This window comes from Pseudomonas sp. E1BtOHC1 (genome assembly GCF_058744285.1).
The window spans coordinates 2,434,606-2,491,189 of record NZ_CP196023.1 but is presented as its reverse complement, the minus strand read 5'-3'; the positions used below and the strand labels follow the sequence as shown (position 1 = coordinate 2,491,189).

Genomic DNA, 56,584 nt, shown 5'->3' with positions numbered 1-56,584 from the left:
TCGACCTGGTGCTGCAGACCGACCTGCTGCGCCAGGAAAGCATCCGCAGCCTGGAGCTGGCCAGCCACCCGGTGGGCTGGATTGCCGCCAGCAATTCGATCTACAACCGCGACTACGCCAATCTCGCCGAGCTGGCCCGAGAGCGGATCATCACCTATTCGAAGAACTCCCTGCCCCACCAGCAGGTGCTGAGCCTGATGCAGGCCAACGGGGTGCTGGCGCCACGGCTCAATTGCGTCAACTCGGTGTCAGCCATCACCCGCCTGCTCAGGGACGGCTTCGGGATTGGCGCCCTGCCGCCGGTGCTGGTACGCGAGGAACTGGCCCGTGGCGAACTGACCTTGCTGGCCATCGACCAGCGCCCGCCCAACCTGCAGGTGGTGGTGTCGTGGCGCGTAGGCGTGGAGCTGGTGGAGGATATCGTGGAGCTGTGCCAGCGCGTGGTGCAGCGCTATGGGCAGAAAGTGGGCCAGGAGCACATCATCCTGATTGAGCCCGCATAGGCGTCGGCTTGCCAGCGAATGCACTCTTCAGCCTTGTGCCTGTCTTGCGGGCCTCTTCGCCGGCAAGCCGGCTCCTACACAGGCCCCGCTGGCGAGTCGACATCCGTAGGAGCTGGCTTGCCAGCGAATGCACTCTTCAGCCTTGTGCAGGTCTTGCAGGCCTCTTCGCCGGCAAGCCGGCTCCTACACAAACCCCGCTGGCGAGTCGACATCCGTAGGAGCTGGCTTGCCAGCGAATGCGCCAGCCTTGTGCAGGTGTTGCCGGCACCTGCAGTGCGGGGCGCTCAGAGGCCCTTGAGGTCGCGCTCTTCGATCGGACGGCTCTGGCGCAAACGCCGGCCTCCCAGCACCACCCAATCGATCAGGCGGTACAGGCACTCAAGTCCGAAGGACAGCAGCAAGGCGCCGCTCATGCCCCAGATCATCGCTTCCGGGGTCAGCAGGATCTGGTAGCTGTAGCCATCCCAGGTTTCCTTGCGGATATCCGGGTCGGCTGCCAGGGCCACTTGCAGCAGGCGGATGTACCAGGGGCCCTGCATCGCCTGGTATTGCTTGTCCAGGGCCAACTGACGATGAAGCAAGCCGCTCAGGCTCTCGGCATCGCTGCGAAACACCGGGTCCTCGCTGGCCCGGTAATGGGCCACCAGGGCGTTCAGGTCGCCCTTGAAAAACTGCGCGGCGGTGCCCTGGAAGCCCCGCAGGCTGTTCTGCGATTCAATCAGGTGGGCTTCCACGCGCTTGGCGTAATCGCTGATGAAACCCGGCACTTGCACACCGATCAACAGGCCGGCGGCGAACAACACCAGCCGCAGATAACTGAGCAACATAGGGATGTCCTTATTCGGTCTGGCCGTGGCTGACGCATTCACCGCGTCGCCACAGGCTCCATTGGCCCGGCTGGTAGCGGGTCCAGGTTTCGTTTTCAGTCAAGGGTTCGGTGGCGATCACCGTGACCACGTCGTTGGGGGTGGTTTCCGCCTGGAAATCGACAATCACATCGACGTCCTTGAGCCGGGCCGGACCGAATGGGGCACGTCGGGTGATCTGCGCCAGCTTGGTGGAGCAGAAGCAGAACAGCCAGTCACCGTCACTGAGCAAGCCATTGAACACGCCTTTGCTGCGGTATTCGCTGCAGGCCTGGATCAGGGTCGGCAGCAACTGCTCGACCTCCACCGGCTCGGGAAAGGCTTCGCGCACCCGGTTGAGCAGGTCACAGAACGCCGCCTCGCTGTCGGTATCCCCCACCGGGCGATAGAAACTGGCCTGGGGCTGGAAGTCCGCCAACTGGCCGTTATGGGCGAAGCACCAGTTACGGCCCCAGAGTTCACGGACAAAGGGATGGGTGTTGGCCAGGCAGACCTTGCCGACGTTGGCCTGGCGGATGTGGCCGATCACCACTTCGCTCTTGATCGGGTAGCGCTGCACCAGGTTGGCCACTTCCGACTCGCTGCTGGCCGCCGGGTCCTGGAACAGGCGCAGACCACGGCCTTCATAGAAAGCGATGCCCCAACCGTCGCGATGGGGGCCGGTACGGCCGCCGCGCTGCATCAGCCCGGTAAAGCTGAAGACGATATCGGTCGGTACATTGGCGCTCATGCCCAATAACTCACACATGCTCGGACTCTCGCTGCAATGCCGGGGCCAGGTTACAGACGCGGCTCGACCCGCGTGTTCAGGGGGGTGCCCGCAGCAGACGGACGACCATAACGGTCATTGCCGGCGCCGCCAAAGGGCTGGTCATCCTCCACTTCGGCAGCCTTGGCCGCGGCTTGCGCCGCTTCGTTGCGCTGGCGGCGCTCCTCGGCAGCACGCTCGATGGGCCAGCGGATCAGCACGAACAGCAGGTAGACGCCAAAGGCGATCATGCCGTACATGAACAGATCGGACACTGCGCGCCAGGCGTTGTTGCCGACCTTGAAGGCCATATCCAGGGCAGTGATGGCCACGGCCGGAGCATATTTTTCTTTGACAGGGTCGATGATGGTGGGGCTCAACAGCAGCACTGCCATCAGTACACGCAGCGGCTCGCGCAGCCAGCGCCACATCCAGCGGGTCAGGCGCATCCACACCAGCAGGCAGCCCAAAGCGGCAAAGGCGTAAAGGCCCCAGGCGATCAGATAGTCGTTCTCGGTCATGGTGTCCATGGCAAGGCAGGCAAAGAGGCGCTTATGATAACGACTTTTCCCGTGTCAGGCTGCACCGCCGTCTGCCAAGCCCTCATTTGTCTTCGTTCGAGAGCCACCCATGCCCCTACCCGCCAACGACAGCAGCGCCCCGATTGCCCACAAGGCCGAAGGCGCTGACCCGTATGCCTGGCTGCAGGAACGCGACACCGACGCGGTGCTCGACTACCTGAACGCTGAAAACAGCTACCAGGAAGCCCGGCTGGCCCACCAGGCGCCCCTGCGCGAGACACTGTTCCAGGAGATCAAGGGACGGATCCTCGAGACCGACCTGTCCCTGCCCTCCCCCTGGGGCCCGTACCTGTATTACACCCGCACCACCGCCGGTGACGAATACGCCCGGCACTATCGCTGCCCGCGCCCGGCAGACGACAGCCTGACGGTGGACGAAAGCCGCGAACAGCTGCTGCTGGACCCCAACGCCCTGGCCAACGGCGGTTTCTTCTCCCTCGGTGCCTTCAGCATCAGCCCCGACCACCAGCGCCTGGCCTACAGCCTCGACACCACCGGCGAGGAAATCTACACCCTGTTCATCAAGGAGCTGTCCAACGGCAAGGTCAGCGAGCTGTCCTTCGACAACTGCGACGGCAGCATGACCTGGGCCAACGACAGCCTGACCCTGTTCTTCGGCGAGCTGGACGACACCCATCGCCCGCACAAACTGTTCCGCTACCGTCTGGACGGCACTGCCGCCGAGGAGGTGTTCCACGAGCCGGACGGACGCTTCTTCCTGCACTGCTACCGCTCAAGCTCCGAGCGCCAATTGCTGCTGTCCCTGGGCAGCAAGACCACCGGCGAAACCTGGGCCCTGGACGCCGCGCAGCCGCAGCTGCCGTTCACCTGCCTGGCGCCACGGGTCGAGGGCCACGAATACGATGTCGATCACGGTCAACTCGACGGCCAGTGGACCTGGTTCATCCGCAGTAACCGCGAGGGCATCAACTTCGCCCTGTATCAGGCAGCCGACCAGGGTGCCATCCCCGAGGAAAGCGACTGGCAGCTGCTGGTCCCGCACAATCCCGAGGTGATGCTCGACGGCGTGACCCTCAACGCCGGCGCCATGACCCTGAGCCTGCGCGAAGGCGGCCTGCCGATCATCGAAGTGCATCCCCAGGACCTGCCCGTGTATCGCGTGCAACTGCCGGACGCGGCCTACAGCCTGCACGTGCAGAACAGCCTGGAGTTTTCCAGCGATCGCATCCGTCTGCGCTACGAGGCGCTGAATCGCCCGGCCCAGGTGCGCCAGCTGCAACTGGCCGACGGTCAACAGCAGGTGCTCAAGGAAACCCCGGTGCTGGGCCCCTTCGATGCCGACGCCTATGTCAGCCAGCGCCTCTGGGCCACCGCTGCCGACGGCACCCAGGTGCCCATCAGCCTGGTGGTCAAGCGCGAGTGCCTGGGCCAACCGACACCGCTGTACCTGTATGGCTACGGCGCCTATGGCGAGAGCCTCGATCCCTGGTTCTCCCATGCCCGCCTGAGCCTGCTGGATCGCGGCGTGGCCTTTGCCATCGCCCATGTGCGTGGCGGTGGCGAGCTGGGGGAAGCCTGGTATCGCGCCGGCAAGCAGGAGCACAAACAGAATACCTTCAGCGACTTCATCGCCTGCGCCGAACACCTGATCGCCCAGGGCCTGACCAGCGCCCAACAACTGGCCATCAGCGGCGGCAGTGCCGGCGGCCTGTTGATCGGCGCCGTGCTCAACCAGCGTCCCGAGCTGTTCCGGGCGGCTATCGCCGAAGTGCCTTTCGTCGACGTGCTCAACACCATGCTCGACCCGGACCTGCCACTGACCGTCACCGAGTACGACGAATGGGGCAATCCCGAGGAGCCTGAGGTCTATGAGCGGATCAAGGCTTACGCCCCCTATGAGAACGTCCGGGCCCAGGCCTACCCGGCGACCCTGGTGATCGCCGGTTACAACGACAGTCGCGTGCAGTACTGGGAAGCCGCCAAATGGGTGGCCAAACTGCGCGCCACCAAGACCGACGACAACCCGCTGCTGCTCAAGACCGAACTGGGTGCCGGTCATGGCGGCATGAGCGGCCGTTACCAGGGATTACGTGACGTAGCCCTCGAATATGCCTTTATCCTGAACATTCTGGGCCTGGACTGAGGAACTACCCGCGGCGCTCCTGTCTTAACACTGGACCGCCGCCGGCAACCGCCGGACCGGGCCTGCGCCCGTGCAACAGACACAAGAAAAAGACCCTGATCCCATGTCCGAACCCACCTTACTGAACAACGAGATCCGCGACTGGCTGATGGACTGCGGCCTGTTCGATCAACTGCTGCCCGCCGACTTCAACGCAGCAGCCGGCTATTTCAGCATCAGCAGTATCGCCAAGGGCGAAGCGATCTTTCATGAGGGCGATGCCGGCAGTTTCATGTGCATCATCCACAGCGGCCAGGTGGCCGTGCAAAAGAGCACCCTGGACGGCCAGCCGCTGACCATCGCCACCCTGCGCAGCGGCCGGGCCTTTGGCGAAATGGCAGTGCTCGATGGCGAGCGACGCTCGGCCACCTGCGTGGCGGCCAGTGATTGCCAGTTGCTCAACCTGGGCAAGGACTCCCTGGAAAAGATGCTCAACGATGCGCCGAAGATCGCCGCCAAGATCATCCGCGCCCTGGCTATTTCCCTGTCCAAGCGCCTGCGCATGGCCGACGGCCAGTTGCTCGCACAGCAGATCTAGGCTCCTTGCACCTTGGCCTTGTTGTCGTTCTGCTCCAGCCCCGGCAGAGTCTGGTCCTTGGGCGGCTTGGGCATATCGATCGGCGGTAGCAAGGGCGCGCTGCCACTGCTCCCGGCTTTCGGCGTACTGGGCGGGGTCACTTGCGGATAAGGCGTGGGGGTGGCCGTGCCCGGGGTGCCGAGGGTCGGCGTCGGGGTCACCACCGGGGCGCTTTGCGGCTCGTCGGCCAGGGCCGGGCCAGCACTCAGCGCCAGGGCGGCGGTCAGGGCGAGCGCCGCTTGGGCAATCACCGTTAGAATAGTGCGCTTCATCAATGGCTCCATTGCTATTGTCTGGCGTCAGGCTACTCCCAACCGGGAGCTTTTGCCTTCCTCAATGAGATCTCCATGAAACGTTTCGTACTGCTGGACACTACTCCGATTCCTGAAAACGGCGGTGCCTTGTGCCTGTTCGAATACGGTGAGGATTTCGTCATCAAGATCCAGGGCGGCGACGGCGGCCAATTGATGAACACCCGTATGCACGGCTCCGAGGATGCCCTGGCGCAGATTCCCTGCAGCAAGGTCGCCGGGCGCCCGAACTCGCGGGTGCTGATCGGCGGCCTGGGCATGGGCTTCACCCTGGCCGCGGCCCTCAAGCACCTGGGCCAGAGCGCCGAGGTGGTGGTGGCCGAACTGGTGCCCGGGGTGGTGGAATGGAACCGTGGCCCGCTCGGGGAAAAGTCCGGCCGGCCGCTGCTGGACCCGCGCACGGTGATCCGCCTGGAAGACGTGGCCAAGGTCCTGCAGGCCGAACCCCAGGGCTTCGACGCGATCATGCTCGACGTCGACAACGGCCCTGAAGGCCTGACCCAGAAAGCCAACAGCTGGCTCTACTCCAGCGCCGGCCTGGGTGCCTGTGCCCGGGCCCTGCGGCCCAAGGGCATCCTCGCGGTGTGGTCCGCCAGCGCCGACCAGAAATTCTCCGAGCGCCTGCGCAAGGCCGGTTTCAAGGCCGAGGAAGTGCAGGTGTACGCCCATGGCAATCGCGGCACCCGGCACACCATCTGGATTGCCGAGAAGCTCAAGGCCTGAGCTAAACTTTGTCCATTACCGTCATTAGTCCTCCTACAAAGGTGAACCCATGAGTTCGTCCACTCCTCCGTCCAACACCGCCAAGCTGGACCGTATCCTCGCCGACGCCCAGCGCGACCGGGAAATGGGCTACCGCGACAAGGCGCTGAAGATGTACCCCCATGTCTGCGGCCGCTGCGCCCGGGAATTCTCCGGCAAGCGCCTGAGCGAGCTGACCGTGCACCACCGCGATCACAACCACGACAACAACCCCCAGGACGGTTCCAACTGGGAACTGCTGTGCCTGTACTGCCACGACAACGAGCACTCGCGCTACACCGACCAGCAGTACTTCGGTGAAGGCTCCCTGAGCACCCCGAAAGTCGCCAAGGCAACCCACAACCCGTTCGCCGCCCTGGCCGGGTTGATGAAGAAAGACGGCGAATAACGGCTTCACGGGCAATCCGCTCCTGCAGGAGCGGATTGCCCGTGAACCGCCGAACACCCCGCCACACCCCGCCCAATCCCCGTATAATCGCGCTCTTTTCCCCAAGGCTCCTCGCTCGTGGCAAACAAAAGGTACAGCTGCATCGGTTTGTATAACCCCAAGTCGCCGGAGAACGTCGGTTCGGTGATGCGCGCCGCCGGCTGCTATGGCGTCGCCTCGGTGTTCTACACCGGCAAGCGCTATGAACGTGCCCGCGACTTCGTCACCGACACCAAGAAAGTCCACCAGGACATTCCCCTGATCGGCATCGACGACCTGAAGAAAATCCTCCCCCTGGGCTGCATCCCGGTGGCCGTGGAACTGGTGGAAGGCGCCCGTGCGCTGCCGGAATACACCCACCCGGATCGCGCGCTGTACATCTTCGGTCCGGAAGACGGCTCCCTCGACAAGGAGATCCGCGACTGGTGCGAAGACGTGGTCTACATCCCCACCACCGGCTGCATGAACCTGGCGGCCACGGTCAACGTGGTGCTCTACGATCGCCTGGCCAAAGGCAACAACACCCGCTCCGGTCCAAAGTACTGAAAACCCGCCGATCAATCCCCGGGAACCAGCGACGCCCTGGTGCAGTCAGCTTTGTATCCCACACCGCCCTTGGAGACAGAGCATGAGCGAGCGCAAACAGCTGCAAACGATCGAAGCCACACCCTTGCCGAGCCAACCGACCCAGAACGTCCAGGGCTGGGAGCGCATCGGCTCCCTGGCCGGTGGCGTGGTGATGATGGGCAAGGGCCTGCGCCGCGGCGGCGTGTTCGGCCTGATTCAAGTCGCCATCGGTGGCGTCGCCCTGGCCCGGGGGATTACCGGACACAGCTCGGCGAAAAGCCTGCTGGAGAAGAGCCGCCAGGACATGCACAACGTGCGCACGAAGATCGAACGCGCCGGGGAAGAGCTGCGCAATCTGAAGGCCAATGCCGAAGCCGCCGGGCGCCATGCCAAGACGGCCAGCAATGATGAAGTGAAAGTGCCCAAGGCCTGATACCGGGGCGAATCAGTGCAGCAAGGGGGTGTCGAGGACCTTGGACGATTCGCCCAGCACGTTTTCACTGAGCTGGATGAACTCGGCGGTGCTGACGCTTTCCAGGCGCATCGCCCCTTGCAGCACATCGTCGAGTGAGCGCTTGTTGCGGGTCTTGAGGCGGATTTCCCGATCCAGCTCCTGCAACAGCAGCACGGCCTTGGCCAAGGTGGCGCTGTCCACCTGCTCGCCCCGCAGACTGTCGACCTTGTGACTGTCCCGGACCAGACGCTTGTGCAGCACCTGATAGCGCTCGTCACTGATGCCTCCGGCCCGGCGCAACAGTTCGATGCCGTAGTACTCCGCCAGCCCTTCACTGATCCAATCGCTGCCCTGGCTGTCGTTGATTCGCGACAATGACTGCACCAGCTCCCGCAACAGCGGGCTGCTGCCGCTCTCGCTGACCAGGGGCAGACGGCTATGGAGAAACAGCGAGTCACGCCCCGCCAGACTGCCGCGCCACATCGGATCGGCCGCACCAACGATCAACAGCTTGCCGGGCTGACGCGGGAACACCGCCTGTACTTGCGGCCAGACAAAGGTCAGCAGGGTCAGCACGTCCATACGGCGCATGCCCTGGCCCAGGGGCGACACCACGCTGACTTCGGTTGCTCCCAGACGCGTGCGGCGACTGCCCAGGTTGCCGGCCAGCATCCAGCCGGCGGGACGGTCGAACAGCCGCGAAGGATTGTCGATGCGGAAGCGATTCTTGCCGATACGTGGCCAGGCGGTCTCGATGCTTTTCCAACCGGCCGGCAAGTCGAAATCCAGACGCGCCACCAGTTCGATGCCGTCCTGTTGGTCGAGCCTGGCCGGCGGCACCAGCGTCTCGCCCCGCAGCAAGGCCCAGTTGGCGGTGCTGCGGCTGTCGTAGCTGCCCTTCTTGATGCTGTGACTCAGGCGCACCCTGTAGCTGAGGCTGGCCTTGCCGCTGGCCGGACGCCAGACACCACGCTGGCCGGCGGCATCCGCCGCCCCAGCCTGCCATTGGCCGTCGGCTTTGAAGTCACTGTAGTCGCCGTCCCGGCCCAGGTCGAAGTCCAGGCTGCGCAAGGCCGAACCATCGGCCAGGGTCAGGCGCACCTCGGCCTGATCGCTCTGGGGCAGGAAACGCACGTGATAATCCAGATCGACTTTCTTCGCCGCAAAGGCCGATGCGCTCAATGCCAGCATCGCAGCGGCCAGCGCCAGTTTCGCCCCCACCCTCATACACACTCCTTTCCTGGGTAACCTGGTTCTGCAGCCAACGCGGCGAATCCTCAGCCGGCGCGGAAAATCAGATGATCCTCCCAGTCCTCTTCCGCCACGCTGCCTTCGGCCAGCATGCGCCCGGACTGGGAAATACGTTCGTGGTGCACCGCATCGCGATCGCCACACACCAGATGGTGCCAGAGCGGCAGGTCCTTGCCTTCGCTCACCAGGCGGTAGCCGCAGGTGGGCGGCAGCCACTTGAATTCGTCGGCCTTGCCCGGGGTCAGCTGGATGCAGTCGGGCACCGACGCCCGACGGTTGGGGTAGTCGCTGCACTGGCAGGTTTTCAGGTCCAGCAGTTTGCAGGCGATGCGCGTGTAATAGACGCTGTTGTCGTCCTCGTCCTCAAGCTTTTGCAGGCAGCACAGACCGCAGCCATCGCACAGCGACTCCCATTCGTCCTGGTCGAGCTGTTCGAGGGTTTTGCGTATCCAGAAAGGTTCGACTTTGGCGGCCATGGCTCAAGCATCAGTATCCGAGGGTGAAAAGGCCGCCAGTCTAGTGCCGAAGGCCCGGCGGGCCAAGCGCTTACGACTGTCGGTAGGCCGGGGCTTGTCAGCGGCAGGCCCGCACAGTAGCTTTGCCCCTCGGACCACCCCGCGTCCGTGTGCCATTAACGCTCGACCGCGTCGCACCCGACGAACCCCACAAGGTCAGGAAAACCCCTTCGCCCAGCTCAACTGCGCCTGCCGGTTTACCCCATCATTCTCAAACGTTGCCTGGAGTCTTTGCATGAGCGCCAATCCTCGCGTTGCCGATTACGCCATCCACCCGCAGTTCACCCAACGCTGGTCGCCACGGGCCTTCACCGGCGAAAACATCCCTGAAGAAACCCTGCTGAGCTTCTTCGAAGCAGCACGCTGGGCGCCTTCGGCCTACAACTCGCAACCCTGGCGCTTTCTCTATGCCCGGCGCGATACGCCGAACTGGGAGCGCTTCCTCGGCCTGCTCAACGAGTTCAACCGTGGCTGGGCGCAACATGCCTCGGCCCTGGTGATCGTGATTTCCAAGACCACCTTCACCGCCCCTGGCGCCACGGAAGAGACTCCGGCCTTGTGGCACACCTTCGACACCGGCTCGGCCTGGGGCCACCTGGCACTGCAGGCCAGCCTCAGCGGCTGGCACACCCACGGCATGGCCGGCTTCGATCAGGAGCTGACCCGCAAGGAGCTGAAGATTCCCGAAGGCTATGCGCTGCACGCTGCGGTAGCGGTGGGCAAGCTGGGAGACAAGTCGAGCCTGGCCGACTACCTGCAGGCCCGGGAAGAGCCGAGCCCGCGTCGTCCACTGAGCGAGACGGTGGCCGAAGGCGATTTCAGCCTGTAACAAAGAATCGGCCCTGTAGGAGCGAGCTTGCTCGCGAAGCCCTAAAGGGCGCCGCGCTGGCCTGGCAAGCGCGGCTTTCGCCAGCAAGCTCGCTCCTACGATCAGGCCTCTCTCAATAGCCGCGGGCGAAATCCACTTCGCCGCGCAAGGCCTGCTTGGCCTCATAGGCCCGCAGGTTGTCGACGAACAACTGCACCATCAGTTCCGGCGAGGTCGGCGCCGAGCTGTGCCCCGTCAGCAGCAAGCCCCAGGCCGTCCAGAACGGGTGTCGTTGCGGCAAGGGTTCCTGGCGGCAGACATCGATCACCGCCCCCGCCAGATGCCCATCCTTGAGGGCCTGCACCAAGTCCCCATCGACCACGGAAACACCCCGGCCCACGTTGATGAACAGCCCCGTGGACTTGAATTGCTTGAACAGCGCCGCGTCGTACAGGTCATGAGTGCTCGGAGTGTTGGGCAGCAGATTGACCACATAATCCACCTCCCCCACCAAGCGTCCCAGGTCTTCCAGGCCCGCCACTTCGACAAAGGGGGCCTGCTCCCGCGCCTGGCTGGCGATGCCGTACAGCTTCACGCCAAAGGGCAGCAGAAATTGCGCCACGCTCTGGCCGATGTCGCCGGTGCCGACGATCAGCACCTTGCGCCCCACCAGGCTCTGGCCCAGGCGGTTGTCCCACTTGCGCTCCACCTGACTGACCAGCCGCGCCAGCACTTCGCGCTCATGGCCAAGGATGTAGGTAAGCACGTACTCGGCCATCACCTGGCCAAAGATGCCTACCGCCCGGGTCAGGCGGTAATGCCGGGGCAGGCCGTCGGCCAGCAACGGGGTGATGCCGGCCCAGGTGGATTGCAGCCACTGGGGCTGATGTCCCTGACGCAACAGGGTCGCCAGCAGGTCCGGCTGGCCCAGCCAAACCGGGCAATCCGCCGCCAGGCGCGACAGCTCGGCAGAGTCGCCACTGGTCAGTACGTCCAGCTCCGGTGCCACCTGACGCAACAGGCGGGCATAAACAGCGTGATCGTGTTCGGCAATCAGAACGCGCATGGTTCAAACCTTAAAAAACGGTGCAGGCCGCCGCCGACGGAGTATTGCTCCATCGATCAAGGCGGTGGCCAGGTCAGTCAGTTGCATTTAACAGAGGCTCGGGACCGAGCCCCTACAGGTCAGACCGGATCATTGCGGCGCAGCAACTCTTCGGGCAGGTGCTCGATGTACTCGTCTTCTGCCGGCGGCATCTGCAAGTGATAGCCCTGCTTCTCGAGGTTTTCCAGCACCTGGTGGATGTCCTCCCGGGACAGCTTGCGCTCCGGACTCAGCACCAGGTCGAAGGCATGTTGCGGCTTGCCGAAAGCCAGCAGCAGGTTTTCCGGCACGCGTTCCAGGGCCTCGCTTTTCAGTACGTAGAGGTACATCTCGTTCTTGCGCGGGCTTTTATAGATGGAGCAGATACGTTTCAAGGCTGTTCTCCGGCGGTGGCCAGGCTGTCCAGCAGCGCCTGGCCCATCAATTCGCGGCGCCAGCCACGCAGCGAATCAGGCAATTGGTAAGGCCCTTTGGGGTAGCCGCTCTTGAGCAGGCTTTCCAGGGTTTTCTTGCGCAGCATGACTTCCGGCGCGATGCCCAGACGCTCGGCCTCGGCCTGCCCCACGGCCTTGAGGCGCTTGAGCAGGGCCGCGGCTTCGATCGGCAACGGCTCGGGTACGGCCGGCGGCCATTGGTCCGGGCCAAGGGCTGCGGTGCGCTTGATCAGGTCGAGGAGAAATTCGCCGTCCTGACGCACGGTGCGCGGGTGCATGTCTTCGATCTTGGCCAGCGCCGCCAGCGTATCGGGCTGGGTCTTGGCCAGGGGCCAGAGGGCGTGTTCACGCACGATGCGGTTGCGCGGCAAGTCGCGGGCACGGGCTTCACGCTCACGCCAGGCACAGAGCTCACGCAGCACGGCCAGCTGCGCACGGGAGAGTTTCCAGGCCAGCTTGGCCTCACGGTAGACCTCGTTGGGGTCCACTTCGCGGCGCAGGTTGGCCACCAGCTCGGCACCGTCTTCCAGCACCCAGCGGTATTTGTCCTCGGACAGTTTGGGCTGCAGTTCGGTAAAGACCTGGGCCAGGTGTACGGCGTCTTCGGCGGCGTAGCTGACCTGGGTTTCCGAGAGCGGGCGCTGCAGCCAGTCGGAGCGGGTCTCGCCCTTGGGCAGTTCGATGCCCAGGACTTCCTGCACCAGGCGCGAATAGCCCATGGAAAAACCCAGGTTCAGGTAGGCGGCCGCCAGTTGCGTGTCGAACAGCGGCGCCGGCAGGCTGCCGGTCAGGCGCAGCAGGACTTCGAGGTCCTCGCTGCAGGCATGCACCACCTTGACCACCGCCGGGTTCTCCAGCAGGGCCGCCAGGGGCTTCCAGTTGTCGATGGTCAAAGGATCAATCAGGTAAGCGCGCTGCCCATCGCCGATCTGCAACAGGGCGGCGATGGGATAGAAAGTGTCGACCCGCATGAATTCGGTGTCGAGGGCGACGAATGGCAGCTGCTGCCACTCGGCGCAAAGCTGACCGAGGCTATCGTTGTCGCGAATCCAATGTATATCGATGGCCACACGGCTCTCCCTTGAAGAATGGCGCGCAGTATATATCGCCTCCGGCGATTTCTGAGCATTCACCCGACAAGAGCAGGTGCGAAACCTTCTGCCGGACGGCAAGAATAGTCCGAGAGTCGGAATCGGGTTCTGTACGAAAGCTCGCCGAGTGAAGATCAGGCAAGGCAAAAATAGGCGAGCAAGCGGAGTGTAGGGGCCTACATGAGCATTGCGAGCCTGTTTTTAACGCGGCATGGTCGAAACGCAGGCAGTTTTCGTGCAGAACCTAGCTGGGTTTTCTAAGGACATAGACCCGCGCCGCCGCACAACCGGGCAGGAAATCCTGCTGGCTCACGACCTCGAAACCGGCCTGCTTGAACTCGCCTTCCAACTGCACCCTGCCGATCGCCAGTGACGCCGCGGACTCACCCGGCGTGGCCGCAAGGATATTGAACAACGGCTCGACCCGGGCCGCGACGATCACCGAATCACGGCTGACCCGATGAAACTCCCGCAGCAGCGCCAGGCGATCCTCGCTGCGGGTCACATGGGCAAACAGTTGCATGCAGATGATGCTGTCCACCGCATTGGCCGACAGACCGATGTCGAAAGCCGAGCTGTGAAAGGTCTTGACCCGTTGCAGCAGGCTGGCCGGGTGATGGGTCTGGGCATGATTGAGCATGTCCTGGGAAGGGTCCGCCGCCAGGATCACCCGGTTGCCATGCTCGGCCAGCACCGGCCAGTAGCGCCCGGCACCACAGGCCACATCCAGGATCAGTCCCGGCTCCCCGGCCACTTTCAGGGCATGACGTACCAGGCGCGCCGTGCGCCAGAGCGCCAGACGTGCGGCGAGCCCGGCAGGCCGGGGCTCACCGCAGACACGGGCGTGCTCCTGGTCATAGCGTCGAGCGAACTCCAGCTCGATGGACGGTGGGGGGTGAGACGACATGACTGGCGAACTCTTGTAGGTATCCAGAAGCCACAGGTTAACCAGTCGTTCGTGAAAAAAAGGTCGAAAGCCCCTCGGGCGGTTTTATCCGGGCAGGGTGCCAGACCACCCTTGCCCGAGCAGGGGCCGATGCCAATAATGCTTCGGCACCGCGTCCCGCCCGTCACTTCAAGGAACGACCCCATGCTGCCCCGCCTCTTGCTTTGCACTCTGCTCGGCCTCAGTGCCCCCGCCCTCAGTTTCGCCCAGGAGCCGACCTCCCATCTGGACCAGGTGCTCGAACGTGGCCACCTCACGGTCTGCACCACCGGCGACTACAAGCCCTACAGCTACCTGCGCGACGACGGCCACTACGAGGGCATCGACATCGCCATGGCCGAATCCCTGGCGCAAAGCCTCGGGGTCCGGGTGAAGTGGATCAATACCACCTGGAAGACCCTGATGGCGGACTTCCAGAGCCAGCAATGCGATATCGCCGTGGGGGGTATTTCCGTCTCTCTGGAACGGCAGAAAAAAGCCTTCTTCAGCCAGCCCCTGGGGATCGACGGCAAGATTCCCCTGGTGCGCTGCCAGGACCTCAAGCGCTATGAAACCCTGGAGCAGATCAACCAGCCCTCGGTGCGCCTGATCGAACCGCCGGGCGGCACCAACGAAGTCTTTGCCCGGGCCCATGTACCCAAGGCCGAGCTGATCCTGTTCGCCGACAACGTGAAAATCTTCGATCAATTGCTCGCCAGGCAGGCCGACGTGATGATCACCGACGCTTCGGAAGCGCGCTTCCAGCAGAAGCACAAGCCGGGGCTGTGCGCGGTCAACCCCGAGCGCTACCTGCAATACAGCGAGAAGGCCTTTCTCCTGCCCCGGGACGACATGGCCTGGAAAAACTACGTCGACCAGTGGCTGCACCTGAGCAAGGCCACCGGCGCCTATGACCAGGTGGTGAATCAGTGGCTGGCGGCGCCGTAGTCTTGGTCCAGCAGCATCTGCCCAAAGGCCTGGCAGGCGGCGCTGCGATAGGCGCCCCGGCGCTCCAGCAGCACCACGCTGCGGGGCGCCGGGGGTGATTGCAGGGCCAATGCCCGTAAACCCGGCTGCTCGCGGGCGATAGCACTCGGGAGCAGGGTCGCCAACTGCCCGCGGCGCACGATCTCGACAATCCCACTCACCGAATTGGCCTCGATGGCGATACGCGGCGCAATGCCCTGTTGCCGGCAATACAGGTCGATATGCCGGCGGGTGGCGAAGTCCGTGCTGAGCAGCACTAGGGACTGTTGGCCCAGGGCCGCTGCACTCAGGGGTTGGCAGTCCTGCTGCGCAGAGTGCAGGCCGACCATCAGGCTCAGGGTTTCGGTGAACAGCGGCTGGCTCTGGATTTCCCCCAGGTGCTCGCCGGCAAAGGCGATCCCCAGGTCCAGGCGGTCCTCGGCCAAGGCCGCTTCCAGGCGATCCTGGGTCATTTCCTCAAGGCTCAGATCGATCCCCGGGTACTGCTGGTTGAAGCGGCTGAGCAAGGGGCCGGTGAGGTAGGCAGTGAAAGTCGGGGTCAGCGCCAACCGCAATGAGCCGCGGCTCAGGTCCTGCACATCATGGATCGCCCGCTTGGCTGCCTGCAGGTCTTGCAGGGCGCGGCGCGCATAGACGACATAGGCCTGGCCGGCATCGGTCAGTCGCACGCTGCGCCCGGAGCGGTCGAACAGCGGCGTGCCCAGGGACTCCTCCAACTGTTTGATCTGTTGCGACAAGGTCGGCTGGGAGACATGCAGCGCCTCGGCGGCACGGGTGAAATTGCAGTGCTCGGCCACGGCCAGCAGGTAACGGATATGACGCAAGAGCATGAAGGCTCCAACTATAGGCAGGACTTATGGAAAGCATAATAAGCCGGTCTTGGACGCTATAGCTGAAAACTTCCATCCTTGCCCCATCAGCGACGCAAGGACCATCCCATGCAGAACATCATTGACGGCTTCCTCAAGTTCCAGCGCGAAGCCTTTCCACAACGCAGCGAGCTGTTCAAGCAACTGGCCAGCACCCAAAGCCCCGGCACTCTGTTCGTCACCTGCTCCGACAGTCGGGTCGTTCCCGAGTTACTGACCCAGCAGGAACCCGGCGACCTGTTCGTGATTCGCAATGCCGGCAACATCGTCCCCAGCTACGGCCCGGAACCCGGTGGCGTGTCGGCCACCGTGGAATACGCAGTAGCGGTGCTGGGGGTGAGCGACATCGTCATCTGCGGCCATTCCGACTGCGGCGCAATGACCGCCATCTCCACCTGCAAATGCCTCGACCACCTGCCCGCCGTGGCCAACTGGCTGCGCCACGCCGAGTCGGCCAAGGTGATCAACGCCGCCCGCCAGCATGCCTCGCCCGCCGACCACCTGGACGCCCTGGTGCGGGACAACGTCATCGCCCAGTTGGCTAACCTGAAGACTCATCCCTCGGTGGCCCTGGCCCTGGAACAGGGCCGGCTGAACCTGCATGGCTGGGTGTATGACATCGAAAGCGGCGCCATCGCCGCCCTCGACGGCAGCAGCCAGCGCTTTGTCTCCCTGGCCGAGCACCCGCAGACCTGCGCCCTGGCCAGCCACGCTACAACCGCTGCCTGAGCAGCCCCCTTCATCATCCAAGAGGAACATTCCCATGCTGCAATCCCAATTTGCCCAAGCTCCACGCCTGGCCCTGGCCGACACCATCATCGACGCCAAGGCCCGTAAGAACCTGTCGTGGCAGGACCTTGCCGACGGTACCGGGCTGAGCCTGGCCTTCGTCACCGCCGCCCTGCTGGGCCAGCATGCCCTGCCCGCCGCTGCCGCCGATCGGGTATGCGACAAGCTCGGCCTGGACCAGGACGCCAGCCGCCTGCTGCAGAGCATTCCCCTGCGGGGCAGCATCGCCGGTGGCATCCCCACCGACCCGACCGTCTACCGCTTCTATGAAATGCTCCAGGTCTACGGCTCGACCCTCAAGGCCCTGGTGCATGAGCAGTTCGGCGACGGCATCATCAGCGCCATCAACTTCAAGCTGGACATCAAGAAGGTCGAGGACCCGGAAGGCGGCTCCCGCGCGGTCATCACCCTGGACGGCAAGTACCTGCCAACCAAGCCCTTCTAAAGGCAGCGGCAAGCTTCAAGCGCCAAGCTGCAAGTTCAGGCCTTCACGCTTGCAGCTTGCAGCTTATTTAATTTTTAAATAACACCGCAGACTTTCTGATTTGCCCCTTCCCTGAGCCACGCCGCCTAATCAGCCCCCTGTTCCTTGAAGGTCTGGTTATGGAAAACGTTCGTGCAAGCACCCGCCCCGCACTCTGGCTGATGGTCAGTGTGGTCCTGGTGGCCCTCAATCTGCGGCCGTCGATGGCCGCCGTCGGCCCTCTGCTGTCGGGCATCCGTGGCGATATCCCCCTGAGTTTCAGCCTGGCGTCCCTGTTGACCATGTTGCCGGTCATGGCCATGGGCCTGGCGATGTTCTTCGGCATGGCCATCAGTCAGCGCCTGGGCGAACACCGCACTGTGGTCCTGTCCTTGCTGATCATCGGGCTGGCCACGGTCTCGCGGTTGTTCATGGACTCGGCGGCGGAGTTGATTCTCAGCGCCGTGCTGGCCGGTGTCGGCATTGCCCTGATCCAGGCGCTGATGCCGGCCCTGATCAAGTCGCGCTTTGCCGATAACGTCTCGCTGTTCATGGGCCTGTATGTCACCTCGATCATGGGCGGCGCGGCCATCGCGGCGTCCTTCGCCCCACTGGTGATGAACCACAGCGGCAGCTGGCGCCTGGCCCTGGCGATCTGGGCCGCCCTGGCCCTGCTGGCCCTGGTGTTCTGGTACGCCCAGCGCGGCTCGCTGCCCAGCCTGCCGGCCTCCGGCGGCGGACGTGAATCCTTTAGCGGCAATCGTCGGGCCTGGCTGCTGGCGGTGTTCTTCGGTCTTGGCACCGCGTCCTACACCTGCGTGCTGGCGTGGCTGGCGCCCTACTACGTGGAGAACGGCTGGAGCGAGCAGAACGCCGGCCTGCTGCTGGGCTTTCTCACCGCCATGGAAGTGATTTCCGGACTGGTCACCCCCGCCATCGCCAACCGCAGCCAGGATCGTCGCCTGGTGCTGGTGGCCCTGCTGGTACTGATCATCGTCGGCTTCTGCGGCCTGATCCTCAGCCCGCAACACCTGAGCCTGCTGTGGCCGTGCCTGCTGGGCCTGGGCATTGGCGGACTGTTTCCCATGAGCCTGATCGTGTCCCTGGACCACTTGCCCGACCCGCGCCGGGCCGGCGGCCTGACCGCCTTCGTGCAGGGCATCGGCTACCTGATCGCCGGGCTGTCGCCGCTGCTGGCAGGGATGATCCGCGACCAGTTGGGCAGCTTCGAATGGGCCTGGTGGTCACTGACAGCAGTGATGGCGGTGATGATCCTCATGGTGCTGCGCTTCGACCCTCGGCATTACGCCCGGCACATCCGCTGAGCCTCGGCCCGGGAGGCCTGCATGAGTCCTGTGAGTTTCACCCAAGCCAACCTCGGCATGCTGCTCTGGGCGGCGCTGATCGCTGCCTCGTTCTTCGCGGCCGCCCAGGTCAGCCAGGCCATCGACCCGGTACTGCTGACCGCCCTGCGCCTGTTGTTCTCGGCACTGATGTTCATGCCCCTGCTGTGGTTCAACGGCGCTTCGGCGCCGACCCGGGCCGGATTGGGCGCCCACGCGGTACTGGGGCTGCTGCTGGCGCTGTACTTCGGTTCGCTGTTCGAAGCCCTGCGCTACACCTCGGCGGTCAACACCGGGACCCTGTTCACCCTGGTGCCGCTGCTGACCCTGGCGTTCGAAGGCTGGCTGTTGCCCAGCGGCAGCCAGCAACGCCGCCTGCTGCCGATGCTGGTGGCCGGAGCCGGGGCATTACTGCTGGTGCTCAAGGGGGGCGCGCCGGGGCAGTTGCCCTCCCTGTATGCCATGGCTGTCTATGCCGTAGGCTGCCTGGCCATGGCGGCCTATTCGCCCCTCAGCCAGCGCTTCAAGGCCGGCAGCCTGCAAGGTCGCAGCCCGGCCGCCATGACGTTCTGGAACATGCTCTTCGGTGCGCTGTTCCTGTTTGCCGCCAGCCTGGTCAGCGACGGCTGGCGCAGCGCCGCCCTGCTCGGCGGCAACGACCTGCTGTGGCTGCTGTACCTGGCCCTGTTCGCGACCCTGGCGACCTTCTGGCTGTTGCACCGGGCCATTGGCGTCATCGCCCCGTCCACGGTGATTTCCTACATCTATCTGAGCACCCTGTTTCTCACCCTGTTCCACTGGCTGTGGCTGGGCCAGCGTCCGCACCCGGGAGAAGGGCTCGGTGCTCTGCTGGTGGCCCTGGGCATGTTCGGCCTGGTGCGCGGCAGCCGTCCCGCATCTGCCATGACCTGAAATGGCCCTGAGACAGGGGACATTATTCTGCGAGAAACTGCACAGGTCGTGTTATCGGAATTTAATGTCCGGATGCTGTCCGCCAATTCCCACCCCGGGCATTTGATTAGGACGATCGTTCCGCTAGCATCGACCCGGTTTGTGCGCCACCGGCGCCAGGTGCCCAGCGGGATGGAACAGATGCTCATCAGCAACGTGCTCAGAAAACTCGACATGCAGGACCTGATGGTCTTTATCGCGGTGTACGAGCAAAGCAGTGTCACCGGGGTCTCGGAAACCCTGTGCGTCAGTCAGTCGACCGTCAGCTACTGCCTGAAGAAACTGCGCAACGGCTTTGAAGACGAGCTGTTCATCAACACCCGCACCGGCATGCGCCCGACCTACAAGGCCACCAGCATGTACAGCCACGTGCTGAAGATCCTGGAGAGCATCAACCTGTGCCACAGCGGCGTGCAGGCCTTCGATCCGACCCGCCAGGCCGTAACCTTCAACCTCTGCGCCCCGGAATACTTCGAGCTGCTGATCCTGCCGCGCCTGCTCAAGGGGTTCGACTACGCCGACCTGCCAGTGACGGTCAATGTGCAGAAGCTTGAGAGCGATATTCCTGCCGAGGAACTGCGTGACGGCAGTGTTGATCTGGTGATCTGCTTTGGTCCGAACTTCCATCGCAGCCATGCCGACTTCAAGTCGCAGATGCTGCTGGAGGACGATCTGGTGTGCGTCTTCGACAAGCGCGCCACGCCGCCCAAGGAGCCGCGTTTCAGCCTGCAATCGTTCATCGAACGGCGCCACGTTTTTCCTACGCCCTGGACGTCGGACAGCAACATGGTGGATGGCTGGCTGGCCCGCCAGGCGCACAAGCGGCAGATCGTCGCCCGCTCCAACAGCTACAGCGCGGCGCTGAAAATGATCACTGGCACCGACTTTATCCTGACCCTGCCCCGCCGCATCCAGGCCTTGCTGGCCAACGAAGCGGTGTTCAACCATTGCGAGGCCCCCAGCGGCCTGCCGGGGTTCACCCTGGACATGCAATGGAACCAGAACACCGATCAGGACAGCGCGCAGACCTGGTTCCGTGAACAGGTGGTCAAGGCCTGCGCCGAACAGGGCCTGCTTTAGGCCCGGCCCCCATCAGAGACCGACGGCGGCCTTGCTGTAGGAGGCGCGGTCGATGTCGATAATCTCCACGCACAACTGCACCGCCAGCTCAGCCGGCCAAGGCGCCAGGTCCTGCAGCAAAGCCAGCAGACTCTCGGACAATTGCTTCTTGATCTCCGGCGAGCGGCCGCTGAGCAGGGCCAGCTTGACGTGGACAAAGGCCCGCTCACCCAGGCCAGTGCCGACCCGGAACGACTCGACCTTCACTGCCCGGCTCTTGATATCGAACTCATCGGCAAACTGCCCGGAGGCCACCAGCCCGTGATTGAGCCGCAGCAGCGCCTTATCGACGTCCAGCTGGGGCAGGTTGGCGGTGTATTCCATATGCAGGTGCGGCATGGCAGAACTCCTGGTCTGTCAGGGGGAAAAGGCGCTCCATACTACACAAGGCCCGAGCTCGCGCTTGCATTATCCCCAGGCCTTATTGCCCCGCTGTCGCTGCCCGCTCGCGCAGGGCCAGGGTTTCCCAGACGGCCACGAGCACCATCACCAGGGTGGTCAGGCTGCCCAGGGCCAGGGCGGAAAACAGCTGATTCCAGGCAGCCGGCAACAACAGCAACAGCACCGCGAGCCCGGCCAGGTGCGACAGCGGCGGTAACGGCCGGTCGTTCATCACCCACTTGAACAGAGCGCAGCCCAAGAGAAACAGCCAGGGACCGCCGACTATCACCAGCACCCCGGCCGGGCTGGCGTGCTCCGGATGCATCAGCACCAGCTCATCGGCCACGGCACTGACAATGATCCCGGCCACGATCAGCAGGTGCAGATAGGTGTAGGCAATGCGCGCCTGACGTCCCGGGTCGTCGGAATGGGCGATACGGTGGTGGGCCCGCTCGGCGCCACTGTCGAAGTACACCCACCACATGGCGATACTGCCCAGCACCGCCACCACGAACCCCAGCAGGCCCTGGGCGCTGGTGGTCAACTCGGCGAAGGTGGCGCCGGTCACCAGCAGCGATTCCCCCAGGGCAATGATCACGAACAGGCCACAGCGCTCGGCCATGTGATTGCCTTCCACATTCCAGTCGGCCAGGGTCGAACGCCCCAGCCCCGGCACCCAGAAATACAACGATGGCGACAGCACTTCGATGGCCAGGGCCAGCCCCCACAAGGCCAGCCGCTGCGGGCCCTCCAGCAGGCCGCCGGCGATCCAGAAAAGCCCCGAGAACATCAGCCACAACAGGATTCGCTGGAAGTTGCGGGTCATGTTCAACGGCTCGCCGCGCACCGCCCACAGGGAATAGGCGGTGCGCCCCACCTGCATGAATACATAGGCACCGGCAAACAGCAGGCCGCGCTCACCAAAGGCCTGGGGAATCGACGACGACAGCAGCAACCCCGCCACCATCAGCACGAACAACCCGAGGCGGATCGGCAGGGTTTCCGGGTCCAGCCAGTTGGTGATCCACGACGTGAAGATCCACACCCACCACACCGCCACCATCAGCAACGCCACCTGCAGCGCCCCGCCCAGGGACAGATGGGCCAGCAGGGAATGGGACAACTGGGTCACGGCAAACACGAACACCAGGTCGAAGAACAGCTCGACCATGCCAACCTTGCCGCTGTCGTGGCTGCCTCGCCCACGCAACAGGGAACGGGAACGACTCATGGGCACACTCCGCTGGTTTGACGTTTGAACAGGGACTTACAGAGCAAAGCAGGCGTCGGGACGCTTGCCAAGCGACGGCTACAAGGGCGCCGCCAGGGGAGCCCGCTCGCTCATGAAGGCTTCCAGGCGCGAGCGCAGCCAGCGCTCGGCGGGATCGGTGTCGACATGGCTGAGCCAGACCATGGACAGGTCCAGGGTCGGCGTCTTGAACGGAAACGGCTCGGCGTACAACTGCCCCGAGGCCGCCATGGCCGCAGCCGCGTAGTCGGGCAGGCTGGCGATCAGCGTGGTTCCGGCCAGCAGGGCCGGCAATGAGCTGTACTGCGGCACCGACAGCACCACCTGGCGAGTGCGGCCGATTTCCGCCAGCCACTCATCGGCGAAGCCGGCGACATTGGCGGTGTGGGACACCAGCACATGGGGCCGCGCGCAGTATTCGTCGAGGCTCAGCGGCGTATCGCTGGCATCGGCCCGCAGCACGCTGGGCTGGATATGCCGCAGCAACTTGCGCTTGGCATTGGCCGGCAGGCCCCGGGTCTGGCTGATGCCGACGGTGATGTCGCCGGAGGCCAGCAGGTCGGGAATCCGCCAGTAGTCCACGTGCTGCACCACGACCACTACCTGTGGTGCTTCCTGGCGCAGGGCTCGCAGCAAGGGCGGCAGCAGGCCGAACTCGACGTCATCGGACAGGCCGATACGGAAAGTCATGGTGCTGCTGGCGGGATCGAAATCGTGGGTCAGGCTCAGGGCCGAGGACAGCGCATCCAGGGCCGGCGACAAGTGCTGGATAAGCTGCTCGGCACGCGCCGTGGGCTCCATCCGATGGCCGACGCGGATGAACAGCGGATCGTTGAACATCGCCCGCAAACGGTTGAGTGCGGAACTGATGGTGGGCTGGCCGAGAAACAGTTTCTCCGCCACCCGGGTGACATTGCGTTCCAGCATCAACGCCTCGAACACCACCATCAGGTTGATGTCGGCCTTGCGCAGTTCATTGCGATTCATCGGTGTTGCCCCCGGTCCCCAGACGGAGGTCAGTGTAGAAAGGCCTGGGGCCTGGCGTCCAGGTAAACACCCGAAGCCAGCCGCCGGGGCTTCAGTCGAAGGTGAAGTTGAACTGGGCGTTGCTGTTGGCCGATCCCTCGGTGATCGGACCGGTGCGAATGTACTGGGCGCGAAAGCTGAAGCTGGCGCTATCGCTGCCCAACAGGCGCTCCATGGCATATTGCGTGCCGTTGCAGTGAATGCGCGGAATCTGCTCATTGAACATGACGATGCCCACGCCCTGGGCGACAGGGCTATTTCTGTTCTGAGCCGTCTGGGTAAGCCCCAGTATCCCTGTTGAATCGCAGCGCGAGGGTGGCTCGGTCGTGAAAGAGACCCGCGGCAGGGTATTGGCCGTGCAGTCACTGACTTCGAGCCTGGCGACTGTCGAAGGCGACGAAGTGGAACCCAGTGTGGGGAAATCATGGGCCGAGGGGCTGCCCAATGGCAGCTCGACCTTGCGGGTGATCACCTGGCATTTGGCAGAAAACTTGACCTCGTCGGCGCCGAGCAAGTCGCTCTCGGTGTACGACTGCCAAACGTTACAACGATCTTTGTTGTTCTGTGACGGGAGCTCCAGCAAAGGTTGCCCAACCGTTGCCGCGCCCTTTTTCAGATCCAGCGCGTACAGCTTCATTTGTACGCCATTGAGACTTCTGATCACCAGCGGCCCCTTGGGCAACTCATTGGGGGGCAGTGTCAGGATGAGTGAGTAGACGTAGGCCGTGGGGATTTTTTTGTAGATGTTTGCCTCGTACTCCACATCGAACTTTTCCAGCACAGAGGGGAACGTAGTGTTACTCACCACTCCACTGGCATTCCCACTGGAGGGATGGGCCGTGACTTTGAAGCCGATGCCTTTGATATTGGTGGCCACAATGCCGTCCGCGAAGTACCCGATCAAATGTGCGGCAGACACAAATTCATGGCGTTCCAGCGTATTGGATTGGCGGGTGGTGTACTCGATGATCGGGTTCACGTTGCGCTCTTTCAACACGTCGCCTACCCGGGCGCTGCTGTTCAATGGCGTAACCTCCTTCCACGGTTTGCCGTTGCTTCCAACGTTACTGAATAGGCAGCCCTTGGCTATGCCCTCGATGGCAGCATGGGCGGATGCGCCTGGCTGCAACCACCACAGCATGAGGATTGCCATCTGGACTAAGGTGCGACGCTTTCGCCCATTGGCGAGGGGGCTGAGCCACTGGCAATTCATCGGTGATTTCCTTCTTTGTGCACTGGCACGACGGCGCATTGTTCAATGCTCCTGAAGCCGGCCAATTGACATTGAATGCGCAGCCTCGGTGTCGCCGGTTCAGGGCCACTGCGAGGCATGCAGACATCGCTCGGTTTGGATCAGTCGATACGCCAAGGGCTGATCCTGGCGTACCGAGTTGCGACTTAGCGAGCAGTCATTACTCCGTCAGACTGATCAGCGAATTCAAGCTGCTGGGTGCACGGACCGAGGAATAGGTGCCGTAGTTGACCCCCACCTGATTACCGTAAGTCTGGAAGTAGCCCCAAGTGGTATCGACCTTGCCAGTGGCACTGGAGCCACGGATGTCCCCTTCGTTCACACCCACCAAGCCACCCAGGGTTGCACGCCAGCCACCACTGACGCGGCCGCGGGAGGCGGAGTTGATGATCAGCGACTGGTTCTCGCCGACCAGCCCACCCACCTTGCTATGCCAGGTTCCATGGACATTGCCGGTGGCCAGGGCTCGTTCGATGACATGTTTCACATAGCCGGCGTTGAAGCCCACCAGTCCACCCACGGCACTGTAGGTATCACCAAACACCTTGCCATGGGCCTCGACCGACAGCAGATTGCCGTCGTTGTAGCCGATCAACCCGCCGATGCGACTGTTGGCGTAACCCTCAACGGCACCATAAGCCTTGGCATCGAAGATAAAGCCACCGACGTTGGTGCCGACCAAGCCGCCGACGTTACTGCCAATGCCGCCTTTGACAGCCCCCCTGGCCTCGACAAAACCGCTGATCGTACTGTCGTCGTTTTTCCCCACCAGACCGCCCAGGTGACTGCCAAGCCTGTCGATGACCTTACCCGTGGCCTTGACGTTGCTCAGGGAGCTCTGGTTCTGGTTCAAACCGATCAGGCCACCTGCCGAACTCGTCGTAACGCCGTAGACATTACCGCTGGCGCTAGAAGCACTGATCAGACCTGCCTGATTGAGGCCGACCAGACCGCCAATATGGCTGCCAAGGGAGCCATGCACGGCGACCGAAGAACTGGAGCCGGTGATGGTGCCACTCTGGTTGTTACCCACCAGTCCCCCCAGGTTCAGGTCCTTGTAGATCGGGTTGTAAGTCCCGATAGAGCCCTTACTCGAAGAGTCGGAGATCACCCCGCCATGGTTGACACCCACCAGCCCCCCGGCGCCCCCCATGATCTGTTTGTGCATATGGGTGGTGACATCGACATCGCTCGAGCTGCGGATCACGGCACCGGACTTACCGCCAAAACTGTTCTCCCCCACAAGTCCGCCAATGGCCGAGGTCAACAGACCACCCTGCAGCGCGCCCGATACCGACGAGTCGCTGATCGATCCGCCCATGTTGACGCCCACCAGACCACCCACCTTGTTGCGCTGATCGCTCTTGGCATTGACCCGCATGGCTGTGGCACTGACATTGGAAATGCTGCCGCTGTTGCGTCCCACCAGGCCACCTATTTCACTGAAACCGCTCTTGGTGCTGACTCCGTTGACGGTCACATTGGCCAGCTTCAGGTTGCTGATGCTGCCGGAGGACTGGCCGAACAGCCCGGTGTATCGGCCTGAACCGTTCACCGTGAAACCGCTGAGGGTATTGCCCAGGCCATTCAATAAGCCGGTGAACATCTGGTCACCGCCAATGGGCTTGACGCCCCACGAGCCCTTGATCTGATTGCCCAGGACATAGTCGCCATCGAGCTTGTTGCCGATGGCCTGCAACTGCTGGCTGTTCTGGATCACTTTGTGCTGCGTGCCGTTGGCATCAAACCCGGCCTCACGTCCAGACAAGGTCACCAGGCCTTTATTCCCCAGGGCAAACTGATTGCCGTAATTCACTCCCAGACTGCTGTTGGCGCCACTGAGGGTCACCTGACTATCGAGCCGGATCGAATTCCCGGCCTTCAACTCCAGGCGCGCGTTGGCCGCCGTGGCATTGATTCGCTGGTTGAGTTTGAGATCCCTGGCGGCGGACAGGGCCAGTTGATTGCCATTGTTCCAGGTGATTGGCGCGTCCACGGCAACATCACCGGTGCGACTGCGCAGGTGGACGCTGGTGCGGTTCAGGCTCTGTACAAGGGTGCTGTCGATAAGGGTGCTACTGCCGGCCACGCCCGTTGAGGCGACCTTGACATCATTGGATTCGATGACCCAGGTACCCGTCTTGCCGTTCCTGGAATGCGTATCGACCTGAGCATTGAGTTCGACCCTGGTGGTCGCGCCAAGGGTTTCGACGGTTCCGCCATCCCCCTCAACGCCCAGCGCCTTGGCCGACAATTGACCGCCTACGTTGACCGCGCCGCGGTCGCCACCCTCAAGGACTATGCGCCCCCCCTTGCTGGACAGGGTATTGGCTTCGACCACGCCCTGGTTGTTGACCACCGCTTGAGTGATCGCATTGGCACTCTTGGCCATCATCAATACCTGACCGCCGTCAGCCTTGAGCAATGCGGTGTTCTGCACCAGAGCGTCGACGGCTGCCGCCTCCACTTGCAGGTTGATCAGGTTGTCATCGCCCAGACTCAGGGTGAAGTCATTGCCGGCACCCAGGGCAATCGCTCCCTGTTCGGCAACAATCTCCCCAGCGTTGCGAACCCTGGCCCCCAGCAACGCCACATAGCCGCCTTCAGCCGTGGTGATTTTGCCGTCGTTGATGACGTCCATGGACGAGTTGCCGGAGAACCGGTAGCGACCGTCATTGAAGTCGTTATCGCTGAGGTCCCGGGTCGATGCCACCAGGCCACCCACGTTGACCTGTGCGCCCTTGCCAATCAGCACCCCATTGGGGTTGATCAGAAACACCTGGCCATTGGCATTGAGCGCGCCCTGGATATCGCTGCTCTTGAAACCGGTCACCCGGTTCAAGGCAATGGCATCACGCCCCGGCTGGTTGAAGGTCACCGACTGATCGGCGCCGATGCTGAACTCGGTCCAGTGGGTAACCAGCTTCTCACTGTGCTGGTTGATCACCAGGTTATTTCCGGAGGCTTCGTAACCGGCGCTGCCGGAGATCAGCGTGCCGCCCTCGGGCAACGCCATCGCCGGCGTCAGACCACCCAAGGCCAGAAGCCCGGCGGCCATCACCAGTCCCTGGCGTGAGCCGGCACGACGCCGGCGCCGTGCACCTTCCTGAGTGACTTTCCAGCAGCCTTGGGCCTGGTTCCATACCAATGCATAAATCCTGTTCACAGTGACTCCTTATTTACATTCCATGATTCAGCAGTGCATTGCCGAACCGCACCCTTGCAAAGCACACGCAAGCCTTCAGAAAAACTGTGTCGCGCTCACCCAGATCCTTGGGGTGTGCTCAGGACCGTCCCCGGCTTTGCGGTTATCCAGAGGCCAGGCGCTGCTGAGGTTGAGTTGCCGCTGAGCGCCGCTCCAACGCGCTCCCAGCCCCGCCGATTGCAGGCGCTGGGTGTTGATCTCTTTCGTCCAGGGCAGGCGGTTGACCTGTACATAACCCTTGTCGGAAAACAGGCTGAGTTGCCAGCGGGGAGCCAGGGCGTAGCTCAGCTCAAGACCGGCCTGCCAGCCCTGGTCGCCGATGCCGGCACTCTGGGGATAGGCGCGCACGCCATAGGGACCGCCGAGCCCCATTTTTTCCGAACTGTCGAGGTTGGAAGAGGCCCACTGGGCGTTCAATTGGGCGTAGAGCTGAAAGCGATTGCCCAAGCGCTGCAGGCGCGCGAGCTGCAGGTTGGTCTTGGCGAAGCCGCCGCCGGTTGCGGCGGTGTCACGATCTGAACGCTGCTCGAAGGCATCGTCGAACGTCAGCTGCCCACTGCCATAGGAAAGGTTGAACTGGTTGTAGCCGCCTCCCAGGAATCGATCCTGGCGATTGCCTCCCAGGCTCAGGGTCCACAACTCGATGTGCTTGCGCCTGCTCAGTTCAATCAGGTCGATGTCGTCGCGCAGCTGCTTGTTCTCATATTGCAATTGCGCACTCAGATCGAAGGTCCGGCCGCGCAGAATCGGCTGGACGACGAAGACACTCTGGACATTGGCCTGGCCATTCATCTCCAACTTCTTCAGGCGCTTTCGGTTCAACGCGTAGCTCATGTGGGAATAGGCCGCGCCGAGCCGCGTCGACCAGGGTCCCAGAGGCAGTTGATAAGCCGTACGGTAGTAACGCTGGTCCCGGTCAGTGCCCAGTACGCGCAGGTTGAGCTGGTCCCCCAGGCGCAACGGGTTGTTGAGGTTGAAACTGCCCCCCAGGCGAAACTCGCCGGTGTGGTAACCACCGAAGTTGTCGGCCTCCAGGCTGCCGCTGGCCCAGGGGCCGGGTTGTGCATCCACCAGCAGATCGGTGGTGCCGGGCTCCCGGCCGGCGCGCAAGGTGCCCTTGACCTTGACCCCGGGCAGGTCATTGAGCAGCAACAGACTGCGCTCAAGATCACCGCTCTGCACCGCTGTGCCGCGGTCCAGGGAGGACAGCGGCGCACGGATCACCGAGTCAAGGGTGCGCGACTGGTTGTGCACCTCAATGCGTCCGTAACGACCTTCGATGACCTCGATGCGTACCACCCCAGCATCGATCTCCTGAGCCGGCAAAAAGGCTCGGGCCAGGAGGTAGCCGTGCTTCTGGTAATGGGCGGTAATGCGCTCTGTTGCACCACGCAAGCCTGACAGGTCGAGTTCACGTCCAGGCAGATCCTCCAGTAATTGCAGCAACGCTTGAGCGCTGAAAACCTGATTGCCCTCGATGACGAATGCCTTGACCAGCAAGCGCAGGTCCAAGGTGTCCGGGGTCGCGGCCGCACTCGGCCGATCGGCCTTGGGCAGCTCCAGCTCCACCTCATCGGTGGGCGCTGGCAAAGCCGGTTGGGTGGCTTCAATGTCCCGTATCGCCTGCCCGGCATTGGGCACCACGCCCCGCGCCTGAGCCTGTGTCGCCACTGGCCAGAGCAACGCCAGCAGCACCCCCAGCCTCATGCCCGAAGACACTCGCATCAGGCACCGCCCCTTGCGTTCAAAGGCCATGAGCCCGGCCGCTGCATCACTACTGCTGTACTCGCGCATCTGCACTCAGCGTCTCCCCGCTGTCCAAAACCACGTGATATCGAACCTGCGCCGCGTCGGCGGCGATTGCCTGAACGGCGGGCAGGGCCAGGTGCGTCGAGCCGTAAGGCTCGACGGTGACTCCCTGCCAGGAGGCCCCTTGACCGCCACCGCCAACATCCACCTGGACCAGGGATACGTAGAACGGCGTGGGGTTGCTCGCCTTGAGCCTTAGCCCCCCTATCGCCTGTGGCCCCGGTTCCAGAGTCCAGCTCATCTGCTGCACCGCTTCATCGGCAATGCCGGGCAACCCCTTGGGGCGATACAGCAGCTTCATCCGCAGGCGATAGCTCATGCGCAACTGGTTGCTGCTCATTGGCAGCAGGGACGGCACTTCGAGAAAGTTGAGCCAGAACACCGACTCGCGATCAGTGGGCAACGGCTCGCCGGTGTAGCGCACCGACAACGTGGATCGCTGTTGCGGATCGAGCCGCGCAAGCGGCGGCGAAAGCACGAACGGCACCGCCAGCCGGCTCGGATCAGCAGCGGCATCCCCCTTGTCCAGCCAGGTTTGCAGCAGCAGAGGCGACTGTCCGACGTTGCCGACCCGGATCGTCAAGTCTGAAAGTCCCGCGGGATAGATAAAGCGCGTGCCAATGATCGAAAGGTCGGCTTGGACGGCCAGGCTGATGCAAGCCAACAGCACTGCGCACGACAGGCGCAGGCCGAACAGGCCACGACCTGGCGCGACCAGGCAAACGCCGTTCAAAGGGGGGTCTCCTGATGGCTGCCGGCGTCGTCGCCGGGCGCAGGCAAACCGCGGCAAGGCAGATCCAGCAGGACATAGGCATGAGCGGCCTGCGCGTCGCGCTCTGGCAGCTCATAGTCGATCAGGCACTGCTCACTCGGCTGGGCGCCCCACTGGATACGGATACGGCCTTGATCTTTCTCGCTGCGCAGCACCAGGCGACTGCCCTGGCCGACCGCCCCCAACTCCTCTGCGCTTTCAGCGTCGACAGCAATGGCGGCAAAGGGCAGCGGCTTGCCATCGTCCTGGCGGCTGTCGATGAGAAAAGCTCGGGCCTTGCGGGTCAGGTACGCCAGCCTGACCACCGCGCCGGCCTTGGGCGCGACACTGCGCGAACTGACCTGCAGCTCTACGTCGTCGGCAATGCCGCTGGGGTCCAGATCGACGGTATTGAGCTGATAGGGCGTCAGGCTTGGCAGCACCGCATAACCCTGCCCGTCCACCCGGCCGCCTGAGTAGCCGACGCTGGCGCCCTGGGCATGGGGGGCGTGGACCAGGGCCGCAGTTTCACTCAGGGTCTGGGAAAATGTCAGGCCGCCCGAATGCAGGATCATGCCTCCCGAAGCCCCCAAGGATTGTGCGCGGTAGTCGCGGCCCTGGGAAAAACTCGAACTCAGGGAAACCTGGGGCAGGTAATAACTCAGGTTGGCGTTGCCCGAGGTATTGCGCTCTTGCGCGTCATGGGCGACCGAAAGACCATAGGACGCATCGTCACGCTCGCCCAGGGAACCGGAAACGCCACTGGAATAGTGCGCGCCGGAGTTCTGGTCATGGGTGATATAGCTGTTGAGCTGTGACGAGCGTCGTCGCCCCTCGCTCAAGGGCACCGACAGACTGAAGCTGAACAGCGTGTTCTCGCTGTTGCTGCCTATCCCCGAGAACCCGCTTGACCCGCGTAACCGCTGGACGCTGAGGGAATAGCTGCTCCCTCGCCACTGGTTGCTGTACCCCAGGGAGTAGCTCTGGGCCCGTCCGCTCCGGTTCCAATAGTTGAGCGAGGAGCCGCTGAGGTAAAAACTGCCGGCCCCCGCACCCAGTTGCTGGTTGATGTTGGCATCCAGCCGGTTGCGGACCCGAGCGAATGACTCGAATCGCTGACCACGGTTGACGAAGTCCTCCAAGGCGATGGCGTCACTCAAGCCCAGGTAACCACTGGTGGAGTATCGATACGCCAGCAACGAGAACTGAGTGCCGCTGTCATGCAGGTTTTTGCTGTAGGTCAGGCGCAGGCTCGACCCGTGCAAACTGCCATTGGCCGGGACGTTGGTCCTGGCCTGGGTCAGGTCGAGTCCGAACCCGCCTATTGCGGTATTGAGTGCAGCCCCGATCAACCCGGACATGTAGCTGCCGGTGAATGCCGTACCGACGTAACCGGTGAAGCGGTTATCCAGCCCGTGTTGCAGCGTGCCCTGGGCCACATATTGGTGAAGCCCGCGGCCACCGGCTCGGGTCACCTGCCCGGCAGTCAAGCTGTAGCGGGAAGAACCCGGGCGCAGTTGGCGAACCATAGTGGCGTAAGGAACGGTGAAGCTTGTGCTCTGGCCATCCGCTTCGGTGACCGTCACTTGCAGGTCACCGCCAAAGCTGGCGGCCTGCAGATCGGCAATTTCGAACGGGCCGGGAGCAACCGTGGTTTCGTAAACCAGATAGTCGCGCTGGTATACCGAAACCTTGGCATTGGTCTTGGCCGTGCCTCGCACCAACGGCGTGAAATTACGCTGGGATATGGGCAGCATCCGCTCGTCACTGAACAGTTTGAGCCCACGAAAGGACACCGAGTCGAACAGGTCAGAGTCGGTCACACTCTCCCCCACCAGCAACTGCGAACGCCATGCGGTCAGGTCAGTCTGGCCATAGATGTAGCCGCGCTGATAATCGCTGCCGGTGTCGGGCGACCACGTCAGGGTGCCCGAGTGACGCAGGCGCAGGGCTCCGAGGTTAAGGCCCATGTTGAGCCCCGCGTAACCGTTGGTCTGGCGTTGCCCATGACTCTGCGAACTGAACAGGTTGGTGCTGTAGTTGAGCCGTGCAGCGGTGACACCGGGGTCCCAACTGGCCGGATCGACATAGCTGGTCGAAGCATCGGGCAACAGAAAGTATTGCGGCACAGCCAGTTCGAGCCGTTGCTGCGCAATATCGACTTTGCTGGTGACGCCGGGAATGTAGGTCGCCAGATCGCCACAGAAAACGCCCTCGCCACGTAACGGGTGCAATGTGCCGGGTACCGCTGCGTCGGTTTTTTGCAGATCAATGCCCAACTGCTGCAACAAGCCCCGGTCATAACAGGGCTGGCTACCCTGGGGATCGTCGCTTTCACGCAACTCGATCTCAAGCAGGCCACGCCACTGTTGGCTGACCCGTACATCCAGCAAGTAATTGCCCGGGGCTACATACCCCGGTCGCTCGAAGCGTTGAGTATCAATGGCGGTGTTTTCACCCTTGAACAGCATCTGCGTATCGAAAAACACTGGATGACTCGGCGCGCTGTCGCTGACTTTTTCAGCGACCGCGGCTTCCCTATCGACAACCGGCTGTGCAACGACAGGCACTGCCCACCCCAATACCCCAGCCCCAAAAGACAGAGCTCTGAAGAGCGACGCAGAACTGTCGAAACAACCCATTTTCGCGCGCGCAGGAAATCCCAGCCAATGGGGCTGAATGCTCAACATAATCAGTACCGACACACTCAGAACAACGCTGAAAATAAAAAGACGGAGTTGATGAGTTCAATTAACGCAGCACTTTCTCCAGTGCTGTACGCCCACCGAAATCGTTAACTACTTCAAACCGAACCGATGCGTTTTGCGGTGTATTCCCAGCACTGCCTGGCCAGGCAAAGGACTCCTGGGAAAAGGGCGCCACCATACCGGCACCCAATGCGACCGTACGGCCACTTCCATGCACTTCAACTTTACTGAACGACAAATAATAAGGAGTGGGATTGGACACTTGCAGGCGCCCGGGCGGCTCAAACTTCCAACTCAGCCGCTCAGCCGCCGAGTGCACTTCGACCTTCAGCCCAGGCGGACGAAAGAACATCTTGAGCCGATGTCGAAAGGTAAATGCCAATCGATTGTTATCACCTTCCCGCTGCGCGGGAACTTCCAGCATATTGAGCCAAAACACTGTCTCGCGATCATCGGGCAGTGGCTCTTTTGAATAAACAACTCGCAGAACTGCAGCATTGCCCGGGTCCAAACGACTGAGTGTGGGAGTCAACTGAAAAGGCACCCTGATTTCTTCCGGCCTCTTATTGATATCGCCATCATCAATCCAGCTCTGTATCAGTACCGGAGCTGCACCGGTATTAGTGACTTTCAATGTCGCGTCACGGGAGTCGGCCTGATAGATCAGACGCGTACCGTGAATGAGGATCTCTGCATTGACTGTCGAGAATGACCCACCCAGAAAAAAGGCGCCGATAACGAGAAATTGAACAAACCGCGCTGTCGGCGCCATGGGTCAACCCTTACTTAACGAACAATAATCAGTAGCTGACCAGGAAGTCGATATTGGAGTTACCAAAACCTTCCGTGACATTATCAGTTGCTACGTAAGAGGCATTGAACTTGAGAACGGCCTTGTTCCCTTTGACTTCGGCAACCTGCTGATTGTCATTTTTTGACAGGTCGATTTTTGCAGTATTGCCTTCTACGTTGTTCGAGATCTGGATCTGAACACCTGTGGCACTGCCCTCACCAATCAGCCGCAGGTTGCCGGTACCTGGATCGATATGGCCTGTCTTGTTGAACGTGACGACAGCCTTGGAGCCGTCCGCACAACCCGTACCGCTCAAGTAGATCTCAAACCCCTTGGCCGGAGAGGTAGCGCCAATGTCAGCCAGATCTGCCGGCGAGATATCGCCAAGGCGTACCGGCTGATCCAAACCATTGGCGTCGACTGTTACATGGCAACTCACGCTGGTGATATTGCCTGTAAATTCCACATTACCGGAGTTGGCTTGAGACAGTGCAGGAGTCAATGCGGCAAGCATAACGCCAGAAGCAGCCAGCGATGTGAGAGATTTAAGTTTCATCTGATTCCCTTTATTCAACATCCATCAATAAGTGAGCAATCAAAACGTTCACCCTATTTACGAGTTCAGGCAAGACGCCAACATCGCGCAAACAGGACATGAGCGGGATACCCACACGAAAATTCTTACAGCACTCTTCACTCGCAACGGGAAACATCTCATTTTCAAATGTTCCGCCCCCGCATAGAGAGCGCCTACCATACCGAGAGGCTGGTGTTTTTTGAATGACGACTACTCTTCTTCTCATGAAGAGCACTCTTCAAACAAACAAGATCTTTCTTGGTGCTTAATGACATGAAAACAGCCCGCACAGCCCGATATAAATCCCTAACAACACACTCAAGCACCAAATAAATCAGACATTCCTGATATATCCAGAAAGAAGCCCCACAACACTTACAACTATCGAAACCTCACACAAAGGTATTGGCATACTTATGTAAGCACTCGACATCAATGCCGCTGACCACTTGCTTACAGCGTCCCTATATAAGCGCTCTGCTGACGACAGTTGCCTGAACGCAAAACGCCCGATGCACTGCATCGGGCGTTGGCTACATCGATGAGAGATCGCTCACCGCCTGCTCATTCGCTGAACGGCGCTGCGCTAAACAGAGTGTCGCAGCGGCTTCCCCGTGGCCCCTGCGCTTACCCGGTGTTCATCCTCCTGCCCCTGACGCAAACGCAATGCAGCCAGGGCAGCCATTACCAGCACCAGGGCGATCACCTTGAGGCCGTTCATGGCATCGCCGGTGCTCATCTCGATCGCCCCCATGACCGAGGGGCCAACAAAACCGCCCAGCAGTCCGCAGGAGTTCACAAAGCCCAGGCCTCCCGCCAGGGCCGCGCCTTTAAGCCGTGACGCCGGGTAGAGGAAGATGATCGACTGCACCACAAAGAACATCAGCGCTGCCACGCAGAATCCCAGCAAGCTCAACACCGGCCCGGAAAAGGCCGCGATCAGCAGCCCTGCCGCCATCGTCAGCAAGCCGCAGACCAGCAAGCGCCGTGCCCGCTGCACGCTGGTGGCCAGCCGCGGCAGGCTGATCGCCCCCACTGCCGCGACGATCCACGGCAAGGAGGTCAGCAGGCCGACGCTCATCAGGCTCAGGCTGGCGTACTTGCCAATGATGCTGGGGAGGAAAAAGATCACGGTGTAAATGGTGATCTGGTGACAGAAGTAAACAAAGATCGCCAACAGGATCTGCGGCGTAAAGCACTGCCGGAACGAATGCCCGCCCTGCCCCGCGCCCTCATCGGCTTCGTCAGCCAGACGCTGCTCGATGCCCCGGGCCTCCTCGGCGCTCAACCAGGGCGCGCGGCTCGGACGGTCCGGCAGGCGCCGCCAGACCACCCAGGCGAACAAGACCGCCGGCAGCCCTTCGATCAGGAACATCCACTGCCAGCCATGCCAGCCCAACAGGCCGTCCATCTTCATCAGCGCGGCGCCCAGCGGACCGCCGATGATATTGGCCAGGCACACCCCCAGCAGAAAGTAGCCGGTGGCCCGGGCCCGCTGCCGGCGGTCGAACCAGTAGGTCAGGTACAGCATGACCCCGGGAAACAGGCCGGCTTCGGCGATCCCCAGCAGCAGGCGCAGCACATAGAAAGAGGTCTCGCCCTGGACGAAGGCCATGGCGGCGGAGATCAACCCCCACGTGACCATGATTCGGGCAATCCAGAAGCGCGCCCCGACCTTGTGCATGATCAGGTTGCTGGGCACTTCGGATAGCGCATAGGTGAGGAAGAACAACCCGGCACCCAGGCCATAGGCAGCGGCGGAAATACCCAGGTCCACATCCAGTTGGTGCTTGGCCAGGGCGATGTTGGTGCGGTCGAGAAAGCTCAGGACATAGGCCGCGATCAACAGTGGCATGAGCTTGAGAAACATCAGGCGGGTCAGCTGTTGCGGGTCCCGGGGCGCTGCAGTGGTTGCAGTGTTCATGGGGCATATCCCTTTGTAGTTGTTATGCGGGATCGTCAGCGGGCCTGGAGCCAGGGCCGCTGACACGGGCCTTCAAGGGTCAGAACGCGACGTGGTCACGCCCCTTGAGCCCGAGCAGGGCCCGGGCTTCGTCCGGGGTCGCCACACGGCCGCCCAGGGCTTCGATGACCGTGCGAATGCGCCGCACCTGATCAGCGTTGCTGGCCGCCAGTTTGCCGGGCCCATCCCACAGCGAGTCCTCCAGGCCGACCCGGGCATGGCTGCCCATGGCCAGGCCCATGGTGGCCAGGGGAATCTGATTGCGTCCGGCGCCGAGGATCGACCAGTGATAGGCATCGCCAAACAGGCGATCGGCGGTGCGGCGCATGTGCGCCAGGTCCTCGGGATGGCCACCGATGCCGCCCCGCAGGCCGAACACCGACTGGATGAACAGCGGCGCCTTGAGCAGGCCGCGCTCGAGGAAATGCGCCGCGGTATACAGGTGACCGATGTCGTAGCACTCGATCTCGAAGCGGGTGCGATTCTCGGCACAGGCGCTGAGGATATGAGCGATGTCGCGGAAGGTGTTGCGGAAGATCCGGTCGTCGCTCTCTTCCAGGTACGGCCGCTCCCAGTCGTGCTTGAACTCGGTAAAGCGGTTGAGCATTTCGTACAGGCCGAAGTTCATCGAGCCCATGTTCAGCGAGGCCAGCTCCGGCTTGAATTCCAGCACCGGCTGCAGGCGCTCCTCGACGCCCATGGTGGGGGCGCCACCGGTGGTGAGGTTGATGACCACGTCGCAGGCGCCCTTGATCTGCGGCAGAAAACGCCGGAACAGCTCGGGGTCCTGGCTCGGCCGCCCGTCCTCCGGGTCCCGGGCATGCAGGTGGACGATGGCCGCCCCGGCCTCGGCGGCGGCGATGGCCTCGGCGGCAATCTCCCCGGCCGTGATCGGCAGGTGGGGCGACATGGACGGGGTATGAATGGCACCAGTAACGGCGCAGGTGATGATGACGGGTGTTTTTCCAGGCATGACGGTACTCCGACTTTTATTCTTGATGAAAAAAATCCCAGGGTGTCGCGTGCAGATTTCAGCGCCGGCGGTCCTCGCCAGCGCGGCCAGCCGGCGCGGCTAGAGGTACTCGACGTTGCCGTCGACGCTGATCGCCTGACCGGTGATGTTGCGAGCCGCCGGCGAGCAGAGAAACAGCGCCATGGCGGCCACGTCCTCGGCACTGACCATGCGCTTGAGGGAGATCTTGTTCAGGTACTCCTGGCGCATTTCGGCCACCGGTACCCCGGTCTGTTCGGCCCGGGCCTGAATCACCGCGTCCATGCGCGGCCCCTCGACGATCCCCGGCAACAGCGCATTGACCCGGATATCGCTGGCCCCAAGCTCGGCAGCCAGGGACTTCATCAGCCCGACGATGGCCCACTTGGTGGCCGCATAAGGCGTACGCCAGGCATATCCCAGGCGCCCGGCCACCGAGGCGATGTGCAGCAGATGGCCGTTGTCCGAAGCCTTGAGCAAGGGCACTGCGTGGTGGGCAAAACGGTACTGCGCGGTCAGGTTGATATCGATGGTGCGCTGCCAGTCGGCGTCGCTGACCGCATCGATGCCTGCCGTCGGCCCGGCGATGCCGGCGTTATTGACCAGTACATCAAGACCGCCGAAATGCTCCACCTGAAGCTGGAACAGCGCTTGGATCTGTGCCGGATCACCGACATCGGTGCGAGTCGCCAGCGCCTGGGGGTAGCGATCGCGGAACGCCGCCAGGGCCGCCTCACTGACATCGCAGACGTGCACCTGGGCCCCGGCTTCGAGATAGGCCCTGGCCAGCACTTCACCGATGCCCGCTGCGCCGCCGGAAATCATCACCCGCAAGCCCGGATAAGGCTGCAACCGCTGCAAGATGCTCATGCCCGACCTCCTTTGACCGCCGCCCCAGGCTTCTTGGCCAACAGCCGGCCCAGGGAATCCGCCGCTTGCATGATGTCGTCGGTGACAGCCGCTCGCACTCCCGGACCATCGCCGGCGGCCAGGGCTTCGACGATGCGATTGTGGGCTTCCATGGAACGTTGCAAGTGGGCCTGGTCCGGCGCCACCAGGGCGAAACAGGGCCCCATGTGCAGCCAGAAATTCTCCACCGCGGCCATGGTCAGCTCGGCTCGGGCCACGGCATAGATACGCCGGTGAAAGGCAAAGTTGGTCCACAGGTAACGGGACACATCCACCTCATCGGCAGCCTTTTGCATCTGCCGGCAAAGATCGGTGATCTCCTGCAGATCGGTCTTTTGCAGATGTTGCAGGGCCTTTTCCGCCAGCAGCCCTTCCAGGGCCACCCGCGCATCACGGATCTCCCGCAGACGCTCCAGCGTCATCATCCGCACCCGCAGGCGGGAAGTTTCCGTGACCTCAAAGGCATTTTCCGCACTCAGGCGCTGCAGGGCCTCGCGTACCGGCATGGGGCTGGAACCCAGGGCTTCGGCCAGGCCACGAATGGTCAACTTCTGACCGGGCTGAAAACGCCCACTCATCAAGGCTTCGCGAATCTGCCGGTACACCTGCTCCTGCAAGGTATCGCGAGAAACCTGACGCAACGTGGGAAGAGGGATTGGACCTTGAGATATAGGAGCTTCAGACATGGAATCTACCTGTGTTGTGATTCTTGTGTCCGACAATATGTGATCACAAATCAAATATGTCAAACACCAGACTTCGATGCAAAACCTGTCATGGAGGGTAGATTTACAGCTAAAACAATTTATTAATTCCGCACTGCGAAACACTATTCCGTATTGACCCAATTATTCATTGATGCCAGGATTATTTTCGCCAAGTGATTCAAATAGCGGAATCGAGCTGCCGGTGACTGTGGGTGTTGTTCTGCTGGTCACCCTCAACGCCATGCCGCGCCCATCGACCTCTCGCTGCCCTTCACCCCGGAGACTGCTGCAATGAGTTGCGAAACAGCCCTGCCCATCGTCGAAACCGCATTACACGGAAACATCCTGGTACTGACCCTCAACAACCCGCCGGTCAACGCCCTGGGGGTGGAGATCCGCCGCGGACTGCTGGCGGCCATCGACAGCGCCAGCGAGAACCCGGCGGTCGACGCCCTCTTGCTGGTCGGCGCAGGACGGCACTTCTGTGGCGGCGCCGACATTCGCGAATTCGGCAAGACGCCCCAGGCGCCGGCGCTGCCGGAGGTGGTCAAGCGGATCGAGGACAGCAGCAAACCGGTGCTGGCGGCAATCCAGGGAGTGGCCCTGGGAGGAGGCCTGGAAGTTGCCCTCGCCGCCCATTACCGCCTGGCCACCGGCAGCGCCCGACTCGGCCTGCCAGAGGTGTTGCTGGGCTTGCTCCCCGGGGCCGGCGGCACCCAGCGGCTGCCACGCCTGATCGGTGCCAAAGCGGCTCTGGAACTGATGCTCAGCGGGCGCCATCTGAGCGCCAAGGAGGCCCTGGACCTGGGTTTGGTGGACCGTCTGGGGGACAGCGATGACGCCCTGGCCGAAGGCCTGGCCTATCTGCGTCAGTTGCTGGCACAGGGCGCCACTGTTCGACGCACCCGGGATGCCCAGGCCCTGAGCGAGCCCGCCGCCCAGCGCGAAGCGATAGATGCCGCCCGCCAGCAGGCCACGCAGAAATCCCGGGGCCTGCTGTCGCCGTTGCACATCATCCAGGCCGTGGAAGCGGCCCTCGATCAATCGTTCGAAGACGGCCTGCGGGAAGAACGCCGACTGTTTCTGGAGTGCCTCGACAGCCCGCAGCGTGCCGGACTGGTGCATGCCTTTTTCGCTGAACGGGAAGTGCTCAAGGCCCCCGAGACCCGCGCGGCAGTGCCTCGTGCCATTGCCCGGGTGGGCGTGGTGGGCGGTGGCACCATGGGCGCCGGCATCGCCGTGACGGCCCTCGACGCGGGCCTGGAAGTGACCATGATCGAACGCGACCAGGACGCCCTGAATCGCGGACGCGGCAATGTCGAGAAGGTCTACGACACCCTGATCGACAAAGGCCGCCTGACCCAGGCCGACAAAGCCGCGACCCTGGCCCGCTTCAGCGCCAGCACCGACTACCAGGACCTGGCCCAGGCCGATCTGGTGATCGAGGCAGTGTTCGAGGACATGGCGGCCAAGCTTGCGGTATTCGCCGAACTGGATCGTGTGTGCAAGGCCGGCGCCGTGCTCGCCAGCAACACCTCCTACCTGGACATCAATGCGATTGCCCAGAGCATCTCGCGACCGGCGGACGTGATCGGCCTGCACTTCTTCTCCCCGGCCAACATCATGAAGTTGCTGGAGATCGTGGTCCCGGCCAAGGTCGCCGCGGATGTCGTCGCCACCGCCTTCGAACTGGCGAAGAAACTGCGCAAGGTGCCGGTGCGTGCCGGGGTCTGCGATGGCTTTATCGGCAATCGGATCCTCGCGGTCTATCGCCAGGCCGCTGACTACATGATGGAAGACGGCGCCTCGCCCTATCAGATCGACCAGGCCCTGCGTGATTTCGGCTTCCCCATGGGGCCCTTCCAGGTGGCTGACCTGGCCGGTGGCGACATCGGCTGGGCGACCCGCCAGCGCAAGGCCGCCACCCGCGATCCCCGGGCCCGCTATGTACAGATTGCCGACCGCCTGTGCGAGCGCGGCTGGTTCGGGCAGAAAACCGGTCGCGGCTACTACCTCTATGCCCAGGGCCCGCGCAGCGCCAGCCAGGACCCGGACGTGCTGGCGATCATCGATACCGAGCGCACCCGGGCCGGCATCACGCCCCGCACCTTCAGCAACCCGGAGATCCTGCGGCGCTACATGGCGGCGATGATCAACGAAGGCGCCAACGTGGTGCATGAAGGCATCGCCCTGCGCCCTCTGGACGTGGACATCACCTTTATCCATGGCTACGGCTTCCCCCGGCATCGCGGCGGCCCGCTCAAGTATGCCGACCAGTACGGCCTGCCTCAGGTCCTGGCGGATATCCGCGAATTCGCCGAAGAAGATCCGCTGTTCTGGAAAGCCTCGCCCTTGCTGGTGCAGCTGGTAGAGCGCGGCGAGAACTTCGACAGCCTCAACCACAGCCACTGACCAAAGAGCACGTCCCATGCGCGAAGCCGTTATTGTCTCCACTGCACGCACGCCCCTGACCAAGGCCCATCGCGGCGAATTCAACATCACCCCCGGCCCCACACTCGCCGCCTTCGCGGTGCGCGCCGCGGTCGAGCGGGCCGCCATCGATCCGGGGTTGATCGAAGATGCCATCCTCGGTTGCGGCTACGGCGAAGGCACCACCGGGCGCAACGTTGCGCGCCTGGCGGTAGTCCGCGCCGGCTTGCCCATCAGCATCGCTGGCACCACGGTCAACCGCTTCTGCGCCTCCGGGCTGCAGGCCATTGCCATGGCGGCGGGACGCATCGTGGTGGACGGTGTCCCGGCGATCATCGCCGGCGGCGTGGAAAGCATTTCCCAGATCCGTGGCCGCGGCGCCAGCGACGACCCGGACCTCGACCCCTGGCTCCTGCAGCACAAGCCGGAACTGTTCCTGCCGATGATCGAAACCGCCGACATAGTCGCCGCGCGCTATGGCATCAGTCGCGAGGCCCAGGACCGTTTTTCGGTAGAGAGCCAGCGCAAGACCGAAGCCGCACAACTGGCCGGCCGCTATCGCGAGGAAATCACCCCCTGCAGCACCACCATGGCGCTGACCGACAAACAGAGCGGCGTGGTCAGCCAGCTTCAGGTCACGGTGGAGGCCGACACCTGCAACCGTCGCGGCACCACCTACGAGGCCCTGGCCAAGCTGGAGCCGGTGCAGGGCCCGGAGCGTTTCATCAGTGCCGGCAACGCCTCGCAACTGTCCGACGGCGCCTCGGCCTGCGTATTGATGGAGGCCCGGGAAGCGTCCCGCGCCAACCTGACCCCGTTGGGGGTGTTCCGCGGCATGGCGGTGGCCGGCTGCGAGCCCGACGAGATGGGCATCGGCCCGGTGTTCGCGGTGCCCAGGCTATTGGCCCGGCACGGCCTCAAGGTCGAGGACATTGGCCTCTGGGAACTCAACGAAGCCTTCGCCTCCCAGGCGATCTACTGCCAGCAGCGGCTGGGCATCGCCGACGAATGCCTGAACGTCAACGGCGGTGCCATCGCCCTGGGTCACCCGTTCGGCATGACCGGCGCGCGCCTGGCCGGGCATGTGCTGCTCGAGGGTCGCCGCCGGGGCGTGAAGTACGCCGTGGTCAGCATGTGCATCGCCGGCGGCATGGGCGCCGCTGCGCTGTTCGAAATCTATTGAGGACGTCGCTATGGACCTGAGTTTCACCCCACAAGAAGAAGCCTTCCGCGACCAGGTGCGAAGCTTTCTCGCCGAACGCCTGCCCACCGACCTGAGTGACAAGGTGGCCGCAGGCGAGCGTCTGTCCAAGGCCGACATGGAGCAATGGCACGCGCTGCTCAATGCCCGGGGCTGGCTGGCCAACCACTGGCCCGAAGCCTTTGGCGGACCGGGCTGGAGCCCCGTGGAAAAGTTTATCTTCGAGCTCGAGTGCGGGCTGGCCAATGCGCCGCGCATCGTGCCCTTCGGCGTCAATATGCTAGGGCCGGTGCTGATCAAGTACGGCACCCCACAGCAGCAGGACTATTGGCTGCCACGGATTCTCGACGGCCGCCACTGGTGGTGCCAGGGCTATTCGGAACCCGGTGCCGGCTCGGACCTGGCCGCAGTGAAAACCACCGCAGTGCGCGACGGCGATCACTATGTGGTCAACGGCCAGAAGACCTGGACCACCCTCGGCCAGCACGCCAACATGATTTTCTGCCTGGTACGCACCGACCGTGAAGCCAAGCCCCAGGAAGGCATCAGCTTCCTGCTGATCGACATGGCCAGCCCCGGGGTCGAGGTACGGCCGATCATCACCCTGGAGGGCGATCACGAAATCAACGAAGTCTTCTTCACCGACGTGCGAGTACCGGTGGCCAATCGGGTGGGCGAAGAACACAAGGGCTGGACCTGCGCCAAGTACCTCTTGACCTACGAACGGACCAATATCGCCGGGGTCGGCTTGTCCATGGCGGCGCTGCAACGGGTCAAGCAGTTGGCCGCGCAACGCACCCGCAATGGCCAGCCGCTGCTGCAGGACCCGCAGTTCGCCGCCCGCCTGGCGCGGGTCGAGATCGACCTGGCCAATATGCAGACCACCAACCTGCGGGTGATCGCCGCCGTGGCCGGCGGCGGTGCTCCCGGTGCGGAAAGTTCGATGCTGAAAATCTGCGGCACGGAGATCCGCCAGGAACTGAGCGCGCTGCTGCGTCGGGCCATGGGCCCCGAAGCCCGGCTCATGCCGGATGACGCCAACGCCCAAGCGCTGGACACCGGCCCCGGGTTCGCGGCCAGCGCCGCGGCGCAGTACTTCAACAATCGCAAGCTGTCGATCTTCGGCGGCTCCAATGAAATCCAGAAAAACATCATCTCGAAAATGATTCTCGGGCTCTGAGGGCGCGCACATGAACTTCGAACACAGCGCAGAACGGCGCATGCTCGCCGACAGTTTGAACCGCTTCATCACCCAGCAATACAACCTGGAAAAACGTCAGCAGAGCCTGCAGTCCGACCTGGGTTTCAACCCCGATATCTGGCGCCAACTGGCGGACCTGGGAGTCATCGGCGCCCTATTCAGTGAAGCCGACGGCGGCTTCGGTGGCGGCGGCTTCGACCTGGCCCTGGTCTTCGAGGCAATAGGCCGCGGACTGCTGGTGGAGCCTCTGCTGGGCAGTGCGGTGCTGGCCGGCGAGGCCATCGCCAGCGCCGGCACCGAGGCGCAGAAAATACACCTGGGGCCAATCATCGACGGCAGCCTGATCGCCGCCCTGGCCCATGAAGAGCCCGGCAACCACTATGCAACCAACCGGGTCGCCTGCCGCGCCGAGGCGGACTCTGCCGGCTGGTGTCTGGACGGTATCAAGAGCATGGTTCTCAACGGCCGCCAGGCCGGGTTGCTGGTGGTCGCGGCACGCACGGCCGGAGCCCTGGACGATAGCCAGGGCATCTCGCTGTTCCTGGTGCCGGCGGACACCCCGGGCCTGGAAATCCAGGCCTGCCCGACCCTCGACAGCGGCCCCGTCGCGCAAGTGCGCCTGCACCATGCAAAAGTGCCGGCACAGGCCTTGCTGGGGCCCTTGCATCAGGGCCACGCGATCCTCGAGCGGGCCATCGGCCGGGGCCTGTTGGCGCTCTGCGCGGAAGCCCTTGGCGCCATGGAAGTGGCCAAGCTGGCGACCCTGGACTACCTGCGCACCCGGCAACAATTTGGCCGTCCTATCGGTAGTTTCCAGGCGCTGCAGCATCGCATGGCGGTGTTGTTGCTGGAGATCGAGCAGGCTCGTTCGGCGGTGATCAACGCCGCTGCCGCCCTGGACGCCGACCGCCTGACCCGCGAACGCAGCCTGTCGGCGGCCAAGGTCAGCATCGGTCGCATCGGCGCCCTGGTGGCCGAGGAATGCATCCAGCTGCATGGCGGTATCGGCATGACCTGGGAGCTGCCACTGGCCCATTACGCCAAGCGGCTGGTGATGATCGACCACCAGTTGGGGGACGAGGATCATCACCTGCAACGCTACATCGCCCTCGGTCAAGCACCGACCCCATGAGTCTCTCGGGCAGGCAACCACAGGCCCTGGCCAAAAGGGCGGCAGGTGTCGCCGCCTTCCTTGCCCGGAGCGCAGCGTGCCCCATCACGCTGCGCTGATGGCCCTGCTGCACTGAGTCCCTGCTCCCGCTACTTGCCTCCTCAATGGCCCCGCCTCACGGCAGGGTCAGGAGCGGTCGCGTCCGGGGCTTTTCCACGGCCGCTCCGGCAGCGACCCAGCGCCGCATTTCTCACTATAAAAACAACAAGACCGGTGAACACCATGCACTCCACTTCCAATCCCTGCTTGCCCTTGTCCACCCTGGTGGGCGGCTGTGTGCTGCCGCTGATGTGCCAGGCGCAATTCATCGACGACAGCCAGTTGACCCTGGGGGCTCGCAACTTCTACATGAATCGCGATTTCCATGGCGACCGTCCGCCCCAGAACAAGGCGCAAGAATGGGCCCAGGGATTTGTCCTGCGCTACCAGTCCGGCTTTACCCAAGGCAGCGTCGGCCTGGGGGTGGATGGGCTAGGCCTGCTGGGCATCAAGCTGGACTCCGGCGGCGGCACCGCCCATACCGGGGCACTGCTGGCGGACCGCAATGGCGATGTGGCCGACCAGTACGGCTCCTTCGGCCTGACCGCCAAGGCCAGGGTCGCCAGCAGCGTCTTGAGCACCGGCATCCACGAACCGCTGCTGCCGGTCGCCTTTCGCAATGACACCCGCCTGCTGCCGCAAACCTTCAAGGGCACGCAACTGGTGTCCAACGATATCCAGGATCTGACCCTGACCCTGGGGCGCTTCGACAGCGTGCGCCAGCGCAACTCCACGGACCATGAAGACCTGCAGATGGTCGCCCTGGCCCGCAACGGCCGGCAGGTCGCCGGTGGGGTCGCCAGTGACAGGTTCACCTACAGCGGAGCCAGCTACAGCATCCGCCCCGAGCTCAAGGCCGGTTATTTTCATGCCCAACTCAAGGACAACTACCGGCAGCACTACGGCAATCTGACCCACACGGCAGCCCTGGGTAAAAGCCTCTCGCTGAAATCCGAGCTGCGCTACTTCCAGAGCGCCGGCCTGGGTCGGACCGAGGTCGACAACCGCAACCTGGGGCTGATGCAAACCCTGTCCTATCGCGGCCACGCCCTGAGCCTGATCTATCAGGACCAGAGCGGCCGCAGCGGCATGCCCTTTATCAGCGGCACCGACCCCTACGGCTTCAACACCTCGACCTACAAGTCCTTCGTCCATGCCGGGGAGGACTCCTGGCAAGTGCGCTACCGCTATGATTTCGCCGCCCTGGGCCTGCCCGGCCTGAGCCTGATGAGCCGCTATGTGCGCAGCAATGAATTCACCCTCGACCAGCAGCAGGCCCGGGAGCGGGAGCTGGATACCGACCTGGCCTATGTGATCCAGAACGGCCCGCTCAAGGACCTGGGGCTGCGCTGGCGCAACGTGGTGTATCGCGCCAAGCATGCCGCCAATGTGGATGAGAACCGGCTGATCCTCGAATACAGCCTCAAGCTCTGGTAGCCGGGAACAGCGGCCCCGGAAACGACGCTGCCGGCAAGTGCCGGCAGCGCTATCAAGCCGCAGCGACTCAGAACACCTGGCGGCCAAGCCGTTGGCAAGCCTCTCGATACTCCGCGGCCAGACGCTCCACCAGCGCTTCGGCGGCCGGCACCGCGTCCAGCACGCCGATGCCCTGGCCGCAGCCCCAGATCTCCTTCCAGGCCTTGGGGCGCTGCCGATCCGCACCGAAGTTCATCTGTGAGGGATCACTGCTGGGCAGCGCCTCGGGGTCCAGGCCGGCCGCGGTCAGCGAGGCTTTCAGGTAGTTGCCATGCACCCCGGTGATGAGGTTGGTGTAGACAATGTCCTCCGCCCCCGACTGGCGGATCATCTCTTTGTAGGCCGCTACGGCGTTGGCTTCCTGGGTGGCGATAAAGGCCGAGCCGATATAGGCCAGATCGGCTCCCAGGGCCTGGGCCGCGAGGATCGAACGGCCCGAGGCAATGGCCCCCGAGAGCAGCAGCGGGCCGTCGAACCACTGGCGGATTTCCTGTACCAGGGCAAAGGGCGACTGGGTGCCGGCATGGCCTCCGGCACCGGCCGCCACCGCAATCAGGCCATCGGCTCCCTTGTCGATGGCCTTGCGGGCAAAGCGGTTGTTGATCACGTCGTGCAGCACGATGCCACCGTAGCTGTGCACCGCCTGGTTGATCTCGGGACGAGCCCCCAGGGAGGTGATGATGATCGGCACCTTGTGCTCCACGCAGACCGCCATGTCCTGCTCCAGCCGGTCGTTGGAACGATGCACGATCTGGTTCACCGCGAAAGGCGCCGCGGGCCGGTCCGGGTGCAGCCGATCGTGCTCGGCCAGGGCCTGGGTGATCTGTTCGATCCACTCCGAGAGGCGCTCGGCGGGCCGGGCATTCAAGGCCGGAAACGAGCCGACAATGCCGGCCTTGCACTGGGCGATCACCAGTTCAGGGGTGGAAATGATGAACAGCGGCGCCGCCACCACCGGCAAGCGCAAACGCTGGGAAAGGATGTTGGGCAAGCTCATGCTCTGGCTCCTGTGCCAATGGCGAGGGGGTTCATGATTCGGCCAGGGCCGCTGCAGTTCGAGGGGCTCTGGCGGTACGCGCGGTGATCAGTACCAGCGCGCCGGCCAGCAGGTACATCACGATCCCCAGGTACATGCTGGAGACATGCCCGCCGGTATGGCTGTTGATCACTCCGTTGAGCCAGGGCGTAACAGCCGGCCCGAGGTTGCCCAGGCTGCTGATAAAGGCGATGCCCCCGGCGGTGGCCGCCACCGACAGGTACTCGCTGACCAGAGCGAAGAAGATCGGAGTACCGGCCTTGATCCCTATGTAGGCCACGCACAAGGCCGCCACCGACAGCAGCAGATGGCCGTTGAGCAAGGTGGTGATGGCCAGGCCGAAGACGGCAATGGCCATGCAGCCGACGAAATGCCAGCGGCGTTCCCGGTGTTTGTCGGAGTGCCAGCCGATCAGCACCGTACCGACGATGCCCACGATATTGGGGATCGCGGTAATCAGCCCGACCTGCAACAGGTCCTGGGAGCCCCAGCTCTGGATCAGGCTCGGCATCCAGAACACCAGCATGTAAGTCGCGCCGAGGAACATGAAATAGGCCATGGACAACAGATAGATCTTGGGGTCGCGAAACATCTGCGCCAGGCTGTCCTGGGACTTGTGCCGGGCATTTTTCAGGTCCTGGGCCATGTCCTCCTTGAGCAATCGCTGCTCCCTTGAACTGAGCCACCTGGCCTGTTCCGGGCTGTCCTGCAGGTACAGAAAAGCCACCACCCCCAGCACACTGGCCGGCAGGCCCTGGATCACGAACATCCATTGCCAGCCATTGAAGCCGGCCACGCCATTGAGGTACTTGAGGATGCTCCCCGAGACGGGGCCGGCGATCAGTCCGGCGACGGCGGCGGCCGTCATGAAGATGGCGATCACCTGCCCGCGGCGCGGCGCCGGAAACCAGTAGGTGAAATACAGGATCACCCCCGGAAAGAACCCTGCCTCGAAGGCCCCCAGAAGAAAGCGCAGGATGTAGAACTGCAACGGTGTGGAGACAAACATCATCGCCGCGGCCACCAGCCCCCAGCAGAACATGATGCGCAACAGGGTCCTGCGCACACCACTGCGCTTGAGCATGAGGTTGCTGGGGACTTCGAAGAGGAAGTAGCCGATGAAGAAGATCCCGGCACCCAGGCCATAGACCGCGTCGCCAAACGGCAGTGTCTGTTTCATCTGCAGTTGGGCATAGCCGATATTGACCCGATCGAGGAAGGCGATCATGTAGCAGAGCATCAGCAGCGGCAGCAGGCGCCAGCGAATCTTCGCGTACAGCGAGTCGAGCTGCCGGGCTGGGTCGGGTGAAGCGTGCGGATCTTGGACAGTTATTATTTTTGTAGTCATTGTCGTCTCCGGCGCAGTCGTTGGTTACTGCATCAAGGGAATCGCTGTTCAGGGGTTGATGGCCTCGCGCTCCTGGAGCACGCGCCACATGACTTTGCCGGAGCCGGACTTGGGCAGGCTGTCGACGAACTCCAGCAACCGCGGCACTTTGTAGGCGGCCATGTGCTCGCGCGCCCAGTCGATGATCTGCTCTGGGCTGGTGCGGCCAACGGCCTCGCTGCGCAGGACCACCAGGGCTTTGACGGTTTCTCCGCGGTAGGCATCCTGGGCCGCGATGACACAGGCTTCATGCACCGCCGGGTGCTTGAACAGCAGGGCTTCCACCTCCGCCGGCCAGACCTTGAAACCGCTGCTGTTGATCATTCGCTTGAGGCGATCGGTGAGAAAGAAGTACCCCTCCTCGTCCATGTGGCCAAGGTCGCCGGTGCGCAGGAAGCGCTTGCCCTCGAACTCGACGAAAGCCGCCGCGGTCGCTTCGGGGTTGCGCCAGTAGCCTTTGAACAGCATCGGACCAAAGGTGATGATTTCCCCCACCTGGCCCGGCTCCAGTTCCTTGAGGGTCAGTGGATCGACCACCCGCGAGTCCACACCGAAGAACGGCATGCCCAGGCATTGCAGCTTGGCCCGCTCAGGCGGGTTGCCATGGCTGGCGGCGGCGGTTTCCGTAAGCCCGTAGCCTTCGAGAAAGGTCAGGCCGAACTCCTCCCTCAGGCGCTGCGCCACCGCCTCCGGCATCGCGGCTCCGCCGCCGTTGATATGCACCAGGCTGGACAGCTCGAACCCCTGGTAGTTGGGGCTGGCGAACAGGTCGATGATCATGGTCGGGATGCAGGTCCAGTGAGTCACCCGATAACGGGAAATCAGGCGCCCGGCCAGCTCCCGGTCCCAGCGCGGCATGATCACCGTGCTGGTGGCGTCGAACACCGCCCGCAGAACAAAACACACCAGGCCGGTGATGTGGAAGAACGGCACCACCCCCAGGCCCACCGACTCGACGGTGGACTGGGTCCAACTGCCGCTGACAGCATTACTCATCAGGCTGCGATGGCTGTGCATGCACCCCTTGGGATGGCCGGTGGTGCCCGAGGTGTATTGCAGCATGGCCAGGTCGTCGGCCTGGGCACTATGGGCCCCGGGGCTCAAGGAAAGGTCGAGCACTTCACACCAGTGCCGGTAGCCCGTGGTCAAGGGCGGCTCGCTGCGCAACCAGGCATCGATCTCGGGGCTTGGGGCTTCCGTCGGATGCAGGTCCGCAGGCGCCGGCATGGCATCGCTGTAGCGGGTCACCAGCAGTTCGCGCAACTGCTGCTCGGGAGCCAGGGTGGCATTGGCCGCCTGGGCAATCGGCGCCAGGTCCGCCGCGCAGATCAGCACCCGCGCCTGAGAATCACCGAGCTGATAGCTCAACTCCTCCACCTTGTTCATCGGGTTGACCGGTACCACCACCGCGTTCGCTCGCAGGATGGCGTAGTAGGCGACGATGAATTGCGGGCAGTTCTGCAGGTACAGCGCCACCCGATCCCCGGACTCGACACCCACGCTCTGCAACCAGCCGGCCAGGGCCTGGGCCTGGGCGCGCAAGGCCGAAAAACTCAGTTCCCGACCGAAGAAGCGATACGCCACTTTGTCCGGGTAACGTTGGGCGGCCACTTCCAGGTTGAACCACAGCGACGTGGCCGGCACCGTCAGCGCCAGGGGCAAGCGTTTGGGCCAGACACGGTGATGGGGACGCTGAGTACGGGGAGTGGACATGGAGCCTCCTTCAAAGCCCTGGATTGATCGGGGTGTCGCCACCGGACCGGGTCGATCCTGCCCCATGCGCCCGGTTCATTTCAATCACTTATATTTCGCTGTGCGGAATATCATTCCGTATTGACCGGTAGATTATTCGCTGACATTCTGCATTTCAACGTGCAAATGCCTGTGCGAAACACAATCAGAAAAATCACTGTCTGCCGGTCATGGGCAACACCCGCCTCCCACGACACGGACCAGGACCTGACCCCAAGGGCCATCGCCTATGAGTGCCGTACCTGACGCGCCGATACTGCAAGGTCTGTTCAGCGGCTTCGCCGCCCACCTCGGCCTGGACCTGCAGGAATACCAGCAGGCGCAGACCGTCATCGCAGTCACCGTCCAGCCCCATCACCTCAACCAGGCCGGCAATCTGCACGGCGGCGTCATCGCGTCCCTGGCCGACACCGCCATGGGCATGAGCGGAACCTGGCACGCCGACCCCGAGCAATGGCGGCTGGCGCTGACCCTGTCGCTGAACATCAACTACATGGCGAGCACGCCACCGGGGACCAAGGTCCGCGCCGTGGCCCGCACCCGGGGCGGCGGCGTGAAGATCTTCATGGCCAGTTGCGACCTGCTGGATGCCGAGGATCGGCTGCTGGCCAGCGCCGAGGGCGTATTCAAGCGTGGCCGCCTGCGCCTCGATAGTCGCTGAGGCGGCACGCTGCCGACTGCGGATCGACCAGGGTACGACCGCCTGACGAGACAAGTGCCTGCCTGGCGCAACAGGGTTCCGAGAAGGAATCGTCGATTTCAATTCAAGCGGTTCCGGGATAACATTTTTCCCTTGTTTCCAAGAACCCGCTGTGTGGTCAACTGGCATTGCGCCCGGCACCAGCCCCTACCGGAAGACCCCATGCACGACCCGAACGACTCCCCGGAACAAGCGCCCAAAGACCGCAAGTTCGTCGAAGCCCTGGCCCGTGGCCTGGAAGTCCTGCGGGCCTTTACCCACGGTCACGCGGTGCGCGGCAACCAGGACATCGCCCGCATCACCGGCCTGCCCAAACCCACCGTATCGCGCCTGACCTACACCCTGACGCAGCTGGGCTATCTCAAGTACAACCAGGACCTGGAGAAGTACCAGCTGGATTCGGCGGTACTGGCCCTGGGTTACGCCTACTCCGCCAGCCTGCGGGTTCGCCAGTTGGGCAAACCCTTCATGGACGAGTTCTCCCGGCGCACCAACACCACGGTCAGCCTGACCTGCCGCGATCGCCTGTCGATGATTCACGTGGACAGCAGCCGCCCGCCGGAAGTGGCCAGTCTGCGCATGGAACCCGGACTGCGCCTGCCCCTTGCCACCAGCGCCGCGGGACGCGCCTATCTGGCGGCCACGCCGAAAATCGAGCGTGACCATCTGCTGCGGGAAGTGGCGAAAAAAGTCGGCGATGAATGGCCGGCCCTGGAAAAGTCCCTGGAGGACTCCTTCCGTGAATACGAAGCCTTTGGCTTCTGCCTGTCACTGGGAGAATGGGACCGCAACGTCAATGGTGCCGGAGTACCGCTGCGCCTGGCCGACGGCAGCATCATGGCCCTGACCTGCGGCGCCCCGAGCTTCCAGCTATCCAGCGAAAAACTCGAAAGCTCCCTGGCCCACCAGTTGGTGATGCTGGCCCGGGATCTGGAAAGCCTCGGCGTCTGAAGCAGACGCCAGGGCAGATTTTCAGTTATTGCAATCAGCAGGGGTCCATCGGGTACGCCATGGTTTGCCATGACGTACCCGAAACCGGCCCCGGTATTAGCGGGGACGTCCCATCAGTTACTGGTCACCCCACCTATCGTAGCCAGTAACCACCTGGATATTGCCGAAGGCTGCGGACTGACGAATGTCACCCAGGTCCAGGCCCACCAGGCCACCCAGCTGAGCATCCCGGTTGCCCGTGACCTCGCCGCTGGCGAGCGTATTGACGATCCGGGCGTTGTTCTGCCCCACCAGACCGCCGACCCTGCTGTAGCTGCCCCCTGTGACCTTGCCCTTGGCCGAGGCCGTGTCGATCAGGCTGTCACCCTTGTCAACGCCATGGGTCCCCACCAGACCGCCGACCATGCTCTTGGCGCCGGCACTGACTTCACCGCGGGCCTCGACCGCTTTCAGGTTCCCTGCGTTGTAACCGATGAGCCCGCCTACATGGCTTTGATCCTTGGCCTCGACATCGCCCAAGGCCAGCGCATTGGCGACAAGCCCGCCAGCGTTGTAGCCGATCAGTCCGCCCACATGACTGTTGCTGGCGCCCTGAACCTTGCCGGACGCTTCGGCAAGGCGGATGTCGCTATCAATGTTCTGCCCGACCAGGCCACCGACATGCAGGCCATTGACCGCATTGACCGAGCCGCTGGCATTGACGTTGCGCAGCACACCGTCGTGGTTGAGTCCCACCAGGCCGCCGGCCGTGGCAAAGCCTGTACCCTTCAGCGCGCCGCTGGCGGCGGAGTCACTGATCCGGCCCGATTCGTTGCGACCGACCAGGCCTCCAACGTTGCTCGCGCCGTTGCCGGATACCGCAACCGAGGAGTGGGAACCCTCGATACGGCCGCCCTGGTTGTAACCCACCAGACCGCCCAGGTTCGTACCCTTGTAGCTGTAGCTGGCACCACTGGAGACCACTCCCGAGCTTGCGGAATTGGCAATCAGTCCTTGATCGTTGATGCCCACCAATCCACCCACTCCGCCCTGGGGATTGCTGACGATGCTGGCGGTAAGCCGGGCATCGGCACGGCTGTTGGTCACGGTGCCACCACCGGCCGCTCCCTGACGGTTCTCGCCCACCAGGCCACCGGCCGCCGAGGTGTAGGCATTGCCAAGCACCACGCCGCTCATGGACGACGCATCGATGGAACCGCCGGAGTTGCTCCCCACCAGCCCGCCGACCACGTTGTCCTGCCGGCTCTTGGCATTCACCCGCAGATCGCTGGCGCTGACGTTGGCAATGCTCCCGCTGTTGCGCCCGACCAGACCACCGACCGCACCGGAACCGGAGGCGGCTCCGTTGATGGTCATCGAGGCCAGATTGAGGTTGCTGAGGCTGCCGGATGAACGGGCGAACAGCCCGCCATCGGTGCCGTTGCTGTTGATTGTCAAACCGCTGAGGGTGTTGCCCAGGCCATCGAAGATGCCGCTAAAGCCCTGCTGTCCACCTATTGAGGTGAGGTGGTTGCTACTGTTGATGGAGTTGCCGAGGACGTAGCGGCCCGCCAGGTCTTTGTCGATCGCCTGCAACTGCGTGGCATTTTGAATGACGCTGTAGGCGGCGCCATTGGCGTCAAAGCGGGCACCGTTGCCGGACAGCGTGACGCGTCCGTTCTGGCCCAGGGCAACATCACCACCGTGGTTCATCCCCAGACTGCTGTTGCTGCCGCTCAGCACAAGCTGACGGTTGAGCTTGATATCACCCTGGGCATTGAGCTCGACCCGGGCATTGGCGCCGCCGGCAAACAGGCTGTCATCCAGGCGGATGTCCTTGGCCGAAGAGAGGGTCAAGCGGTTGCCGCTGAACCAGAAGACCCCGTTGTCCACCGCCACATCGCCCTTGCCACTGGCCAGTTCGATATGGGTCGTGGCCAGGTTGCGCGACAAGGTATCGGCATGGACGGTATTGCTTTTGGCGCTGATGAACGAGCCGACCTTGACGGTGTTACTGGCGATCTTCCAGGTTCCGGTCTGGCCATCCCTGGACTGGGTGTTGACCTTGGTCGGCAACTGTACCCGAGTGGTCGCGCCCCGGGTCTCGATCACCCCGCCATCGCCCTCGCCACCCAGCGCACTGGCCTGCAGCGTACCGTCAACACTGACCACCCCCACATCGCCGCCATCCAGGGTGATCCGCCCGGCTTTTTGCGACAGGGTATTGGCTTCGATGGTGCCCTGATTATTGACCACGGTCTGCAGCATGGAGCCGGCGCTCTTGGCGGTCATCAACACCTGTCCGCCGTCAGCCTTGAGCAGGCCACCATTGCTCACTAGCGCATTGACCGCTGCGGCATCCACTTGCAGGTCCAGCAGTTGGTTGTTGTCGAAACTGACGGTGAAGCCATTGCCCGCCCCCAATGCCACGCTCCCGCCCTGGGCCTTGATCGTGCCCTCGTTGCGCACATTCGCCCCCAATAGCGCGATAGCGCCACCGTCAGCGGCGGTGATGGAGCCGCGGTTGACGATTTGCGCCTCTGAAGTCCCGGCGAACTTGTAGTTGCCCGCCTTGAAATCGGCATCGCTGAGATTCTGGGTCGAAGCCACCAGGCCGCCGACATTCACTTGCGCGCCCTGACCGAAGACCACCCCGTTGGGGTTGATCAGGAACACCCGGCCGTTGGCATTGATCTGTCCCTGGATCTGACTGCCATTGACGCCAATCACCCGGTTCAAGGCGATCGAGGTGCTGCTGGGCTGGTTGAAGGTCACCGACTGCTCGGCCCCCACGTTGAAATCCTTCCAGTGGGTGATGAGTTTGTCGCTGTGCTGATTGATGGACAGGTGCTGACCCTGGGTCTGCATATCAGCGCTCCCGGACACCACTTCAGCGCCTGTCGGCAAGGCGAAGGCCGAGGGCAAGCCGACCAATGCCAGGAGACTGGCGGCCGCCACCACCAGGCCCTTGCTCGGGCCCGAGCGGCGCCGACGGCGCGCCCCTTCATGGGTCACGTTCCAGCAACCCTGGGCCTGGTTCCAGACCAACGCGTAAATCTTGTTCATGCAAATACTCCTTATCGGTTGAACAACGCCCTGCAAACCTTTGCAGGGCGGCACAACATCCAAAGATCCAGTGGGACCGTTGAAGCGTTGTTTAGGGGGCACGCAGGGCACAGGCGCGCCTGCGCCAAGGCAATCCATGGCGCAACAGGGCTTGCTCGGTGCCTGTCGTGGTCAGGGGAAGGTAAAGGTGAACTCCGCAGCGCCATTGGCCTGGCCGGCTTCGATTTCACTGTCATTGCCGGTGCGGATGTAGCTGGCCCGCAAGGGAATGCTTGCGCCATCACCCACGCGCTGCATCTCGTAGCTCTCGCCGCTGTATTGGATCGGGAGCCGGGTCAGGTCGTTGATCACCACAATGCCGAAGCCCTTGGCGGGCCGGGACTGGGTCGAGGAACTCAGACCGAGAATTCCCGGGGCCATTGAGGCAGCGGACTTGTCGGTGAAACTGATGCGCGGTTTGGCATTGGCTGCACAACGACTCAGCTCAATGCGAAAAGGCACCTGTGGCGAGGTGTCGTTGACCTTGGGAAAGTCCGTCAGGGCAAAGCGCCCCAAAGGAACAGGGATGGTCTTGTAGCCCTCAACCACACAGGTATTGGGAATCACGATCGGTCCGCCGCCGCCCATGCTGATCAGCTCGGGACCCATCAATGGATAATTGTGCCGGCAGATGCCTGGGGGATTGCTGTCGGTGGGCCAGGCCACCTCGGCACCCAGACTCGCCAGGTTGGCAGGCAAGTCGAATGCATAGAGCATCAGGTTGGAACTGCCGACCACACTGTCGACGGTCAGTTTGCCGCTGGGCAACTGATCCGGAGGTACTGTCAGGATCAGTGATTGAGTGAAGCGAGTAATCATGGTCCCAAAGGGACGTCCGCCGGTGTCATAGCTCAAATCGCTCTTTTCCAGGGCGATCAGCTTGGGGGTTTGTGTCAGGGTAAGAGGCCCGCCATCCTGAGGGTTCACTGCTACGCGAAAGCCTATGCCTTCGACGTTGGTCGGTGCGGATTGAAAGCGCTGTGGCGTACCGCCACTCCAGTTGCCAACCGTCACCAACTCTCGTACCCGGTTCCCCGAGGGTGAGTAGCGGAAGTTGGTATAGAGGCTGACCGCGCGCTGCCACAACACGTCGCCCTCCTTGGCCCTGCCGTCCAACGGCGTAACCGCCACCCACGGCGTGCCATCACCGTTGCTGAACTCACAGTTCAGCGCAAAGCCATTCACCGTGGCCGCCTGCGCAGCACCGCTGGACACGCCTGAAAACAGCCCTGTCAGCAGTATTGCG

General features: G+C 63.1%; 51 protein-coding genes (2 of these 51 running past the window's edge). 21 read left to right on the top strand and 30 right to left on the bottom strand.

Features of this window, described 5'->3' with window-relative positions:
- A protein-coding gene (locus tag ACSSVC_RS11460; protein ID WP_346634853.1) for a LysR family transcriptional regulator crosses the window boundary here: on the top strand, positions 1-503 show its 3' portion. 418 nt of this gene lie to the left of the window's left edge; 503 of the gene's 921 nt are visible here — the last part of the coding sequence; its start codon lies off the left edge, out of view; it ends in the stop codon at positions 501-503.
- A 284-nt stretch (positions 504-787) separates the two neighbouring features.
- On the opposite strand, the gene ACSSVC_RS11455 is transcribed toward ACSSVC_RS11460, so the two are convergent.
- From ACSSVC_RS11455 to ACSSVC_RS11445, 3 genes are read right to left on the bottom strand one after another with little or no spacing between them, the layout of a single operon-like run.
- The gene (locus ACSSVC_RS11455; protein WP_346634854.1) at positions 788-1,330 is read right to left on the bottom strand and encodes a DUF2937 family protein; all 543 of its coding nucleotides are present in this window, start codon (positions 1,328-1,330) and stop codon (positions 788-790) included.
- 10 nt (positions 1,331-1,340) lie between these two features.
- Positions 1,341-2,117 carry a class II glutamine amidotransferase gene (locus ACSSVC_RS11450; RefSeq protein ID WP_123726440.1) on the bottom strand — a complete coding sequence of 259 codons (777 nt, stop codon included), beginning with the start codon at positions 2,115-2,117 and terminating at the stop codon, positions 1,341-1,343.
- Between the two features lie 32 nt (positions 2,118-2,149).
- Positions 2,150-2,647, bottom strand: coding sequence for an MFS transporter (locus ACSSVC_RS11445; RefSeq protein ID WP_492612294.1), 498 nt, complete (start codon positions 2,645-2,647; stop codon positions 2,150-2,152).
- Positions 2,648-2,747: 100 nt separating this feature from the next.
- Here ACSSVC_RS11445 and ACSSVC_RS11440 point away from each other — a divergent pair, with 100 nt between their 5' ends.
- Positions 2,748-4,802 carry a S9 family peptidase gene (locus ACSSVC_RS11440; protein WP_404938633.1) on the top strand — a complete coding sequence of 685 codons (2,055 nt, stop codon included), beginning with the start codon at positions 2,748-2,750 and terminating at the stop codon, positions 4,800-4,802.
- A 103-nt stretch (positions 4,803-4,905) separates the two neighbouring features.
- Positions 4,906-5,379 carry a cyclic nucleotide-binding domain-containing protein gene (locus tag ACSSVC_RS11435; RefSeq protein WP_446438913.1) on the top strand — a complete coding sequence of 158 codons (474 nt, stop codon included), beginning with the start codon at positions 4,906-4,908 and terminating at the stop codon, positions 5,377-5,379.
- Here the strand turns inward: ACSSVC_RS11435 and ACSSVC_RS11430 are convergent.
- Complete coding sequence (locus ACSSVC_RS11430) at positions 5,376-5,690, bottom strand: hypothetical protein (protein WP_123726443.1); 315 nt, start codon at positions 5,688-5,690, stop codon at positions 5,376-5,378. The two genes, ACSSVC_RS11435 and ACSSVC_RS11430, sit on opposite strands and share 4 nt — an antisense overlap.
- Positions 5,691-5,765: 75 nt before the next feature.
- Between ACSSVC_RS11430 and ACSSVC_RS11425 the strand changes: the two genes are divergently transcribed.
- From ACSSVC_RS11425 to ACSSVC_RS11410, 4 genes are all read left to right on the top strand, one after another.
- Positions 5,766-6,452, top strand: coding sequence for a spermidine synthase (locus ACSSVC_RS11425; protein WP_446438914.1), 687 nt, complete (start codon positions 5,766-5,768; stop codon positions 6,450-6,452).
- A 49-nt stretch (positions 6,453-6,501) separates the two neighbouring features.
- Positions 6,502-6,879 carry a YajD family HNH nuclease gene (locus ACSSVC_RS11420; RefSeq protein WP_346634859.1) on the top strand — a complete coding sequence of 126 codons (378 nt, stop codon included), beginning with the start codon at positions 6,502-6,504 and terminating at the stop codon, positions 6,877-6,879.
- A gap of 117 nt (positions 6,880-6,996) precedes the next feature.
- The gene (locus ACSSVC_RS11415; protein WP_102861638.1) at positions 6,997-7,464 is read left to right on the top strand and encodes an RNA methyltransferase; all 468 of its coding nucleotides are present in this window, start codon (positions 6,997-6,999) and stop codon (positions 7,462-7,464) included.
- Between the two features lie 82 nt (positions 7,465-7,546).
- Complete coding sequence (locus tag ACSSVC_RS11410; RefSeq protein WP_346634860.1) at positions 7,547-7,918, top strand: YgaP family membrane protein; 372 nt, start codon at positions 7,547-7,549, stop codon at positions 7,916-7,918.
- A gap of 12 nt (positions 7,919-7,930) precedes the next feature.
- Here the strand turns inward: ACSSVC_RS11410 and ACSSVC_RS11405 are convergent, their stop codons facing one another.
- Positions 7,931-9,166 (bottom strand): hypothetical protein, encoded by a 1,236-nt coding sequence (locus ACSSVC_RS11405; protein ID WP_404938629.1) that lies wholly within the window; start codon positions 9,164-9,166, stop codon positions 7,931-7,933.
- A 50-nt stretch (positions 9,167-9,216) separates the two neighbouring features.
- Positions 9,217-9,666 carry a YcgN family cysteine cluster protein gene (locus ACSSVC_RS11400; RefSeq protein WP_102861635.1) on the bottom strand — a complete coding sequence of 150 codons (450 nt, stop codon included), beginning with the start codon at positions 9,664-9,666 and terminating at the stop codon, positions 9,217-9,219.
- A gap of 274 nt (positions 9,667-9,940) precedes the next feature.
- Here ACSSVC_RS11400 and ACSSVC_RS11395 point away from each other — a divergent pair, with 274 nt between their 5' ends.
- A complete protein-coding gene (locus ACSSVC_RS11395) occupies positions 9,941-10,534 on the top strand; it encodes a nitroreductase family protein (protein WP_123726448.1) in 594 nt (197 codons plus the stop codon).
- Positions 10,535-10,646: 112 nt separating this feature from the next.
- Here ACSSVC_RS11395 and ACSSVC_RS11390 read toward each other — a convergent pair whose 3' ends face one another.
- From ACSSVC_RS11390 to ACSSVC_RS11375, 4 genes are all read right to left on the bottom strand, one after another.
- The gene (locus tag ACSSVC_RS11390; RefSeq protein WP_346634862.1) at positions 10,647-11,579 is read right to left on the bottom strand and encodes a D-2-hydroxyacid dehydrogenase; all 933 of its coding nucleotides are present in this window, start codon (positions 11,577-11,579) and stop codon (positions 10,647-10,649) included.
- A gap of 119 nt (positions 11,580-11,698) precedes the next feature.
- Complete coding sequence (locus ACSSVC_RS11385; protein WP_072451013.1) at positions 11,699-11,992, bottom strand: YcgL domain-containing protein; 294 nt, start codon at positions 11,990-11,992, stop codon at positions 11,699-11,701.
- Positions 11,989-13,122 (bottom strand): ribonuclease D, encoded by a 1,134-nt coding sequence (gene rnd / locus ACSSVC_RS11380; protein WP_346634863.1) that lies wholly within the window; start codon positions 13,120-13,122, stop codon positions 11,989-11,991. Before rnd ends, ACSSVC_RS11385 begins: the two co-directional genes overlap by 4 nt.
- 265 nt (positions 13,123-13,387) lie before the next feature.
- Entirely contained in the window at positions 13,388-14,050 is a 663-nt protein-coding gene (locus ACSSVC_RS11375) for a class I SAM-dependent methyltransferase (protein WP_346634864.1), read from the bottom strand.
- Between the two features lie 183 nt (positions 14,051-14,233).
- Between ACSSVC_RS11375 and ACSSVC_RS11370 the strand changes: the two genes are divergently transcribed.
- Positions 14,234-15,016 carry a transporter substrate-binding domain-containing protein gene (locus ACSSVC_RS11370; RefSeq protein WP_492612293.1) on the top strand — a complete coding sequence of 261 codons (783 nt, stop codon included), beginning with the start codon at positions 14,234-14,236 and terminating at the stop codon, positions 15,014-15,016.
- Here ACSSVC_RS11370 and cynR read toward each other — a convergent pair.
- Positions 14,995-15,885 (bottom strand): transcriptional regulator CynR, encoded by an 891-nt coding sequence (gene cynR, locus ACSSVC_RS11365; protein ID WP_404938625.1) that lies wholly within the window; start codon positions 15,883-15,885, stop codon positions 14,995-14,997. The genes ACSSVC_RS11370 and cynR overlap by 22 nt on opposite strands.
- A 108-nt stretch (positions 15,886-15,993) precedes the next feature.
- Between cynR and ACSSVC_RS11360 the strand changes: the two genes are divergently transcribed.
- The 5 genes from ACSSVC_RS11360 (at position 15,994) to ACSSVC_RS11340 (ending at position 20,550) form a co-directional block, all read left to right on the top strand.
- The gene (locus tag ACSSVC_RS11360; RefSeq protein ID WP_346634867.1) at positions 15,994-16,653 is read left to right on the top strand and encodes a carbonic anhydrase; all 660 of its coding nucleotides are present in this window, start codon (positions 15,994-15,996) and stop codon (positions 16,651-16,653) included.
- Positions 16,654-16,687: 34 nt separating this feature from the next.
- Positions 16,688-17,158 carry a cyanase gene (gene cynS / locus ACSSVC_RS11355; protein WP_123726455.1) on the top strand — a complete coding sequence of 157 codons (471 nt, stop codon included), beginning with the start codon at positions 16,688-16,690 and terminating at the stop codon, positions 17,156-17,158.
- A 158-nt stretch (positions 17,159-17,316) separates the two neighbouring features.
- On the top strand, positions 17,317-18,501 hold the full coding sequence (locus tag ACSSVC_RS11350) for a cyanate transporter (RefSeq protein WP_346634868.1): 1,185 nt from the start codon (positions 17,317-17,319) through the stop codon (positions 18,499-18,501).
- Positions 18,502-18,522: 21 nt separating this feature from the next.
- On the top strand, positions 18,523-19,431 hold the full coding sequence (locus ACSSVC_RS11345) for a DMT family transporter (protein WP_492612292.1): 909 nt from the start codon (positions 18,523-18,525) through the stop codon (positions 19,429-19,431).
- Between the two features lie 180 nt (positions 19,432-19,611).
- Positions 19,612-20,550 carry a LysR family transcriptional regulator gene (locus tag ACSSVC_RS11340; protein ID WP_346634870.1) on the top strand — a complete coding sequence of 313 codons (939 nt, stop codon included), beginning with the start codon at positions 19,612-19,614 and terminating at the stop codon, positions 20,548-20,550.
- Positions 20,551-20,562: 12 nt separating this feature from the next.
- Here the strand turns inward: ACSSVC_RS11340 and ACSSVC_RS11335 are convergent, their stop codons facing one another.
- The 14 genes from ACSSVC_RS11335 to ACSSVC_RS11270 all read right to left on the bottom strand — a co-directional run bounded on the left by ACSSVC_RS11335 (position 20,563) and on the right by ACSSVC_RS11270 (position 38,889).
- Entirely contained in the window at positions 20,563-20,928 is a 366-nt protein-coding gene (locus ACSSVC_RS11335) for a 5-carboxymethyl-2-hydroxymuconate Delta-isomerase (RefSeq protein WP_102861624.1), read from the bottom strand.
- Between the two features lie 82 nt (positions 20,929-21,010).
- Positions 21,011-22,201 (bottom strand): low temperature requirement protein A, encoded by a 1,191-nt coding sequence (locus ACSSVC_RS11330; RefSeq protein ID WP_346634872.1) that lies wholly within the window; start codon positions 22,199-22,201, stop codon positions 21,011-21,013.
- Between the two features lie 78 nt (positions 22,202-22,279).
- Positions 22,280-23,206 (bottom strand): LysR substrate-binding domain-containing protein, encoded by a 927-nt coding sequence (locus ACSSVC_RS11325; protein ID WP_404938623.1) that lies wholly within the window; start codon positions 23,204-23,206, stop codon positions 22,280-22,282.
- A 91-nt stretch (positions 23,207-23,297) separates the two neighbouring features.
- Positions 23,298-24,497: a fimbrial protein gene (locus ACSSVC_RS11320; RefSeq protein ID WP_346634874.1), complete on the bottom strand. Its 1,200-nt coding sequence runs from the start codon at positions 24,495-24,497 to the stop codon at positions 23,298-23,300.
- A gap of 160 nt (positions 24,498-24,657) precedes the next feature.
- On the bottom strand, positions 24,658-27,663 hold the full coding sequence (locus ACSSVC_RS11315) for a two-partner secretion domain-containing protein (RefSeq protein WP_492612291.1): 3,006 nt from the start codon (positions 27,661-27,663) through the stop codon (positions 24,658-24,660).
- Between the two features lie 75 nt (positions 27,664-27,738).
- Positions 27,739-29,457 (bottom strand): ShlB/FhaC/HecB family hemolysin secretion/activation protein, encoded by a 1,719-nt coding sequence (locus ACSSVC_RS11310; protein ID WP_492612561.1) that lies wholly within the window; start codon positions 29,455-29,457, stop codon positions 27,739-27,741.
- A 19-nt stretch (positions 29,458-29,476) separates the two neighbouring features.
- The gene (locus ACSSVC_RS11305; RefSeq protein ID WP_430962738.1) at positions 29,477-30,229 is read right to left on the bottom strand and encodes a fimbrial biogenesis chaperone; all 753 of its coding nucleotides are present in this window, start codon (positions 30,227-30,229) and stop codon (positions 29,477-29,479) included.
- Positions 30,230-30,240: 11 nt separating this feature from the next.
- Positions 30,241-32,733 carry a fimbria/pilus outer membrane usher protein gene (locus ACSSVC_RS11300; RefSeq protein WP_492612560.1) on the bottom strand — a complete coding sequence of 831 codons (2,493 nt, stop codon included), beginning with the start codon at positions 32,731-32,733 and terminating at the stop codon, positions 30,241-30,243.
- Between the two features lie 280 nt (positions 32,734-33,013).
- Positions 33,014-33,742: a fimbrial biogenesis chaperone gene (locus ACSSVC_RS11295; RefSeq protein WP_346634879.1), complete on the bottom strand. Its 729-nt coding sequence runs from the start codon at positions 33,740-33,742 to the stop codon at positions 33,014-33,016.
- A gap of 28 nt (positions 33,743-33,770) precedes the next feature.
- Positions 33,771-34,319, bottom strand: coding sequence for a fimbrial protein (locus ACSSVC_RS11290; RefSeq protein ID WP_346634880.1), 549 nt, complete (start codon positions 34,317-34,319; stop codon positions 33,771-33,773).
- Positions 34,320-34,926: 607 nt separating this feature from the next.
- Entirely contained in the window at positions 34,927-36,264 is a 1,338-nt protein-coding gene (locus tag ACSSVC_RS11285) for an MFS transporter (RefSeq protein ID WP_492612290.1), read from the bottom strand.
- Between the two features lie 79 nt (positions 36,265-36,343).
- Entirely contained in the window at positions 36,344-37,276 is a 933-nt protein-coding gene (gene kce, locus ACSSVC_RS11280; RefSeq protein WP_346634882.1) for a 3,5-dioxohexanoate:acetyl-CoA acetone transferase, read from the bottom strand.
- Between the two features lie 99 nt (positions 37,277-37,375).
- Positions 37,376-38,164, bottom strand: coding sequence for an SDR family oxidoreductase (locus tag ACSSVC_RS11275; protein WP_346634883.1), 789 nt, complete (start codon positions 38,162-38,164; stop codon positions 37,376-37,378).
- Positions 38,161-38,889, bottom strand: coding sequence for a GntR family transcriptional regulator (locus tag ACSSVC_RS11270; protein ID WP_404938605.1), 729 nt, complete (start codon positions 38,887-38,889; stop codon positions 38,161-38,163). The genes ACSSVC_RS11275 and ACSSVC_RS11270 overlap by 4 nt, the downstream gene beginning before the upstream one ends.
- A 312-nt stretch (positions 38,890-39,201) precedes the next feature.
- On the opposite strand from ACSSVC_RS11270, the gene ACSSVC_RS11265 reads away from it, so the two are divergent.
- The 5 genes from ACSSVC_RS11265 to ACSSVC_RS11245 all read left to right on the top strand — a co-directional run bounded on the left by ACSSVC_RS11265 (position 39,202) and on the right by ACSSVC_RS11245 (position 46,389).
- The gene (locus tag ACSSVC_RS11265) at positions 39,202-41,322 is read left to right on the top strand and encodes a 3-hydroxyacyl-CoA dehydrogenase NAD-binding domain-containing protein (protein WP_446438922.1); all 2,121 of its coding nucleotides are present in this window, start codon (positions 39,202-39,204) and stop codon (positions 41,320-41,322) included.
- Positions 41,323-41,338: 16 nt separating this feature from the next.
- Complete coding sequence (locus tag ACSSVC_RS11260; protein WP_446438923.1) at positions 41,339-42,523, top strand: acetyl-CoA C-acyltransferase; 1,185 nt, start codon at positions 41,339-41,341, stop codon at positions 42,521-42,523.
- Between the two features lie 10 nt (positions 42,524-42,533).
- Positions 42,534-43,721, top strand: a complete 1,188-nt coding sequence (locus ACSSVC_RS11255) for an acyl-CoA dehydrogenase family protein (protein ID WP_346634886.1) — start codon at positions 42,534-42,536, stop codon at positions 43,719-43,721.
- A 10-nt stretch (positions 43,722-43,731) separates the two neighbouring features.
- A complete protein-coding gene (locus ACSSVC_RS11250; RefSeq protein ID WP_404938597.1) occupies positions 43,732-44,874 on the top strand; it encodes an acyl-CoA dehydrogenase family protein in 1,143 nt (380 codons plus the stop codon).
- 261 nt (positions 44,875-45,135) lie between these two features.
- Complete coding sequence (locus ACSSVC_RS11245; protein WP_346634888.1) at positions 45,136-46,389, top strand: OprD family porin; 1,254 nt, start codon at positions 45,136-45,138, stop codon at positions 46,387-46,389.
- Positions 46,390-46,456: 67 nt separating this feature from the next.
- On the opposite strand, the gene ACSSVC_RS11240 is transcribed toward ACSSVC_RS11245, so the two are convergent.
- Genes ACSSVC_RS11240 through ACSSVC_RS11230 form a run of 3 tightly spaced genes read right to left on the bottom strand, consistent with a single transcriptional unit; the run spans position 46,457 to position 50,564 of the window.
- Complete coding sequence (locus ACSSVC_RS11240; RefSeq protein WP_346634889.1) at positions 46,457-47,425, bottom strand: NAD(P)H-dependent flavin oxidoreductase; 969 nt, start codon at positions 47,423-47,425, stop codon at positions 46,457-46,459.
- A gap of 31 nt (positions 47,426-47,456) precedes the next feature.
- Positions 47,457-48,812, bottom strand: a complete 1,356-nt coding sequence (locus ACSSVC_RS11235; RefSeq protein ID WP_346634890.1) for an MFS transporter — start codon at positions 48,810-48,812, stop codon at positions 47,457-47,459.
- Positions 48,813-48,860: 48 nt separating this feature from the next.
- A complete protein-coding gene (locus tag ACSSVC_RS11230; RefSeq protein WP_346634891.1) occupies positions 48,861-50,564 on the bottom strand; it encodes a long-chain fatty acid--CoA ligase in 1,704 nt (567 codons plus the stop codon).
- 268 nt (positions 50,565-50,832) lie between these two features.
- On the opposite strand from ACSSVC_RS11230, the gene ACSSVC_RS11225 reads away from it, so the two are divergent.
- Together ACSSVC_RS11225 and ACSSVC_RS11220 are read left to right on the top strand one after the other, a co-directional pair.
- Complete coding sequence (locus tag ACSSVC_RS11225; RefSeq protein ID WP_492612289.1) at positions 50,833-51,264, top strand: PaaI family thioesterase; 432 nt, start codon at positions 50,833-50,835, stop codon at positions 51,262-51,264.
- A gap of 201 nt (positions 51,265-51,465) precedes the next feature.
- Entirely contained in the window at positions 51,466-52,254 is a 789-nt protein-coding gene (locus ACSSVC_RS11220; protein ID WP_123726470.1) for an IclR family transcriptional regulator, read from the top strand.
- A 117-nt stretch (positions 52,255-52,371) separates the two neighbouring features.
- Here the strand turns inward: ACSSVC_RS11220 and ACSSVC_RS11215 are convergent, their stop codons facing one another.
- On the bottom strand, positions 52,372-55,299 hold the full coding sequence (locus tag ACSSVC_RS11215; protein WP_492612288.1) for a two-partner secretion domain-containing protein: 2,928 nt from the start codon (positions 55,297-55,299) through the stop codon (positions 52,372-52,374).
- Between the two features lie 171 nt (positions 55,300-55,470).
- Positions 55,471-56,584, bottom strand: the 3' portion of a protein-coding gene (locus ACSSVC_RS11210) for a fimbrial protein (RefSeq protein WP_346634893.1). Its footprint extends 5 nt past the window's final position; only the last 1,114 of its 1,119 coding nucleotides appear in the window; its start codon lies off the right edge, out of view — the gene reads right to left on this strand; the stop codon is at positions 55,471-55,473.

Bases quoted from the DNA above. Each gene is read 5' to 3' on its own strand.
- ACSSVC_RS11455 (WP_346634854.1), bottom strand. From the start codon at position 1,330: ATGTTGCTCAGTTATCTGCGGCTGGTGTTGTTCGCCGCCGGCCTGTTG.
- ACSSVC_RS11450 (WP_123726440.1), bottom strand. From the start codon at position 2,117: ATGTGTGAGTTATTGGGCATGAGCGCCAATGTACCGACCGATATCGTC.
- ACSSVC_RS11445 (WP_492612294.1), bottom strand. From the start codon at position 2,647: ATGGACACCATGACCGAGAACGACTATCTGATCGCCTGGGGCCTTTAC.
- ACSSVC_RS11440 (WP_404938633.1), top strand. From the start codon at position 2,748: ATGCCCCTACCCGCCAACGACAGCAGCGCCCCGATTGCCCACAAGGCC.
- ACSSVC_RS11435 (WP_446438913.1), top strand. From the start codon at position 4,906: ATGTCCGAACCCACCTTACTGAACAACGAGATCCGCGACTGGCTGATG.
- ACSSVC_RS11430 (WP_123726443.1), bottom strand. From the start codon at position 5,690: ATGAAGCGCACTATTCTAACGGTGATTGCCCAAGCGGCGCTCGCCCTG.
- ACSSVC_RS11425 (WP_446438914.1), top strand. From the start codon at position 5,766: ATGAAACGTTTCGTACTGCTGGACACTACTCCGATTCCTGAAAACGGC.
- ACSSVC_RS11420 (WP_346634859.1), top strand. From the start codon at position 6,502: ATGAGTTCGTCCACTCCTCCGTCCAACACCGCCAAGCTGGACCGTATC.
- ACSSVC_RS11410 (WP_346634860.1), top strand. From the start codon at position 7,547: ATGAGCGAGCGCAAACAGCTGCAAACGATCGAAGCCACACCCTTGCCG.
- ACSSVC_RS11405 (WP_404938629.1), bottom strand. From the start codon at position 9,166: ATGAGGGTGGGGGCGAAACTGGCGCTGGCCGCTGCGATGCTGGCATTG.
- ACSSVC_RS11400 (WP_102861635.1), bottom strand. From the start codon at position 9,666: ATGGCCGCCAAAGTCGAACCTTTCTGGATACGCAAAACCCTCGAACAG.
- ACSSVC_RS11395 (WP_123726448.1), top strand. From the start codon at position 9,941: ATGAGCGCCAATCCTCGCGTTGCCGATTACGCCATCCACCCGCAGTTC.
- ACSSVC_RS11390 (WP_346634862.1), bottom strand. From the start codon at position 11,579: ATGCGCGTTCTGATTGCCGAACACGATCACGCTGTTTATGCCCGCCTG.
- ACSSVC_RS11375 (WP_346634864.1), bottom strand. From the start codon at position 14,050: ATGTCGTCTCACCCCCCACCGTCCATCGAGCTGGAGTTCGCTCGACGC.
- ACSSVC_RS11370 (WP_492612293.1), top strand. From the start codon at position 14,234: ATGCTGCCCCGCCTCTTGCTTTGCACTCTGCTCGGCCTCAGTGCCCCC.
- cynR (WP_404938625.1), bottom strand. From the start codon at position 15,885: ATGCTCTTGCGTCATATCCGTTACCTGCTGGCCGTGGCCGAGCACTGC.
- ACSSVC_RS11360 (WP_346634867.1), top strand. From the start codon at position 15,994: ATGCAGAACATCATTGACGGCTTCCTCAAGTTCCAGCGCGAAGCCTTT.
- cynS (WP_123726455.1), top strand. From the start codon at position 16,688: ATGCTGCAATCCCAATTTGCCCAAGCTCCACGCCTGGCCCTGGCCGAC.
- ACSSVC_RS11350 (WP_346634868.1), top strand. From the start codon at position 17,317: ATGGAAAACGTTCGTGCAAGCACCCGCCCCGCACTCTGGCTGATGGTC.
- ACSSVC_RS11345 (WP_492612292.1), top strand. From the start codon at position 18,523: ATGAGTCCTGTGAGTTTCACCCAAGCCAACCTCGGCATGCTGCTCTGG.
- ACSSVC_RS11340 (WP_346634870.1), top strand. From the start codon at position 19,612: ATGCTCATCAGCAACGTGCTCAGAAAACTCGACATGCAGGACCTGATG.
- ACSSVC_RS11335 (WP_102861624.1), bottom strand. From the start codon at position 20,928: ATGCCGCACCTGCATATGGAATACACCGCCAACCTGCCCCAGCTGGAC.
- ACSSVC_RS11330 (WP_346634872.1), bottom strand. From the start codon at position 22,201: ATGAGTCGTTCCCGTTCCCTGTTGCGTGGGCGAGGCAGCCACGACAGC.
- ACSSVC_RS11325 (WP_404938623.1), bottom strand. From the start codon at position 23,206: ATGAATCGCAATGAACTGCGCAAGGCCGACATCAACCTGATGGTGGTG.
- ACSSVC_RS11320 (WP_346634874.1), bottom strand. From the start codon at position 24,497: ATGCGCCGTCGTGCCAGTGCACAAAGAAGGAAATCACCGATGAATTGC.
- ACSSVC_RS11310 (WP_492612561.1), bottom strand. From the start codon at position 29,457: ATGGCCTTTGAACGCAAGGGGCGGTGCCTGATGCGAGTGTCTTCGGGC.
- ACSSVC_RS11300 (WP_492612560.1), bottom strand. From the start codon at position 32,733: ATGCTGTTCAAGGGTGAAAACACCGCCATTGATACTCAACGCTTCGAG.
- ACSSVC_RS11295 (WP_346634879.1), bottom strand. From the start codon at position 33,742: ATGGCGCCGACAGCGCGGTTTGTTCAATTTCTCGTTATCGGCGCCTTT.
- ACSSVC_RS11290 (WP_346634880.1), bottom strand. From the start codon at position 34,319: ATGAAACTTAAATCTCTCACATCGCTGGCTGCTTCTGGCGTTATGCTT.
- ACSSVC_RS11285 (WP_492612290.1), bottom strand. From the start codon at position 36,264: ATGAACACTGCAACCACTGCAGCGCCCCGGGACCCGCAACAGCTGACC.
- kce (WP_346634882.1), bottom strand. From the start codon at position 37,276: ATGCCTGGAAAAACACCCGTCATCATCACCTGCGCCGTTACTGGTGCC.
- ACSSVC_RS11275 (WP_346634883.1), bottom strand. From the start codon at position 38,164: ATGAGCATCTTGCAGCGGTTGCAGCCTTATCCGGGCTTGCGGGTGATG.
- ACSSVC_RS11270 (WP_404938605.1), bottom strand. From the start codon at position 38,889: ATGTCTGAAGCTCCTATATCTCAAGGTCCAATCCCTCTTCCCACGTTG.
- ACSSVC_RS11265 (WP_446438922.1), top strand. From the start codon at position 39,202: ATGAGTTGCGAAACAGCCCTGCCCATCGTCGAAACCGCATTACACGGA.
- ACSSVC_RS11260 (WP_446438923.1), top strand. From the start codon at position 41,339: ATGCGCGAAGCCGTTATTGTCTCCACTGCACGCACGCCCCTGACCAAG.
- ACSSVC_RS11255 (WP_346634886.1), top strand. From the start codon at position 42,534: ATGGACCTGAGTTTCACCCCACAAGAAGAAGCCTTCCGCGACCAGGTG.
- ACSSVC_RS11250 (WP_404938597.1), top strand. From the start codon at position 43,732: ATGAACTTCGAACACAGCGCAGAACGGCGCATGCTCGCCGACAGTTTG.
- ACSSVC_RS11245 (WP_346634888.1), top strand. From the start codon at position 45,136: ATGCACTCCACTTCCAATCCCTGCTTGCCCTTGTCCACCCTGGTGGGC.
- ACSSVC_RS11240 (WP_346634889.1), bottom strand. From the start codon at position 47,425: ATGAGCTTGCCCAACATCCTTTCCCAGCGTTTGCGCTTGCCGGTGGTG.
- ACSSVC_RS11235 (WP_346634890.1), bottom strand. From the start codon at position 48,812: ATGACTACAAAAATAATAACTGTCCAAGATCCGCACGCTTCACCCGAC.
- ACSSVC_RS11230 (WP_346634891.1), bottom strand. From the start codon at position 50,564: ATGTCCACTCCCCGTACTCAGCGTCCCCATCACCGTGTCTGGCCCAAA.
- ACSSVC_RS11225 (WP_492612289.1), top strand. From the start codon at position 50,833: ATGAGTGCCGTACCTGACGCGCCGATACTGCAAGGTCTGTTCAGCGGC.
- ACSSVC_RS11220 (WP_123726470.1), top strand. From the start codon at position 51,466: ATGCACGACCCGAACGACTCCCCGGAACAAGCGCCCAAAGACCGCAAG.
- ACSSVC_RS11215 (WP_492612288.1), bottom strand. From the start codon at position 55,299: ATGAACAAGATTTACGCGTTGGTCTGGAACCAGGCCCAGGGTTGCTGG.